The following is a 57,671-nucleotide window of genomic DNA, read 5'->3' as shown; positions in this document are numbered from 1 at the left end:
TGACGCCATCTTTGCCATGGAACGTACCAACGACGTTTCCCTGTTGGTGTGCTCGGCGTTGAAAAAAAGCTATCGCGACCGCCTGCGTGAAGGCAATCGCAACCTGCATTTCATCTATCTGAAGGGTGACAAGGCGGTGATTGAAGAGCGTTTGAAGCAGCGCAAAGGCCATTTTTTCAAGCCGCAGATGCTGGTTTCCCAATTCGCGACGCTGGAAGAGCCGGGCGTGCAGGAGCAGGATGTGCAGGCGATTGAGATTGATCAGCCGCTGGATGGCGTGGTCGCCGACACCCTCGCCTATATTCGGCGCGTTGCCGCCGAGTAATCCGGGCTGCCGCTATAAGCCGGCGCCGTACAGGCGCCAGTATTTTCACTACAGCTTCATGTAAGCCCGCACGCCGTCCAGGAACATCTGGGTCGACAGCATCACCAGAATCAGCCCCATCAGCCTTTCCAGCGCGCTCACGCCTTTACTGCCCAGCAGGCGCAGGAACAGGTCCGACATCAACAGGATGGCGGCCGAAATCCCCCAGGCAATCAGCAGCGCCACCACCAGATGCGAAATCTGGTTCGGATACTGGTGCGACAGCAGCATCAGCGCCGCCAGAATCGAAGGCCCGGCGACCAGCGGGATCGCCAGTGGCACCAGGAAAGGTTCTTCCCCGGCAGACAGCCCGCTGTTGTTACCCTCCTGCGTAGGGAAAATCATCTTGATGGCGATCAGAAACAAAATAATCCCGCCGGAAATGGACACGGTCTCGGTGCGCAGGTTGAGGAACGCCAAAATTTTCTCGCCGGCAAACAGGAAAATCAGCATCAGCAGCAGGGCGATCAGCAGTTCGCGGATCACCACCACTCGGCGGCGACGCGGTTCCAGGTGTTTGAGTACCGACATGAAAATCGGCAAATTGCCCAGCGGATCCATGATTAAAAACAGCAACACCGTGACGGAAATCATCTCTGTCATCATTACCTCTGAATCTGAAAAAACGTGTCGGCCATCCCGACCCACGTAATAACCCATACCCTATGGCTTGAAAGACGACGGGGTATATAAGAAGGATTGCTGAGAATCGCTCACCCATCGAATAAATTCACTTTGCGCCTGCGCTGACATTTTGTAAGGTGGAGAGACAGTGCACACAACTTATAGCAGTCATCCTCCAAGGCAGGACAGTCATATGAAAAACGTTGGTTTCATCGGTTGGCGCGGAATGGTCGGCTCCGTACTCATGCAACGCATGACGGAAGAGCGCGATTTCGATGCCATTCGCCCGGTATTTTTCTCCACTTCGCAGCACGGTTCTGCGGCGCCGGCATTTGGCGGCCAGCAGGGCACGCTGCAAGATGCTTACGATGTTGATGCGCTGAGCGCGCTCGACATTATTATTACCTGCCAGGGCGGCGATTATACCAACGAAATTTATCCGAAGCTGCGTGAAACCGGCTGGCAGGGCTACTGGATTGATGCCGCCTCTTCTCTGCGCATGCAGGATGACGCGATTATCATTCTGGATCCGGTCAACCGCGACGTGATCCAGCAGGGCCTGGATAAAGGCATCAAGACCTTTGTCGGCGGCAACTGCACCGTCAGCCTGATGCTGATGTCACTGGGCGGCCTGTTCGCCAATAACCTGGTGGAGTGGGCGTCCGTCTCGACCTATCAGGCGGCTTCCGGCGGTGGTGCACGTCATATGCGCGAACTGCTGACCCAAATGGGTATGCTGCACGCCGACGTGGCGAAAGAGCTGCAGGATCCGGCATCGGCCATTTTGGACATCGAACGTAAAGTCACTGCGGCCACCCGCAGCGGCAAACTGCCTACCGATAACTTCGGCGTGCCGCTGGCCGGCAGTCTGATCCCGTGGATCGACAAACAGCTCGACAACGGCCAGAGCCGCGAAGAGTGGAAAGGCCAGGCGGAAACCAACAAAATCCTGAACAGCAGCAGCGTGATCCCAGTCGATGGCCTGTGCGTGCGCGTTGGCGCGTTACGTTGCCATAGCCAGGCATTCACCCTGAAGCTGAAAAAAGACGTTTCACTGCCGGAAATCGAACAGATGCTGGCGACCCACAATGATTGGGTGCGAGTGATCCCGAACGACCGCGAACTGACCATGCGTGAACTGACGCCGGCAGCGGTTACCGGGACGCTGAATACGCCAGTCGGTCGCCTGCGCAAGCTGAATATGGGGCCGGAATACCTGTCTGCGTTCACCGTAGGTGACCAGCTGCTGTGGGGCGCGGCCGAACCGCTGCGCCGCATGTTGCGCATCCTGCTGTAGGGTATTTACCTACAGCGCAAGAGACATCGCCAAAGCGCAAAAAAACTAGATGGCCCGCATTTTGCGGGCTTTTTTGTGTGTATCAGGGAGTAAGAAGCATCGCTAACACCTGCAGGATAATCATTATCGATAAAGCTTTTCCGGTGGTGGGATTGCGACAAACATAAAGGGTCAAGCCATCCTCAAAATCGTGCCGCAAGGTGCACCCCTAAACGTCGTTCGCACTGGCGTAGTGGCTTCTCAGCCGGCAAAAAGTCGCCCCAACCTGGCAGAGTAGTGCAAAGGCGTGTATGGCTCAATGCCACAAAAACATAATTTTTATGTGGATAATAAACGCTCATATTTTATGCTGGTGATTCATTTCGCGTTCAGATTAAGGATATGGGGAGGCGTTACCCCCCCTTTAAAGTACAGGGAGTTAGCATGGAAATTATTGGCGACAACACCTGTGTCACCAGTCTCAACCCCAAATACAAGACCGTCATGTGTCGCGGCGAACAGCATAAATACTGGCTTGAACTCCAGTTCGTGGATGAAAACAATACCCCGGTTACCGGGCTGAACGTGAGGCTGGAGTACCATCCGCTAGCGTCAGCGAGGGATGTGGAGATGTGGCGAAAATTCGGCCACGACTACAATCCGACGCCGCCGCCCAATCCTCCGGCGGGCGTGACCGACGGTCAGGGCGTGGTGCGCTTCGACGACCTGTACTGGATAGCGGTTGACGTGAAGACCGACGCCCAGCCGTTGGCGGACGAGATGGAAAAACGCCCGCTGGGCCTGCGGCGCAACCCGAACAGCCAGCCGGTGAGTAACAACATGTTCCGGCCGGAAACCCGCGACCCCAAATGGCGCTCAGACGTGCAGGAAAAAGCCGAGACTGCCGGATACATCCATCACTATGTGACCATCGGCGAGCTTTGCGACCGGCTGCCGGAGATCGAGGGCTGGACTGAGCCGGAGCCGCCGAAGTTTCATTTTCCACCGGGACGGTCACTGAAAGGCACAGAGATAGTACGGGAAGCACTGGATAAGCGGCACGTTATCGAGATCTGCCCGTTCCGGGCGTGGGTGCTGGACCTGCATGATACGAAAGAGTATGACCTCGCCAACGGGCTGAACCTCGGCATCATGGCCGACCTTGCCTATTCAGTGGAAGCCAGGAACCCGGCCATCGATTATTTTTTCCGGGAAAAGTGTCTGGACCTGTCCTGCATCCCTCAGTTTGCCGAGTATCCGTCTTACTTTCACACGCTGGCGGTGGACGTGCCTTTCCGCGATCGTTATCTGGCACGGTTGTATCTGAATACAAAGGACAGTGAGCCATCGGAAGGGGATAGCCGCTTTTTTACGGTCGAGTGCGGTACTCATGTGCTGGTTGCGTGGTGCGGAACAGACAGCCTTTTGAATGCCCTGACGGATGCCTCATTCGGGCCGAAGAAGTGCCTGCCGGAGTTTGCCGGTGCGGGTAATATTCACGGCGGTTTTCTGGAAGCCTATGAGCTGGCTAAACGGAAGTTTGAGGATGCGTTTGATGCTATAAAAGCGGCAATCAAAAAACAGAAATCTTTATTTGTTTGCGGCCACAGTCTGGGCGGTTCTCTGGCACTGCTGTATGCCGCCGAGATGAAAGACAGTCAGCCCGTGCTGTACACCTACGGGATGCCGCGCACGTTTACCCGCGCGGCGATGCCGTCTCTGGAGAGCATTACCCACTACCGGCACGTCAATGATAACGATACCGTGCCACAGGTGCCGCTGGAAACGGATATGGATAATCTGTTCTATCAGACGCTGGGGCCGCTGGGCGACAAGCTGGGCTTTAACTGGCTAGCGACGTCGGTAGCCGGCCTGCCGGTCTCTCTCTGGCAGAAAGACCTGGAGTTAAAAATGGGGATACGGCTGAAAAAAGATCCCTACTGGCATCACGGTAATACGGTGGTTTTTTTCCGGGCGCAGCAGTGCTCAATGAAGCTTGCCAGCCCGTACCAGAAGAGCCCGATCGACGGTCAGGTTTACGCCCGTCATTTTGTGGCCGTAAAACTGTATCTGGTTCCCTCCCTGAACGATGAGTGTCTGAAAGCGACCGGCGAGCATCAGGCGGCGTTTATTCAGTGTCTGAACCCGGCCAGTCTGGAAAAGACCTTTCCGAAGAACACCAACCCCACGCTGGATGGCCTCGGCACCGATCCGCGCAGCCATTCGATGGCGCACCGCTACCTGCCCTATATCCATAATCAGGTCCTTGAGCTGGCTAATCCCGCCCTGCCGATGGGCAGAAAGGAGATGCGTGAGCGGTTCATCCGAGAGATTGATGCGGGGGCCTCCGGGCATGGCAACCCAGATGAGGTTGAGCGTAACCGGCAGTTCATTGCGCTCCAGGACATGCTGCCGGTTGCGCTGCGCCGGACACAGGCAGAGGAAACCGGAAATAATGCCCTGATCCGCTTTGCGGCGGTAACGGAGGAAGAAGTTGAATTTTCTATCTAAAATCGCCGTTTTTTTGCCTGTTGTCGTCCTGCTTTCAGGATGCGACAGTCATACGGATCAGACGCTGTTACCGCCGGATAATGCGCGGCGGGTGACGGTGGCCGTCAGGGTGCCTGAGGGTATTACGCTGCTGCCGATGCAGATGCTTTACCGCTCCGAACGGTGTAAGAGCAAAGACTATAATTCGAGTAATGAAGCCTATGAGATCCCCGGCTTTAACGGTTTTAAACAGGCGTTCAGCCCGCAGGGTAGCGGTGATCTCTGGCAGCAGAATATCGCCATTGACGGCGGCGGCCCGTGTCAGTGGCAGCTTAACTCTCTCCGCGTCAGCTTTAAGATCGCGGATAGCAATCCTCTGGTGAAGGATAAAAAGGTTATTGAAACCAGCTATATCTTTGATTTTGGTGATTATGGACTCAGTGACGGCTACGGGACAGGAAGGGCTAAAGATGCCAGTGGCGATCTTGATTTAAAAACTGATTTTTTCCCGATGGTGACCCATTTTGCTGATGATGATATCAGTCTGAAGTTTTTCGGGGGGGATACCGGGCTTGAAAAGTGGCGTAGACGTTTCCGCCTTCATGATACGCAAAAGATTCTCATTGAACCGATAGTTCATTTCGCTAAGGTTGTGACGTTGGAGCCACCGGATAAACTTGGTAATTGGATGGCAACGTACCCAGATGGTAGCAGTGACGAAATTCCTCGTATCTATCCTGATTATGAAAAGTTACTGTCGATGAAATGATGATGGATTCGTTGAATCCAAAAGGATCTTCTTGAGATCCTTTTTTACGTCTATAGCTCTCCTATGTACTGTTTTGCTTAAAAAGAGGCTTCGCGTAGAGTCGTGCTGATGGAGGCAGAGAGGCGTAGCCTGTATCCAATGCAAATAATCGAGTTTGACCTGCTGGCGTTGGAGCTGATGATCCACCAGCGAAGACTGTGATAGGCTCAGTGAGTTATCACAACGGCTACCAAATGGCAGCGCGTGAGGCGATAGCCGGTGGTTTCAGACGTTAGCTGGAAAAGGGATACTCTGTTTTACCTGTACCCTTTATTGTACCCAATTTGCACGTGTGAGAGGTTGGGTCTTTTAGGCTAAGGGATTGAAGCATAAGTCAGTATTCTGCTGTAACCTGATCTGTACTTCCCGGGGGCTGACCTCTTTCAGCCCCCAAAAGCCTTGTTTCCTTCCTTTATCTCCGTTTTGGCGCGTTATGGACTAAGTCGCTGCGAAGAGGGAAAAGCACACAAGTCATCAGCACTCCTCCATGCGGGCAGCAGCGCAAAGACGCTGTCGGGCTGGCCGTTTTCTTAATGAAGTTTTTTCCTGGTAATGCGGCAATGTTTTTAACCGACATTAGCTATGCTTAAAGGGCTGGCGGATAAATTTTCATCAGCGCTAAAAATAAGCATAAAGAGCGGAATTTGGGCCGGGAAGCTGAGAGTTGATCAATAACCGACCGCAATCACGCTTTAGATACCGAATGAATTGCATGATAACCAAAACGGCTATGGATTAAGCGTTACGCCCTGCGTATCTCAAGGTGCAGCCCACTTGGCGGTAACCTGACAGGCGATGGGTCGCGCGGCCTCTTATAAATCATGCTCTTAATCTTAGGAAGAAGACTATGCCTGTACTTCCCGATCGTGACGTGATTGATCAGCTTTTCTCCGGCAACTCTGCCGACCCCTTTTCCCTGCTGGGCATGCATGCGGCCGATAACGGCCTGCAGGTGCGCGCGCTGTTGCCTGACGCCAGCGAAGTCTGGCTGCTGGATCAGCAAACCGGCCGCCGACTGGTGCAGCTCAATTGTGATGATGTGCGCGGTTTTTTCAGTGCTACGGTGCCGCGCCGTAAAACCCCGTTCCGCTATCAATTTGAAGTGCGCTGGCACGATCACCAGCAGATCGTCGACGATCCCTACCGTTTCGGCACCTTGCTGCAGGATATCGACAGCTGGCTGTTGGCCGAAGGGACCCATTTACGCCCTTATGAACGGCTGGGCGCGCATCTCGCCACGCTGGATGATGTCGAAGGCGTCAGCTTTGCCGTCTGGGCACCGAATGCCCAGCGAGTTTCAGTGGTGGGGGAGTTTAACTTCTGGGACGGGCGTCGCCATCCGATGCGCCTGCGTCGTGAGAATGGTATTTGGGAGCTGTTCCTGCCGGGGGTGAAGACCGGGCAGCTGTACAAATACGAAATTATCGACTGCTATGGCAACACCCAACTGAAGGCCGACCCTTATGCTTTTGAGGCGCAAATGCGGCCGGACACCGCGTCGTTGGTCACTCCGTTGCCTGAGGTGGTAGAAAACACCGCGGAACGGCAGCGTGCCAATGATTTTGACCGGCCGATTTCTATCTACGAAGTGCATCTTGGCTCGTGGCGGCGCCACACCGACGATAATTTCTGGCTCAGCTACGGTGAATTGGCCGTGCAGCTGATTGATTACGTTAAAGACATGGGGTTCACCCATATCGAGCTGTTGCCGATTAACGAACACCCGTTTGACGGCAGTTGGGGTTATCAGCCGTTAGGGCTGTACGCGCCGACCCGGCGTTTCGGCACCCCGGCCGACTTCAAGGCGTTTGTGGCAGCCGCGCATCAGGCCGGTATCAACGTGATCCTGGACTGGGTGCCGGGGCATTTTCCCAGCGACGCCTATGGCCTGGCGAACTTCGACGGTACCGCGCTGTATGAATACGCGGACCCGCGCGAAGGTTTCCATCAGGACTGGAATACCCTGATCTATAACTATGGCCGTAACGAGGTTCGCAACTATTTGGCGGGCAATGCCCTTTACTGGCTGGAACGCTATGGCATAGACGCGCTGCGTGTCGATGCGGTGGCTTCGATGATCTACCGCGACTACAGCCGCGCCGACGGCGAATGGGTACCCAATTACTACGGCGGCAACGAGAACCTGGAGGCCATCGCCTTCCTGCGTTACACCAACCAGACCGTCGGCAAGGAGCGGCCCGGTGCGGTAACCCTGGCGGAAGAGTCCACGGACTATCCCGGCGTGACGTTACCGCCGGAATCCAATGGCCTGGGGTTCCATTACAAATGGAACCTGGGGTGGATGCACGACACGCTCAATTACATGCAATGCGACCCGGTGCACCGTAAATATCATCACAATCAGATGACTTTCGGCATGTTGTACGCCTACACCGAGAACTTTGTGCTGCCGATTTCTCATGACGAAGTGGTGCACGGCAAAAAATCGGTGCTCGATCGCATGCCCGGCGATGCCTGGCAGAAGTTTGCCAACCTGCGCGCTTACTACGGCTTTATGTGGGCGCACCCGGGCAAGAAACTGCTGTTTATGGGCTGCGAGTTTGCCCAGGGGCGCGAGTGGAATTTCGACAGCAGTCTCGACTGGCATCTGCTGGAAGGGCTGGACGGCTGGCACCACGGCGTACAGCGGCTGGTGCGCGATCTTAACCATTGCTATCAGCAGCAGGCGCCGTTGTATGAGCGCGACTACCGCCCGGACGGCTTTGAGTGGCTGGTGGTGGACGACCACGACAACTCGGTGTTTGCCTTTGCCCGTTACGACTCTCAAGGTAATGAACTGATTGCCGTCAGTAATTTTACCCCGGTGCCGCGCCACCATTATCGCATCGGCATTTCCCGCGCCGGCGAATACCGGGAAATCCTCAATACCGACTCGCATCATTATCACGGCAGCAATACCGGCAATCAGGGCCGCGTGGTGTCCGAGCCGATAGGCAACCACGGCCGCGAGCATTCGATTAGCGTGACCGTTCCGCCGTTGGCGACCATTTACCTGCTGCGGGAGGTGCAATGACTGAGCTGACGCCCGGTATCGCCGCGCCTCTCGGGGCGCACTATGACGGTAATGGCATCAACTTTAGCCTGTATTCCGCCCATGCCTCGGGGGTGGAGCTGTGCCTGTTTGACGAACAACAACGGGAGGTTCGGCTGCCGTTGACGGCGCGTAGCGGTGATATCTGGCACGGTTATTTGCCGGGCGGCAAACCGGGCCAGCGTTACGGTTACCGGGTGCATGGCCCGTTTGATCCTGCTCGGGGGCTGCGTTTTAACCCCCACAAACTGCTGCTGGATCCCGCGGCTCGCGCGGTAGAAGGGCCGGTGGCCGACGATCCGTACCTGCATGGGGGTTATGACCAGCCGGATAAGCATGACAGCGCCGAGTTGATGCCCAAATGCGTGGTGATCGACGAAGCCTACGATTGGCAGGATGACCGCCCGCCGGCCACGCCGTGGGGCAAAACGGTGATCTACGAAGCGCATGTGCGCGGCCTGACCTTGCAACACCCGGAGATCCCGCAGGTGCTGCGCGGCAGTTTTGCCGCACTGGGCCATCCGGTGATGATCGCCTATTTCAAGCGGCTCGGTATCACGGCGCTGGAGTTGTTGCCGGTGCAGCAGCACAGTTCGGAGCCGCGTCTGCAGCGGCTCGGGCTGATTAATTATTGGGGCTATAACGTGCTGGCACCTTATGCGCCGGATAACCGTTACTCCAGCCTGCGTACCGACACGACGCCGTTGCGTGAGTTCCGTGATGCGGTCAAGGCGCTGCATAAGGCCGGCATTGAGGTGATCCTCGATGTGGTGTTCAACCACAGCGCCGAGCTGGATATGGACGGGCCAACGCTGTCGCTGCGTGGCATCGATAATCCGGGCTATTACTGGCTCACCCCCGACGGTAGCTATGTGAACGATACCGGCTGCGGCAACACGCTGCGATTGGATCAGCCGCAGGACGTGGCCTGGGTGATGGACTGCCTGCGCTTCTGGGTGGACGAATGCCACGTTGACGGTTTTCGCTTCGATTTGGGCAGCGTGCTTGGCCGGACACCGGCATTCGATCGCGACGCGCCGCTGTTCCAGGCGATGCTGGCGGATGACCTGCTGTCGCGTTGCAAGCTGATCGCCGAGCCGTGGGATATTGGCCCTGGCGGTTATCAGGTGGGTGAATTTCCTGGGCGTTTCGCCGAGTGGAACGACCATTATCGGGACGACATGCGCCGTTTCTGGCTGCAGGACGGGGTATCGCTGGGCCAGTTCGCCCAACGTTTCGCGGCCTCCAGTGAGCTGTTTAACCAACGCGGGCGTGCGCCGTACGCCAGCATCAACATGCTGACCGCTCATGACGGGTTTACCCTGCAGGATTTGGTCAGTTACAACCACAAGCACAACCAACTGAACGGTGAAGGTAACCGTGACGGCAGCGACCGTAACTTTAGCAACAACCACGGCGTTGAAGGCCCGATTGCCGACGACGTCATTGTGCAACGCCGCAGGGCCAGCCGGCGAGCGTTGCTCGCTACGTTGTTGCTGTCCCAGGGTACGCCGATGCTGCTGGCCGGCGATGAGCATGGACACAGCCAGCAGGGCAACAACAATGCCTATTGTCAGGACAACGCTATCACCTGGCTCGACTGGGCCACGGCGGATGACGCTCTCACCGATTACACCGCAGCACTGATCCGTTTGCGTCAGCAAATCCCTGCCTTGCAGCAAGACCGCTGGTGGCAGGAGGGTGACGGCAGCGTGCAGTGGCTGAACGCGCAGGGGCAACCTCTCGGCGCGCAAGAGTGGGAGCAGGGTTCACTGCAGTTGCAGATCCGTCTGTCACAACGTTGGCTGGTGGTGGTGAACGCCACGCAGCAGGCGCTGGAGATGACGTTGCCTGCCGGCGATTGGCAGCTTGTCGCTCCCTTTACTCAGGAAGATTCGCAGGCGGTTTTACCCGCCTGGCACCAGGCTGCGCACTCGATTTGCGTGCTGGTAAAGAAAAAATAAAAGGAGTCAGCTATGGTTAGGTTTGAAAATAAAGACCCCCTGATGTTGGCACGCCAACTGCCGATTAAGTCCGTCGCCCTGATCCTGGCCGGTGGCCGCGGTTCGCGTTTGAAAGATTTAACCTCAACCCGGGCCAAGCCGGCCGTCCACTTTGGCGGTAAATTCCGCATTATCGATTTTGCCCTGTCGAACTGCCTTAACTCGGGCATTCGCCGCATCGGCGTGATCACCCAATACCAGTCTCACACTCTGGTGCAGCATATCCAGCGCGGCTGGTCATTCCTCAACGAAGAAATGAACGAGTTTGTCGATCTGCTGCCGGCCCAGCAACGCCTCAGTACCGAGCACTGGTACAAGGGCACGGCGGACGCGGTGTACCAGAACCTGGATATCATCCGGCGTTACGACGCCGAGTATGTGGTGATCCTGGCGGGCGATCACATCTACAAGATGGATTACTCGCGCATGCTGATCGACCACGTGGAAAAGGGGGCGCAGTGCACCGTGGCCTGTTTGCCGGTGCCGCGTGACGAAGCCAGCGAATTCGGCGTGATGGAAGTGGACGAAAACGACCTGATCCTCGAGTTCCTGGAAAAACCGAGCAACCCACCGCCGATGCCGGGTAACCCGGATATGTCGCTGGCCAGCATGGGGATCTACATCTTTAACGCCGACTACCTGTTCCAACTGCTGGAAGAGGACATGTCGACGCCGGGCTCCACCCACGATTTCGGCAAGGATCTGATCCCGAAAATCACCGCCCAGAAAGCGGCGTGGGCGCACCCGTTCACGCTGTCCTGCGTCACTTCCAACCCCGATCTGCCGCCGTACTGGCGCGATGTGGGGACGCTGGAGGCCTACTGGCGCGCCAACCTCGATCTGGCCTCGGTAACGCCGGAGCTGGATATGTATGACCGCGCCTGGCCGATCCGCACCCATATGGAACCGTTGCCGCCGGCCAAGTTCGTGCAGGATCGCTCCGGCAGCCACGGTATGACCATGAACTCGCTGGTGTCCGGCGGTTGCATTGTCTCCGGCTCGGTGGTGGTGCATTCGGTGCTTTTCCCGCGAGTGCGGGTGAACTCGTTCTGTACCATCGACTCTACCGTATTACTGCCGGACGTTAACGTCGGCCGTTCCTGCCGTCTGCGGCGCTGCATTATCGACCGAGCCTGCCACATTCCCGAGGGCATGGTGATTGGCGAAAACGCCGATGAGGACAGCAAACGCTTTTATCGCTCGGAAGGCGGCATTGTGCTGGTCACGCGCGAAATGTTGTCAAAGTTGTGAGTTAAGGTAATCGGCAGAACGATAGCTGCCGCCATGAAAACGGACTGATGGCTTGCACAACGCGGGAGTAATAACAGCGGCAAGCCTGCTTTATTTCTTATCCAGAGGCATTTTTTGCCGAATCTCAGGAGTGATAATGCAGGTTTTACACGTATGTTCTGAAATGTTCCCCCTGCTGAAAACCGGGGGGCTCGCAGACGTGGTTGGCGCATTACCGGCGGCTCAGATCGCCGAGGGCGGCGATGTTCGGGTGTTATTGCCCGCTTTTCCTGACGTGCGCAACGGCATACCGGACTCGGTACTGGTGGCGGAAATCGATTCTTTCGCCGGTCGGGTGGGCCTGCGCTACGGCACCTACCACGGCGTGGGCATTTACCTGATTGATGCCCCCTGGCTGTACGAGCGGCCGGGCAGCCCGTATCACGACCAATCCATGAATGCCTATTCCGACAACCACCGGCGCTTTGCGCTATTGGGCTGGATGGCCTGCGAACTGGCCAAGGGGCTGGATCGCTACTGGCGGCCGCAGGTCGTGCATGCCCATGACTGGCATGCCGGGCTGGCCTGTGCCTATCTGGCGGCCAATGGCCACCCGGCGCGATCCATTTTCACCGTGCACAACCTGGCCTATCAGGGATTGTTCTCCGCCCATCACGTGGCGGAGCTGTGGTTACCGCCTTCGATGTATAACGTCTATGGTCTGGAGTTTTACGGCCAGATGTCATTCCTGAAAGCCGGTTTGTACTACGCCGACCATATCACCGCCGTCAGCCCAACCTACGCGCGTGAGATCACCCGGCCGGAATTCGGCTATGGCATGGAAGGGTTGCTACAGGAACGCCAGCGTCAGGGGCGGCTGAGCGGCATTCTTAACGGCGTGGATGACAAGATTTGGGATCCGTCCCACGATCCGCGTCTGACCGCCCGTTATGACGCCGACGATCTGAAGAACAAGGCCAAGAACAAGCTGCATCTGCAAAAAGCCATGGGGCTGAAAGTGGATGAGTCGCTGCCGGTGTTTGCGGTAGTGAGCCGTCTGACCAGCCAGAAAGGGTTGGATCTGGTGCTGGAAGCCTTGCCGGCGTTGCTGGAGCAGGGCGGCCAACTGGCGCTGTTGGGGGCCGGTGATGCAGTGTTGCAGCAGGCATTCCTGGCGGCCGCCGCCGACTATCCGGAGCAGGTTGGCGTGCAGATTGGCTACCATGAGGCTTTCTCGCACCGGATTATCGGCGGGGCCGATGTGATCATGGTGCCGAGCCGTTTTGAACCCTGCGGGTTAACTCAACTTTATGGCCTGAAATACGGCACGCTGCCGCTGGTGCGCCGCACCGGGGGGCTGGCGGACACGGTGGTGGATTGCGCGTTGGAGAATTTGGCCGACGGCAGCGCCAGCGGATTTGTGTTTGATGATTGTGACGCCGCCGCACTGGGCAACGCCATCCGGCGAGCCATGGTGCTGTGGAGCAGGCCGAAGCATTGGCGTCACGTCCAGCGCCACGCCATGAGCGTGGATTTTGGCTGGCAGGTCGCGGCAAAGGAATATTTGTCGCTTTATTCCCGTCATATTTGACGCTGCCTCTGTGCTGGCTGCACTCACTTACCCGAATCACTTACCAGTGTAAGCTCATCGGGATAAGTTTTTTTGCCGCCTTGATGCAGCGCCAATTATTTTGGGTATATCAACACCTATTGTAATGCCCTATGAATTTCAAGTTGCAGCTAGGCGGCCAGCTTACTCATCCCCAGGCGCTTACTTAAGTCAAGTAACTGGGGTGCGTAAGTGCAGGTAACAACGCTGCGGCTTGAAAGGCGACGGGCAGCCACGAACTTGGGATCGAAAAGCTATGACTTCACCGATTAGTTACACCTCACCCACGGTCAGTGTTGAAGCGCTGAAACACTCCATCGCCTATAAATTGATGTTTATCGTCGGCAAGGATCCGGCTATCGCCAACCAGCATGACTGGCTGAATGCCGTGCTGTTCGCGGTGCGCGACCGTATGGTGGAGCGCTGGCTGCGTTCCAACCGTGCGCAACTTTCACAGGATGTGCGTCAGGTCTATTACCTGTCGATGGAGTTTCTGATTGGCCGTACGCTGTCCAACGCCTTGTTGTCGATGGGGATTTATCAGGATATCGACGACGCCTTGAATGAGATGGGGCTGAGCCTGGGCGAGCTGCTGGAGGAGGAAAACGATCCGGGGCTGGGCAACGGTGGGTTGGGGCGATTGGCGGCCTGCTTCCTTGATTCACTGGCGACGCTGGCGCTGCCGGGGCGCGGTTACGGCATTCGCTACGAGTACGGCATGTTTAAACAGAATATCGTTAATGGCCAGCAGATGGAGTCGCCGGACTATTGGCTGGAATACGGCAATCCATGGGAGTTTCCGCGTCATAACACCCGCTATAAGGTGCGCTTTGGCGGCCGGATCCAGCAGGAAGGCGCCAAGGCGCGCTGGGTGGAAACCGAAGAGATTATCGCCACCGCTTACGATCAGGTGATCCCAGGTTTTGATACCGACGCTACCAATACGCTGCGGCTGTGGAGTGCGCAGGCCAGTAACGAAATCAACCTGGGGAAATTCAATCAGGGCGATTACTTTGCGGCGGTTGAGGATAAAAACCATTCGGAAAACGTTTCACGGGTGCTCTATCCCGATGACTCGACCTATTCGGGGCGTGAACTTCGCCTGCGGCAGGAGTATTTCCTGGTGTCGGCCACGGTGCAGGATATCCTCAACCGCCATTGGACGATGCATAAAAGCTTCGACAACCTGGCGGACAAGATTGCCATTCACCTGAATGACACCCACCCGGTGCTGTCTATTCCGGAGCTGATGCACCGGCTAATCGACGAACATAAGTTCAGCTGGCTGGATGCCTGGGCGGTGGTGGAGCAGGTGTTCTCCTACACTAACCACACCTTGATGAGCGAAGCGCTGGAAACCTGGCCGCTGGACATGATTGGCCGGATCCTGCCGCGTCACCTGCAGTTGATTTTCGAGATTAACGATCACTTCCTCAAACAGGTGCAGGAAGTGGCGCCGGGCGACAATGAGCTGCTGGCGCGGGTGTCTATCATTGATGAAACCAATGGTCGCCGGGTGCGTATGGCGTGGCTGGCGGTGGTGGCGAGCCACAAGGTCAACGGCGTTTCCGCACTGCACTCCGAACTGATGGTGCAATCGCTGTTTGCCGATTTCGCCCGTATTTTCCCTAATCGCTTCTGCAATAAAACCAACGGTGTTACCCCGCGCCGCTGGCTGGGGCTGGCCAACCGCCCGCTTTCCGCCGTGTTGGACGACTGCATCGGCCAGACCTGGCGTACCGACCTCAGCCAACTGAGCGAGATTAAAGCTAATGTCGATTACCCCAGCTTCCTGAAGGCGGTGCAGGCGGCCAAACGGGAGAACAAGGAGCGCCTGGCCACTTACATTGCCAAAACGTTGAATGTGGTGGTCAACCCGGACGCGCTGTTCGACGTGCAGATTAAGCGTATCCATGAGTACAAACGGCAACTGCTCAACGTATTGCACGTGATCACGCTGTATAACCGTCTGTTGCAAGATCCGGGCACCGAACGAGTGCCGAGAGTGGTGATCTTTGCCGGCAAGGCGGCCTCGGCCTATTACGCCGCCAAGCAAATCATTCGCTTGATCAATGATGTCGCCAAGGTGATCAACAACGATCCGCGCGTGCATACGCAGTTGAAAGTGGTATTCATTCCGAACTACAGCGTCAGTCTGGCGCAGATGATCATTCCGGCGGCGGATCTTTCCGAGCAGATCTCGCTGGCGGGCACCGAGGCGTCCGGTACCAGCAACATGAAATTCGCGCTTAACGGCGCGCTGACTATAGGTACGCTGGACGGCGCCAACGTTGAAATGCTGGAGCACGTGGGGGCGGAGAACATCTTTATCTTCGGCAATACCGCCGAGCAGGTGGAGGAGCTACGCCGCAACGGTTACAACCCGCATCTGTACTATGAGCAGGATCCCGAGTTGCATCAGGCGCTGACCCAGATCGCCACTGGCTTTTTCAGCCCTGAGGAACCCAAGCGCTACAGCAACCTGTTTGATTCACTGGTAAACCTGGGTGATCACTACCAACTGCTGGCCGATTACCGCAGCTATGTCGATACGCAGGACCAGGTGGATGAGGTGTACCGCAATCAGGATGACTGGACGCGTCGGGCGGTGTTGAATATCGCCAATATGGGGTATTTCTCTTCCGACCGCACCATTCAGGAGTATGCGGACGAAATCTGGCACATCAAACCGATCAAACTGTAATGCAAAAGGGCCGGATATCCGGCCCTCAGATTGCTGACAAAGTCCTGTGTAGTAAAAGTCCTGATCCAGGAACTAATAAAAACAAAGGATTATGTCTTCTTATTTACTCCAAACATCCGAAAATCCCATTTTTCGGGTGTTTGCCATCAGACTAAAGGGCCGGATATCCGGCCCTTTTCACGTTTAGCGATTCAGGATGCCAAAGACAGCGTTTTCGCTTTCGCGTGTTCCGCCAGCCAGGCTTTGACTCGTGCCTGCTGAGCTTCGTCCAGCCACATGCCCAACTTGGTGCGACGCCAGATAGCGTCATCCAGTTCCACCACCCACTCTTTTTCAATCAGGTAGCGCAGCTCGGCTTCATACAGGCCGTGACCGAAATCTTCGCCCAGATCGTTGAGGCTGTTGGCGCCGGCCAGGATTAGCTCGCTGTGGCTACCGTAGGTGCGTGCAAAGCGACGCGCCAGTGATTCAGGCAGCCAGCTGTGCTCGCGGCGCAGTTTTGCGGCGTAGCTGTCGCGATCACCGCCGATGTCGCCACCTGGCAGTGAACCGTTTTTGGTCCATGCCGGGCCGCAGCCAGGGTAGTAGTGCGCCAGTTTTTCCATCGCATGCTCAGCCAGCTTGCGGTAGGTGGTCAGTTTGCCGCCGAACACCGACAGCAGCGGCGCTTTGCCCTGTTCGTCATGGACGTCCAGCGTGTAGTCGCGGGTGACCGCCTGCGGTGAATCCGATTCGTCGTCGCACAGTGGGCGTACGCCGGAGTAAGTCCAGACGATATCGTCACGGCCCAGCTGTTTCTTAAAGTGGTCGTTGTACACTTTCAGCAGGTAGTTGATTTCGTTATCGTCAATCTTCACGTCTTTCGGATCGCCGTGGTATTCCACGTCGGTGGTGCCGATGATAGAGAACTCGTCATTCCATGGGATCACGAAGACGATACGATGGTCTTCGTTCTGCAGAATATAGGACTGCGGCTGATCGTGTACGCGCGGCACGACGATGTGGCTGCCCTTGATCAGACGGATGCCGTAAGGCGATTTCAGCTTCAGGCCGTCGTCGAAGAAGTGCTTCACCCATGGGCCGGTGGCGTTCACCAGGCCCTTGGCGCGCCAGGTAAAGGTTTTGCCGCTGTCGACGTCAACCGCTTCGACCATCCACAGGCCGTTTTCACGCCATGCACGGGTCACTTTGGTGCGGGTGCGGACTTCGCCGCCACGTTTTTCCACTTCCTGGGCGTTCAACACCACCAGGCGAGCATCGTCGACCCAGCAGTCAGAATATTCGAAACCGCGCTTCAACTCCGGCTTCAGTACCGATTCTGGTCCAAAGCGCAAACCCTTGCTGCCTGGCAGGCTGGTGCGTTTGCCCAGGTGATCGTACAGGAACAGGCCGATGCGGATCATCCAGGCCGGACGCAGGTGCGGTTGGTGCGGCAGGCGGAAGCGCATTGGGAAGGCAATGTGCGGGGCCAGTTTCAGCAGCACTTCACGTTCGGCCAGCGCTTCGCTCACCAAACGGAATTCGTAGTGTTCCAGGTAGCGCAGGCCACCGTGGATCAATTTGGAACTGGCGGAAGACGTAGCACAGGCCAAGTCTTGCGCTTCCAGCAGCAGAACGGACAGGCCGCGCCCGGCAGCATCCGCCGCGATGCCGGCACCGTTGATGCCGCCACCGATAACGATCAAGTCTTTGGTTTCCACGTCAACTTCCTCCAGATGTTCGAAATAGCTCTTTCATGTTCGTTTTCGCTCATGATTGTAATCAAAAACCAACAAACAAGCCAAGACTTAACCAAACAAAAACATTTAGGCGTGATAGAGGTAACAGTTTGGAGATAGTAGTTATACAAAGAGAAGGGGTATTGCAGGCGTAGGCTATTGTGCCGAGTGAAGTATTAACCCGGCCAATTATAAAGAAAACACATGAAAAACGGTGATATATCCATAAGTTACAAGATGCTCGAGTTTTTCATTCGTCAGCGTATATTGCTAAGTCGGGTGTAAATATCAGCAATGTTACTCTGGTTTCGAGTGTTATAAGCTTCAGGTTAGCCATCGGGCACCGGCACGTTGTGGTGTAGCACCACGAACTCTGTACCTCATAAAAGGATATTGTCATGGCGAACTCGTTTCTTTCTCCTGCCCCAGACGGGGAGTTTGTTCTGTTTCAGTCAGCGGATGGTAAGGTTCGTTTAGAGTGCCGTTTTGCATCGGATACGCTTTGGTTATCGCAGGCGGCGATGTCTGAGCTCTATCAGGTGACACCGCAAGCGGTGACCCAACACATCAAAGCGGTTTATGACGAAGGTGAACTTGAACAAAGTTCAACCTGTAAGGATTACTTACAAGTTCAAACCGAAGGTACCAGGCAGGTTCAGAGGAAAATTCGCCACTATAATCTGGGGGTTATCCTCGCGGTTGGCTACCGCGTTCGTTCTTCACGTGGTACCCAGTTCCGCCGGTGGGCGACACAAACTCTGCAAGAATACCTGGTGAAAGGCTTCGTGATGGATGACGAACGCCTGAAAAATCCGCCGGTCGGCAAATCGGTGGTGCCGGATTATTTCGATGAAATGCTTGAACGCATCCGCGATATTCGCGCCAGCGAACGGCGTATCTACCTACGTGTGTTGGATATTTTTTCCATGGCGGCGGATTATCAACCGTCAAATAAAGAAACTATCCATTTCTTTCGGGTTATTCAAAATAAGCTGCATTACGCCAGCACGGGAATGACGGCAGCCGAATTAATCGCCACCCGCGTGGATGCTGAGCAGCCCAATATGGGGCTGACCAGTTTTAAATATGACGAAGTGCGCCGTACCGATGTGACCATCGCCAAGAACTACCTCAGTAAAACTGAAATTGATGAATTGAATCGCGTTGTCACCATGTGGCTGGATTTTGCCGAAGATCAGACGAGACGTCGCCAGCAAGTTTTTCTGCGCGACTGGCAAACCAGGCTCGACCAATTCTTGGCGTTCAACAACCGTGATATTTTGCAGCATGCCGGTTCCGTCAGCAAAAAGCAGGCGAATGAAAAAGCGGTCCTCACCTTTGACGATTTTGAGCAGCGCCGTAGACGCCTGAAAGAAGTTGAAGGGGAGCGAAACAATATTGAGGTTTTGCGGGACATAGCCAACAAAGAGAAGAATGACCGCTAACATCCCCTCCAAAGGGAGAAGATGTCAGGGAAAGACTCAGCAAAGTTCGAGTTGGACGTCGTACTGCTCGATGATTTTCATCACGCTTGGCGGCGGCAGTTGGTCAGTAAACAGGTAGTCGATCAGGTTCATGTTACCGAGGTTAACCATCGCGTTACGGCCGAATTTGGAGTGGTCGGTCACCAGCATGACGCAGCGTGAATTTTCGATAATTGCGCGTTTGGTGCGCACTTCGTGATAGTCGAATTCGAGCAGCGAGCCGTCCATGTCGATGCCGCTGATGCCGAGAATGCCGTAATCGAGACGGAACTGGGAAATAAAGTCCAGCGTGGCTTCGCCCATGATGCCGCCGTCGCGGGTGCGCACTTCGCCGCCGGCCAGGATCAGGCGGAAATCTTCCTTGGCGGTCAGCAGGGTGGCGACGTTCAGGTTATTGGTCACTACGCGCAGGTTCTTGTGGTTCATCAGCGCATGGGCGACCGCTTCCGGCGTGGTGCCGATGTCGATAAACAGCGTGGCACCGTCCGGGATCTGGCTGGCGACGCGTTGAGCGATACGCGCTTTCTGTTCTGACCACATCACTTTACGATCGTTGTACGCGGCATTGACCGAACTGGAAGGCAACGCGGCACCGCCGTGGTGGCGTTGGATTTTGTTCTGATCGGCCAGGTCATTCAAATCACGGCGAATCGTTTGCGGGCTGACGTCAAAATGTTCGACCAGTTCTTCCGTGCTGACATAACCTTGCAGGCGCACCAGCTCGATAATTGCGTCATGACGCTGTGTTTGCTTCACGATAATCCCCTAAAACGCCCGGCTTGTACCTGGCTGTTATTGTTCGTTGTGCGCGCGATGGCGCGTGTCCCAAAATGCCATCAATAACCCTAACACTAAACCGGCTACGTGTGCCGCGTTAGCGATCGACATTCCTAAAATATCGAAATATCCCGCCACCAGCCACAGGACTGAGAACACCATCAGGCCGCGGGGCAGCATCAGGCCGCGTTCCGGCGCCCGCTCACCGCTCAGCCAGCAGTAACCCATCAGCGCGTAGACCACGCCGGACAGACCGCCAAACAAGGCGCCGCTGAACAGCGACTGCGCCCAACCGCTGAAAAAGGCCGAAACCACCGCCAGCACGAACAGTTTGCCGGCACCGAGGCGTTTTTCCATCGGGCCGCCGAGATACCACCACCACAGCAGGTTAAAGGTGATATGCAGCAGTGAGAAATGCAGGAAAGCGTGGCTGACCCAACGCCACAGCTGCAGGTACTGGCTGCTGTTTTGTGGCCAGGAGAGCCAGTACATGACGAGGTCATCGCCCAGTATCTGCATCAGAATATAGACTGCAATGCACAGCACCATGACGCTCAACGTCAGCGGCCCGGCCTTGCTGCGCAAGGTTTGCAGATAGGAAAAGCCCTGGTAGTGCAGATCGGCGTCGGTATTGCCGGCCTGCCAACTGGCGGCCCGGTAGCGGCTGTTGAGCGGATCGATCAGGAACTGCTGCAGTTCGTGCTGCACCTGCTCCAGATGGCTGTCGTCAGCCAGCCAGATTTCCGCCGCCTCGCCGTTATTGTGCACCCGAAGCTCGATGCCCTGTGTCGTCATATAGTCGACAAAGGCCTGCGCCAGGCGGGGATTGGATACGGCGATTACTCTAACCATTGCTTTTCCGTCTAAGTGAATGATTTTAGCCGCCGGTTTGCTCCCGGTGGCGTTGACGGCCGATTATAGCGTCGAAATCCTGAGCGCAGGCAGAGGATCTGCGAAAAACCTGCAAAAACACTCACTAAAAGCGCGAAAAAGGAACCCGCCGGGGGCGACGGGGGAAGATTATGCGGAGGTTTCAACGTCCTGCGGATACTGACGCGCCCAGGCCTCAAAGCCGCCGTCGATGCTGTAGACCGCCTCAAACCCCTGATGCAGCAGGTATTGGGCTGCGCTGCGGCTGCTGTTGCCGTGGTAGCACATTACCATCACCGGACGATCAAAATCGTTCTGCTGCATGAAGGTTTGCAGGCTGGCGTTGGTCAGGTGAAAGGCGCCTGGCGTGTGCCCGGCTTCAAAACTCTGCGGATCGCGGATGTCGACCAGGGCGGCGCTGTCGTCTTTCCAACGGCTGTATGCCTGTTCAACGTTGATCGCTTCAAACTGTTCCATAACTGCCAACTGCCTCGTAATATGAATATGCCGCCATTGTAGTCAATTTTGCGGCAATTAAGACCAGATGAAGACTGTGGTTTATCACGCCCATTTTACTGCTGTTATGGCGGGCTTCTATCAACAAGATCAGGAAAAGGACGGCGCCCTTTTCCTGACGCATTACACCCCGGTTTCGACCGTCATCTTTTCGTAGTGATCATTAAGGAGCTTTATCTCCGCCGTCACATTGAAGCCTAACGTCCGATACAGGGCTTTCAGATGGGGTTTCTTCGTATCGGCCAGAAGGCCGACTTTATTGAGCCCTTGCTGCCTGGCTTCTTCAACGACGCGGCTAATCAGCGATTTTGCTATCCCGCGTCCTCTGCACTCCGGCAGCACCGCCAGGGAGTCTATGTATATTTCATCGGGATCTGATTCATTTTCCATTTCAGCATGCGGCTCTGTTATGGCGGTGAATCCTGACTCATCTTCCCCTTTGAAATACAGGATACAGCCAAGGATTTTTTCCTGATCCCGAGCCACGAAGACATTTTTGTAGCCAAAATACACATCATTGCGGCCGAAGTTCATTTCATACTGCAACAGGGCTTCGTTGATATCGTCTTTACCCGACAGGGCCAGTACGGCATCTTTATCCGCCAGTGCGATAAGCCTGACGACTTCCCCCGCATCTGATTTCTTGGCGTTACCTATAATGACATCTTCCATAATCGATGATTCCTTTGCGTATTCGTCAGGCGCCGTACCCCATCATTTTCAGCAGTTGCTGCGCCTGCTGTACCGCTTCCTGGCGATGTGCCACACCCAACTTCTGGTAGAGGTTGCGGATATGGGTTTTGATGGTGGTGGCCGCCACGTCCAGTTCGCCGGCAATTTGGTCGTTGCTGTAACCGGAGTAGATCAGCCCCAGTACCTGCCATTCGCGCTGCGTCAGCGGACTGGTACGGATCAGTTCCGGCACCTGTGGGTGAGTTAGCAGTTTATCGACGAAGTTCTCGTCAAAATGCGCGAACTTGTGCCGGTGATGCTGATTGATGTCGCGAAGAATACGCTGGGCGCGATGATTTTCCAACTCCGGCAGCGTATTGAGCTGGATCAGTTGGCGCAGTTGCTGCGCCATCGCTTCGCCTTCAATGACAAAGTGGCTGATAAACCCGGTGCGGCTGGCCAGTGACAGCGCCTCCATCAAGACTTTCTGCGCGTCGCTTTTACGCTCCATCTGCCAGTAAAGCTGATTGCTGAGCAACAGGTTGCGGTTCAGATCGCTGACCAGACGCAGGCGGCGGGCATTGTCGTTGAGCTCATCGAGCACCACTTCGGCCTCTTCATATTGGCCCAGCATGATTTGCACCCGGGCGATGTTACGCCACTGGCCCTGCATAAAGTGGTTGTCCGCCATGCCGGGTTTTTCGGTCTGGCGCAGCCATTGAGCCGCAGCGGCGGTGTCGCCGGTCATCTGCCAATGGATCACCCGCGGTTTGTCGGCGTTGGTCAGCCAGTCGCGATGGTATTGGGAGCCATGCAGCAGGGCTTCGCAACGCTGCATGTGCGCATTGGCGTTATCCAGATCGCCTCGTGCCAGCGAGCACTTGGCCAGCATGGCCATGCACTGCAACTGTTGCTGAGGCTGGTAGTTGGCCAGGATTTTCAGGCCTTCACGGGCCGCGTCTTCCGCTTCGTCCAGCCGCGACCAGGACCACAGGATTTGTGAGCGGATGCGCAGCAGAAACTCGTGCATCGGCAACTGTTCCAGATGCTGCTCGCGCACCAGCTCAAATGCCTTGTCCTGAGTTTCATAGGCGGCCTGCAGGAAACCCTGCGCAATCAGAATTTCGCTCTGCTGCAACAACGCCCACAGCGCGTAATGGTAAGCCTGATGACGCCGTGCCATTTGCTCGGTTTGCTGCATCATCGGCAACGCACGTGCCAGCTCGCCCTTGCAGTGATGCACTTCGCCGGTCACCGAGGTGGCGACGATGCGGCTGTAATAGCTGGACAGCGGCAGGAATTTCAGCGCTTCGGTGGCCAGACGCTCGGCCTCTTCCGGCTTGCCGGCGTTGATTGCCACCTGCGCGCGCAGGGCATCAAATTCGGCGTGCAGGGTGCGATCGACGTCAATTTTATGCTCGCGCATTGCCTGTTCTGCGCGTTCCAGCAGGGTATTCACTTCGATATAGCGATGCTGGCTCTGTGCCAGCCAGGCCTGCAGCAGCGCCAGCTTGGGATTTTGGATCAGCTTTTCGTAAGGGAGCGCGTTCAGGCACTCTTCCAGCAGGGCCAGCTCGCTGTGGTGGAACAGCGACCAGGCGTGTTGCAGCAGGATATCGCGCAGCATGCTGACGTCACTGGCTGCCAGCGCGTGGTGGATAGCTTCTGCCGGATAGCCCAGCGCCAGCCAGCCTTCGGCGGCGGCCCGGTGCAGGCCCGGCAGTTCCAGCGCCAGCTCCCATTGGCAGCGCTGACGCAGGAAGGTGGCGAACAGCGGGTGGAAGCAGAACCACTCGCCGCTGTCGTCCATGCGGTGGATAAACAGCCCCTGACGCTCCAGCTCTTCCAGCCGTTGCTGGCCATTGTCTTCGCCGGTCAGACGGACGATCAGCGCATCGTTCATCGAGCGCAGCACCGAACAGCGCAGCAGGAAGGCACGCGCCTCGGCATCGACGTGATCCAGTACTTCGTCCACCAGATAATCAGACAGGTGGCTGGCGTTCAACCCCGCCAGGCGCTTGGCCGACTGCTGGGCGGAGGAGGTGGACTGCCGGGCGGACAGCGCGATGAGCTGCAATGCGGTGGCCCAACCTTCGACCTCATCGCACAGCCGGCTGCTGTCGTGCTGCTCCATGGGAGCCGCCAGGCGGCAGTCGAAGAATTGTTTGGCTTCCTGATGGGTAAACGCCAGCTGTTGCGTGCCCATTTCCAGCAGTTGGTCGCGCACGCGCAGATTGGCGATGCCCAACGGCGGCAGGGTACGGGACAGCAGGATCAGCGTCAGGTTTTCCGGCTGGTGGCGCAGGAAGAAGCGCATGGCCTCATGAATCACGTCATTGGTGATCAGGTGGTAGTCATCAATCACCAGATACAGCGGCTGATGCCAGTCGGAAAGTTCGATAAACAGCTGGGCGAACAACGCCGATAGGCTGGCGTACTGATGCTTTTGGCTCAGTGCTTCGCTTTTCACGCAGTGGCCGCCGCTGGCGTGTTGCAAGGCGGCGATCAGGTAGCTGGCGAAGCGTTCGGGTTGGTTGTCGCTTTCATCCAGCGAGTACCAGCCCAGATCTGATTTGCCGGCCGCCCACTGTGCGACCAGCGTGGTTTTCCCGTATCCCGCAGGGCAATTGACCAATGTCAGGCGATAGTTGGCCGTGCTGGCTAATTTGGCCAACAGGCGATCGCGGATCACGGTATTTTGCAGCCGTACCGGACGGCTCAGTTTTGATGGGATCAGCATAGTATTCCAGAGTGAAAATCGCGGTTCCCGCCGCCGAGGCTTGCCCGATGGCGTTTATTTCTTCGCTACGCCTGCCGGGATCGGAGTGGGTTTAATTATTTTATGGCTCGTAATTAATCCCCCTCCTAACTTCTGACAACGTTAAACGTATTGCAACAAGGTTCAGCATTGGCTTGGAGTTATATTGCTATCGATCACACTTTTTTACGTTTACAGCTAAAGCCCTGTGGAACCGTGGTGTTTTAGCGCGCTTGAGTGGCACAGGTACAGGAAAGCATTTATGGGCGCGCAGGCGACTGTAGCCTCTGCAATAACTGTGCTAACGTCATTGAACAAGTTTTCACCTTATTCTCGGTGCTCGTCGCGTCCGTCGGTGGGCTTTTTTGCATGATGCAAGGGAGTCAAAAAGTGCCTGAGATCACAATTTTAGCTACGCCCCAATCCTCCTCCCCAGCTAATCCCCAGGCGGGATGATGCCTTCACGCTTTCTCCCCGGCACGATAACGGTAATTTGACCCACTTACTGGATAGAGAGTTTTTTATGTCCCAGCCTACGCTTAAAAAGGATGCTTTCCTGGCGGCACTGACCCGTCAGTGGCAAAAGTTTGGCCTCAGTTCTGCACAACAGATGACTCAGCACCAATGGTGGGAGGCGGTCAGCGCGGCCCTGGCCGAGCAGTTGGCTGCGCAGCCTGCACCGCGCAAAAGCAGCAAGCCGCTGCGCCATGTGAACTACATTTCGATGGAGTTTCTGATTGGTCGCCTGACGGCCAACAACCTGATTAACCTGGGTTGGTACGATACCGTCGAGCAGGCATTGGCGGAGCAGGACATCAAGCTGGCGGATCTGCTGGAGCAGGAAACCGATCCGGCGTTGGGCAATGGCGGGCTGGGGCGTTTGGCGGCCTGCTTCCTCGATTCGATGGCGACGGTGGAGCAACCGGCGACCGGCTATGGACTGAACTACCAATATGGGCTGTTCCGCCAGTCGTTCAGCGGCGGCCAGCAGCAGGAAGCGCCGGATAACTGGCAGCGCGAAAGCTACCCGTGGTTCCGTCACAACGCCGCGCTGTCGGTGGATGTGGGTATCGGCGGGAAACTGGAGAAATTGGCCGATGGCCGCGAACTGTGGCGTCCTGAGTTTACCCTGCGCGGTGAAGCCTGGGATCTGCCGGTATTGGGCTTCCGTAATGGCGTGACCCAGCCGCTGCGCCTGTGGCAGGCGACCCATCAGCATCCGTTTGACCTGAGCGATTTCAACGACGGCAAATTCCTGCAGGCGGAGAAGCAGGGCGTTGAAGCAGCCAAGCTGACCAAGGTGCTGTACCCGAATGACAATCATCAGGCGGGCAAGCGCCTGCGCCTGATGCAGCAATACTTCCAGTGCGCCTGTTCGGTGGCCGATATTCTGCGTAAGCACCATCTTGCGGGGCGCAAGATTGAAGACCTGCCGAAGTATGAAGTGATCCAGTTGAACGACACTCACCCGACCATCGCCATTCCGGAAATGCTGCGCATTCTGTTGGATGAGCATCAGTTGGAGTGGGATGCCGCCTGGGCGATCACCAGCAAGACCTTCGCCTACACTAACCACACTTTGATGCCGGAAGCGCTGGAGTGCTGGGATGAGAAGCTGGTACGCAGCCTGCTGCCGCGCCACTTCTCGATCATCAAGCAGATTAACGCCAACTTCAAAAAGCTGGTGGATCAACACTGGCCGGGTGACGACGCGGTGTGGGCCAAGCTGGCGGTGCACCATAACAAACAGGTCCGCATGGCTAACCTGTGCGTGGTCAGCGGCTTTGCGGTCAATGGTGTGGCGCAGCTGCACTCCGATCTGGTGGTGAAAGATCTGTTCCCGGAATATCACCAACTGTGGCCGAACAAATTCCACAACGTCACCAACGGCATTACGCCGCGCCGCTGGTTGAAGCAGTGCAACCCGGCGCTGTCAGGGTTGATTGATGAAACGCTGAAGGTGGAGTGGGCTAACGATCTCGACGCGCTGAAAGGGTTGGAGAAATACGCCGATGACGCGGCGTTCCGCCAGCGTTATCAGCAAATCAAACGCGATAACAAAGTGGTGTTGGCCAATTACGTGCATGACGTCATGGGGCTGAAGCTGAACCCGGACGCCATCTTCGACGTGCAGATCAAGCGCCTGCACGAATACAAACGCCAGCACCTTAACCTGTTGCACATTCTGTCGCTGTATCGTCAGCTGCGCGATAACCCGCAGTTGGATATCGTGCCGCGCGTGTTCCTGTTCGGCGCCAAGGCGGCTCCAGGCTATTACCTGGCGAAGAACATCATTTATGCGATCAACCAGGCGGCGTCGAAGATCAACAACGATCCGCTGGTGAAGGATCGCCTGAAAGTGGCGTTTATTCCTGACTACCGCGTTTCTGTCGCTGAGCTGATGATCCCGGCGGCGGATATCTCCGAACAGATCTCCACCGCCGGCAAAGAGGCCTCCGGGACCGGTAATATGAAGCTGGCGTTGAACGGCGCGCTGACCGTCGGCACGCTGGATGGCGCTAACGTGGAAATCGCCGAACAGGTGGGCGAAGACAATATCTTTATCTTCGGCAATACCGTGGATCAGGTGAAGGCACTGCTGGCGAAAGGCTATGACCCGCTGAGCTATCGCAAGAAAGACAAACACCTGAAAGCGATCCTGGACGAATTGGCGAGCGGCGCGTTCAGCAACGGCGACAAGCAGGCTTTCGACATGATGCTGCACAGCCTGCTGGAAGGCGGCGATCCTTATTTGGTCCTGGCGGACTTTGCTTCTTACTGCAAAGCTCAACAGCAGGTAGACGAACTCTATCGTGACCGTGATGAATGGACGCGTCGTACTATTCTTAACACCGCGCGCGTGGGGATGTTCAGTTCGGATCGCTCGATCCGTGACTACCAGCAGCGTATCTGGCAAGCCAAACGTTAAGGAGAGCGAATGGATCGCAAGGTCATCGATCAGGCGGCCGCTCAGGCGGGTATCGCTGCCGATTATATTAATGCCCATGGTCAACAGCAGGCGATCGCCGAGGACACCAAGCTCAGGCTGCTGGACGCCATGGGCCGCGCCACACCGCAGGAGGCTGCGGTGACGCCGCTGCCGGCGGTGAAGGTGTTCTATCAGGGCGCGCCGGTGGCATTGCCGCTGGCGGGCAGCGGTGAGTATCTGTGGACGCTGCTGCGCGAAGACGGCGGCCGGCAACAAGGCCGCGCCAGCGCGCGTAAAACGTTCACTCTGCCGACTGAATTGCCAACGGGCTATCACCAACTGACGCTGACGCAGGGCGAACAGCAGTGGCAGTGTCGGTTGATTGTGGCACCGAAACGCTGCTTTGAACCGGATGCCTTGCTGACCGGCAAGAAGCTGTGGGGCGCTTGCGTCCAGCTCTATACTCTGCGCTCCGATCGTAACTGGGGCATCGGCGACTTTGGCGATCTGCGCCAGATGGTGGAGCAGGTCGGGGAACGGGGCGGTGCTTTTGTCGGGCTAAATCCGATCCACTCTCTGTATCCAGCCAATCCGGAAAGCGCCAGCCCGTACAGCCCATCATCGCGCCGCTGGCTGAACGTGATTTATATCGACGTGAATGCGGTGGAAGATTTCCAGCGCAACGAGGCCGCGCAGCAATGGTGGCTAAAACCGGCCACGCAAAAAAAGCTGGCCGAAGCCCGTGGCAGCGAGCAGGTGGATTACCGCACGGTGACGCAGCTTAAGCTGGCGGCGCTGCAGTTGGCGTTCCCGCTGTTCCAGGCACGCAAAGCCGGTGACGGACAGCGCCAGGCGTTCGAGCAGTTTGTTCTCGACGGCGGCGAAAGTTTGTATCAGCAGGCGGCATTCGACGCGCTGCATGCCGAGCTTGCGGCCGCTGACGGCAGCCTGTGGGGCTGGCCGGCCTGGCCGGAAGAATATCAGCAGGGTGACAGCGCCGCGGTAAAGCAATTTTGTCAGCAGCGGCAGGAACAGGTGCAATTTTACCTGTGGCTACAGTGGCTGGCTGCCAGCCAGTTCGCCGACTGTTTCCGCCAGAGCCAGCAACAACAGATGCCGATTGGCCTGTATCGTGATTTGGCGGTCGGTGTGGCGGAAGGCGGGGCGGAAACCTGGTGCGAGCGCGAGTTGTATTGTCTGAAAGCCTCAGTGGGCGCGCCGCCGGACATTCTGGGGCCGCTGGGGCAAAACTGGGGCCTGCCGCCGATGGATCCGCATGTGATGGCGGCTCGCGGCTACCAGCCGTTTATCGATCTGCTGCGCGCCAACATGACCAGCTGCGGCGCACTGCGCATTGACCATGTGATGGCGTTGCTGCGTTTGTGGTGGATCCCTTACGGTGAAACCGCCGTTCACGGCGCCTATGTGAAATACCCGGTGGATGATCTGCTGGCGGTACTGGCGCTGGAAAGTCAACGCCACCGCTGCATGGTGATTGGCGAAGACCTTGGCACCGTGCCGGTGGAAATTGTCGGCAAGCTGCGCGACAGCGGCGTTTATTCCTATAAGGTGCTGTATTTCGAACGCGATGGCGAGAATCATTTCCGCGCACCGCAGGCCTATCCGGTTCAGGCGATGGCGACCATCACCACGCACGATCTGCCGACGCTGCGCGGTTATTGGCAAAGCGGTGATCTGAAGCTCGGCAACAAGCTGGGGTTGTATCCGGATGCGGAGATCCTGAAAGAGCTGTTTGCCGATCGCGAACGCGCCAAGCAGGGATTGTTGGACGGGTTGCACCATTATGGCTGCGTGCCGCAGAAAGTGGGCAAAAAGGCGGCGTTGCTGAACATGAGCCCGCTGCTTAATCGTGGTTTGCAGCGTTATGTCGCCGACAGCGCCAGCGCCTTGCTGGGCTTGCAGCCGGAAGACTGGTTGGATATGGCTGACCCGGTCAATATTCCCGGCACCAGCGATCAGTACCCTAACTGGCGGCGCAAGCTGAGCAAAACGTTGGAAGAGATGTTTGCCGATCAGCAGGTCAATCGCCTGCTGAAGGATTTGGACAAGCGGCGGCGCAAGGTGTCGGTGGGGTAATGGCATCTCGTGAAAATGCCGGATTGGCTTAACCTAATCCGGCATTTTTTTATCCGCCCTGGGCAGCTTGCCCTGGTTCAGGAGATCAGTAGTAAGAGTGCTCGCCGCGCTGGTGCTCGGTCAAATCGCGCACGCCTTTCAGTTCAGGGAACTTCTGCAGCAGCTCTTTCTCGATGCCTTCCTTCAGGGTCACATCGACCATTGAACAACCGTTACAACCGCCGCCGAACTGCAGGATAGCCAGGCTATCGTCGGTGATTTCCATCAGCGTCACACGGCCGCCGTGGCCGGCCAGCTGTGGGTTGATCTGCGACTGCAGCACGTATTCAACACGTTCCATCAGCGGTGCGTTGTCGTCCACCTTGCGCATTTTGGCATTTGGCGCTTTCAGCGTCAGCTGCGAGCCCAGTTGGTCGGTGACGAAGTCGATTTCGGCATCTTCCAGATACGGTTTGCTCAGCTCATCGATATAGGCGGACAGCTTTTCGAACTTCAGCTCGGTGTCTGTCGCTTCAACGGCGTCCGGCGGGCAATAAGAGACACCGCATTCGGCCGTAGGCGTACCCGGGTTGATCACGAATACGCGGATTTGGGTGCCTTCCTCTTGGTTTGCCAGCAGTTTGGCAAAGTGTTCCTGTGCAGTAGCTGTTATACGAATCATGGCATTAGCTCGTTAGTTCAAATAGTTGACTTCTATACTAGGTTATAATACGCCCATTGCCCTGGCACTACAACGTGCGGCAAACGCACCAGATCTGTATCGATGCGACGCCCTGCCGCTGCAACAACTTGGCGATTTCCGTTACCGTGCTGCCCGTTGTCACCACATCGTCCAGCAGGGCGACGTGCCGACCCGTCAGGGGTTCATGGCATTGAAATGCGCCACGCAGATTGCGCCGTCGCGCCCGGGCCGGTAGCCGTTGCTGTGGTGCGGTTTTGCGTACCCGGCTCAGGGCCGCGGGGCGGTAGTCGCACCCTAGCCAGTGGGCCAGCGGCCGCGCCAGCAGATCACTTTGATTATAGCCGCGTCGCCAGCAACGTTTTGCCTGTAAGGGTACCGCTAAAATGATATCGGGTCTGTTCAGATATTGCTCTCTGTGCGCCTGTTGCCAGTTTAGCAACAGTAGCCGCGCCAGCAGGGGGGCCAACTCCGGCGTGTGCTGAAACTTGAATTTTTTTATCAGCTGACGCAGCGGCGCGGCGTAGTCACTGACGAACACCAGTGCCTGCCAGGGCGGGGGCTGTTGCAGGCAGCGGCCGCAGGGCAATTGGGTGTTGCCGGCAGGCAGACCGCAGCGGGGGCAGCACAAAGGTTTGACGGGCATTTGGCGCAGGCAATAGCTGCAGATACCCTGGCGGCTTAGGCGCAATGGCTGTCGGCATAGCCAACAGCGGCTATGGATTGATAGCATAACCGTCCTCCCTGACGGATGAGAATGAAAGGACAATAACTGATGAGTGCGTTGTACTGGCAAACAATAGGTGAAGGCGATCGCGATCTTGTGCTGCTTCACGGCTGGGGACTGAATGCGGAAGTGTGGCATTGCATGATTGAGCGGCTGACGCCGCATTTCCGTCTGCATCTGGTCGATCTGCCGGGCTATGGCCGCAGCCAGGGATTTGGCCCTATGACGCTAGAACAGATGGCGGAGACCGTATTGGCCGCGGCACCGGCACAGGCCTGGTGGCTAGGCTGGTCGCTCGGGGGGCTGGTGGCCAGCCAGATTGCGCTGATGCAGCCGCAACGGGTGCGCGGGTTGATCACCGTGGCGTCATCGCCTTGTTTTGCCGCACAGGATGACTGGCCGGGGATCCGCCCGGAGGTGTTGAGCGGTTTTCAGCATCAATTAGGGCAAGATTTTCAGCGTACCGTAGAGCGTTTTCTGGCATTGCAGACGCTGGGAACGGAAAGTGCGCGACAAGATGCCCGCCTGCTGAAATCGGTAGTGCTAAACCAACCGATGCCGAGCGTTGAAGTCTTGAACGGTGGGCTGGAGATACTGCGTACTGCCGATTTGCGCCAGCCACTGGCCAGGTTGTCGCTGCCGCTGTTGCGGGTTTACGGTTATCTGGATGGATTGGTGCCACGTAAGGTCGCAGCGTTGCTTGATGTCAGTTGGCCGAACTCGCCGTCAATCATCATGGCAAAAGCGGCTCATGCCCCTTTCATTTCTCAGCCTGATGAATTCGCAGAAATTATTAGCACCTTTGTGGCCGAAAATGGGATCTGACGCCAAATCGCACAATAAAGCGCTAAAAAAAGAGCCGCTTAGTGGATAAAAATTGAACCTGTTCGATACTTAGGTGGGTAACTGCGTTGGCTGCAAAATGAAAAAACGCGTGCGTTTTTTTCATTCGGCGTTTCGTCTCTGGGAAAGGGTCTCGTCAGGGAAAGCAACGAGGTCCGAAGACGTCACGGCAGCCGGTGTAACTGCGCATTTACTCTGGACGGCTTTCATAACAAATAAATTATCCCTTGAGAGGTATGGTAATGAAATCTTTGAAAATGATTATTGCAGCGTTAGTTGTGGGTTCCGTGTCTTTCAGCACCCTGGCGGCAACCTTGCTGACCAAGGAAGATCTGGATAAGAATCCGGGTAAATACGAGAAGCTCGGTACGGTAACCACCACCGCAGAAACCACATCGCCGATGGATGCGAAAGAAGAACTGTCCAAACTGGCTGATGAAAAAGGCGGGCAATATTACGTGATCCTGGCTGGCCGTGAGCACGGCAAGTTCAGTGCTATCGCAGAAGTGTACAAAGACAAGCAATAATTAAGAAGGGGCGCGCCTCGTGCCGCGCCCCTTGTCTCATTTCTTTAACCGATACATCACCGTACTGCCGCACGCTTTGCCCTCTGGACAGCTTTTGCAACTGCCGCTCAGGCAAGCGCTATTATCCTGCTCGATACGCTCCACTTTCCCCATCGCGACCAAACGCTCCAGCATCGCCTGCACCAGCGGCAGCGGGGCCGCCAACTGGCGGCTGAGTTGAAGTGCCTGCACGCTGCCGTGCAGCGCCAACGCATCACGGATCTGCAGCAGGCCGGCCATCAGTGGCAGTTGCCCTTGGCACCCTGACAACAGGCCGCCGGGGTGGCGTTGCTCAGGCGAACCGTCACCCGACTGCGTGCCCGACGCAGACCGAACAGGATCAGCAGATTGAACAGCACCACGATGGCGATCGCCGCCAGGCTGTACTGTGGATGCTGGCTGAAGGTGGCAACCTGATAAAACAGCGTGGCCAGCGAGTAGGCCACGTTCAGCCCCCAAAGAATGGAGAAGGTCATCCAGCCGCGGCTGGACTCGCGGGCGATAGCCCCCATCACCGAGACGCAAGGGACGTACAGCAGCACAAAGATCAGGTAGCTGTAGGCGGATACCCCGGAACCGAATTTGCTGCTCATGACGCCCATTGAGCCAACGTCCATTTCCCCGTCGCCCTTGCTGGCCTCAATCGGGTTGGACAGCACGCTCAGGCTGAAGGTGTCTTTCAGCCCTTGCCAGGTGGTGTCCAATGCGCCACCCAATTCATCCAGCAGGTTAAAGCTGGCGGCATCAAATTCGGTGTTATTGATATGTTCAGCGGTATACAGGGTGTTCAGCGTACCGACCACTACTTCTTTCGCCATGGCGCCGGTCACCAGGCCGACGGTAGCCTGCCAGTTATCGCTGTGCACGCCCATCGGTTTCAGCAACGGCGTCAATACCTTGGAGACCGACGCCAGCGCGGAGTCATTAATGTTATCGACAGGTTTACCGCTGAACGAAAAGCTGTTCAGGCCGCCAATGAAGATGCTGGCAATCACAATCACTTTACCGGCGCGCAGCACAAAGCCTTTCAAGCGCTGCCAGGTTTGCAGCAACAGGCTTTTCAGGTGCGGCACGTGGTAAACCGGCAGCTCCATCACGAACGGGGAGGCTTCGCCGCGCATGATGGTGTACTTCAATACCAACCCGGTGAGGATCGCCACCACAATGCCCAGCATATACAAAGAGAACACCACGCCTGCGCCGTCCTGGCCGAAGAAGGCGGCGGCAAAGACGGCGAAGATCGCCAACCGCGCGCCGCAGGACATGAAGGGCGCCATCATGATGGTAATCAGGCGTTCGCGCTGCGCATCCAGCGTGCGGGCGCCCATGATCGACGGCACGTTGCAGCCGAAGCCGACGATCAGCGGCACGAATGACTTGCCGGGCAGCCCGAGTGCCTGCATCAGGCGATCCATCACGAATGCCGCACGCGCCATATAGCCGGAATCTTCGAGGAACGACAGGAACAGGTACATCATGCCGATTTGCGGCACCAGCGGCAGCACGGTGTTGATACCGCCACCGACCCCCTGCGCCAGGAAAATGGTCAGCCATTCCGGGAAATGCAGGGTATAACCCAGCCACTGAATGCCCTGAATAAAGATTGCCGCCGAGCCGATATCGAAGATCGGTTGCAGGGCGCCGCCGAGGTTAATCGCCAGCAGGAACATCAAATACATCACCAGCAGAAAGATCGGCACCCCTAACCAGCGATTGAGGATCACTTTATCCAGCGCTTCGGTCAGGCGGTTCGGCATCGCCTGCTGGGAATTGCTGACGGCATCGCACAGGGTGGCTATCGACTGATAGCGCGCATCGGCAATCACCAGCGCCGGGTCTTCCTGCTGTTGCCGTTGCAGCGCCTGTCTGGCGGCCGGCAGCAGGGCCGCCGCGGGGCCGGCAAGCTGGTGGCTGTAGATATCACCCTCCAGCATCTGCAGCGCCAGCCAACGACGTTGCTCGTCAGGCAGGGTCTGCGGCATGGCGTCGCTCAGCGTAGTCATTTCCTTGAGCAGCAGTGGCGGGTAGTTCACCAGCGCTTTTAATTCGTTGAACTGGTGGTTGTCGATCATCTGTTTCAGCACGCCAATACCGTCGGCTTTGGTGGACACCAGTGGTACGACCGGGCAACCGAGGCGCGCTGACAGGGCGGCGATATCGATATCAATTTTTTGGCTTCTGGCGATATCCAGCATGTTCAGCGCGATGATGCAGGGGATACCCAGTTCCAGCAGTTGCAGCGTCAGGTAAAGATTGCGCTCCAGGTTGGAGGCGTCGACCACGTTAATCAACAGATCGGCATCGCCGCTCAGAATGTAGTGGCAGGCAATCTGCTCGTCGAGAGAGGTTTGCTCCGAAATGGTGGTCAGGGAGTAGGTGCCGGGCAGATCGACCAGTTTGACCTGCGATTGCGGCGTGGTGAACAGGCCTTCTTTGCGTTCTACCGTCACGCCCGCCCAGTTACCGACCCGCTGGCGCGCTCCGGTCAGCTGGTTGAACAGCGTCGTTTTACCGGAGTTGGGGTTGCCTATTAAGCCAATCGTGAGTTTTTTCATAATTTAGCGTGATATCAGTCAATGGAAATGGGGCCAGGCGATGCGCATGGCCAAGGCAAGGCGGCTCAGGGTTGGCCGTCGAGCAGGATCAGGGCCAGATCTTTCCTGCGCAGCACCAGGCTGACGCGGCGAGTTTTGATTTCTATTGGATCACCCAGGGGCGCGACGCGCACCACTTCAAACGACGAACCCGGCAGCATGCCGAGGGATAAAAGCTTTTGGCGATAAGCCGGGCCGATTTCATTGGCGAAGCCGGTGATCTTATAAGACCGTTTAGGCAGAAGATGCATGTAACCTTCTCTAAGCCCAGGCTATTGGGCTGGTGATGATGAAACAACGTTCCAATGGCCGTCCCGGGGTAAAAATCACGGGCCGCCGACGTTTTCAATCCATGAGGCAATGCAGTGAACACGCAAAATAATAATAGTGAGAATAATTATCGTATTCAATACAAAAAATAGGGGTATTGGTAACCAAAGGTTGTGGCGATCACATTTAACGAATGTCATGGCCTGACCGCGCTATTTTAATCACCCGGCCTGGAGGGGTGCAAATGCGAATGGCGAGTTAAATCAGTTACGTAATTGTAGTGATTTTTTCCGCTTTGAAAAAATTAGCGACAGATTCGGTAGCTTTGATTCGGCGGCGTCAATATCGGTATTTATTTGGCAACATTTCATAGGCTGAATACGAGCGCTAACCATTTGTGTTTCGCTGGGAAATGCCGAAATGAGAATTTAATGTTAATAGCGGTGTTAATAAACGGCTATTCAGCGCTATTTTCGGCCGAAACGCCGGGATTATTATGGTGGTCGAGGGTGCTGAAAAAAAATGCAGGTTTATTGAGGCGGGTCAAGAAATGGCGAGGATATTTTAGCGGTAACGGGCGGGGGTTAACCCCGCCCGGTGTACCTTGTGCTTTTCAGCAGGCAGTCTGACTACGACTTTTTGCCGAAGGCGGCCGCCAGTGCGTCACCCATGGCGCTGTTACCCGCCGAGGTGTTGCCGCCGCGCGGTTTGGCCTTATTGGCCTGTGGTCGGGCGGCGTTGTCCCGGGCCGGGGCTGAATTGCCGCCGCGGCGCGGAGAACCTTCACCCGGTTGCTCGTCCAGACGCATGCTCAGCGCGATGCGTTTGCGCTGCAGGTCCACTTCCATCACTTTCACTTTGACGATGTCGCCGGCTTTCACCACGGTGTGCGGATCTTCGACAAACTTGTCCGCCAGTGAGGAGATATGCACCAGACCATCCTGATGCACGCCGATATCCACAAAGGCACCGAAGTTGGTGACGTTGGTGACCGAACCTTCCAGGATCATGCCCGGCTGCAGGTCGTTGAGGGTTTCCACCCCTTCGGCGAAGGTCGCGGTTTTGAATTCCGGACGGGGATCGCGGCCCGGTTTCTCCAGCTCTTTCAGGATGTCGGTTACCGTTGGCACACCGAACTTCTCGTCGGTGAAGTCGCTGGCCTTCAGGCTGCGCACTGCCGCCGGGTTGCCCATCAGATCCTGCAGCGCCTGCCGGGTGGCGGCCAGAATGCGTTCGACCACCGGGTAGGTTTCAGGGTGAACGGTCGAGGCGTCCAGCGGGTTGTCGCCGTGGTTGATGCGCAGGAAGCCCGCGCACTGTTCAAAGGCTTTCGGCCCTAAACGGCTGACTTTCAACAGCTGTTCGCGGTTGCTGAAGCGGCCGTTCTCGTCACGCCAGGTGACGATGTTCTGCGCCATCATGCGGGTCAGGCCGGCGACGCGGGTCAGCAGCGGCACCGAGGCGGTATTCAGATCGACACCCACGGCGTTCACGCAGTCTTCCACCACGGAATCCAGTTTTTTCGCCAGTTGGCTCTGGCTGACGTCATGCTGATACTGACCGACGCCGATGGATTTCGGGTCGATTTTGACCAGCTCGGCCAGCGGATCCTGCAGACGACGGGCGATGGAAACCGCGCCACGCAGCGAGACGTCGAGGTTAGGGAACTCCAGCGCCGCCAGTTCGGAGGCGGAATACACCGAGGCTCCGGCTTCGCTGACGATCACTTTCTGCGCTTTGACTTCGCTGAATTGCTGTTGCAAGTCGAGGTAAAAACGCTCGGTCTCGCGCGATGCGGTGCCGTTGCCGATGGCGACCAGCTCCACTTTATGCTTGATGCACAGCGCGGCGACGATGGCGGCGGCTTTGGCCGCCTGGCCGGTGTGCGGGTAAACGGTATCGGTGGCGACCAGCTTGCCGGTGGCATCTACCACCGCCACTTTCACCCCGGTACGCAGGCCCGGATCCAGCCCCATGGTGGCCCGCATACCGGCCGGCGCGGCCATCAGCAGGTCGTGCATGTTACGGGCGAAGACGTTGATAGCTTCGTCTTCCGCACGCTCGCGCACCGTACTCATCAGTTCGGTTTCCAGATGCAGCAACACCTTGATGCGCCAGGTCCAGTTGACCACCGCTTTGCGCCAGGCGTCCGCCGGGGCGTTATTCAGGCGCAGATCGAGATGACTGATGATGATCTGCTCTGCCTGGCTTTCGCGCGGGGCTTCTTCAAACTGTGGATCGGCATTCAGCGCCAGTTGCAGTACGCCTTCGTTGCGGCCACGGAACATGGCCAGCGCACGGTGCGACGGCACCTGGGCAATGGGTTCGTGGTGATCGAAGTAGTCGCGGAACTTGGCGCCGGCTTCTTCCTTGCCTTCCACCACTTTGGACACCAGATGCGCGTGTTTCCACAGGTAGTTACGGACCTTGGCCAGCAACGCGGCGTCTTCGGCGAAGCGCTCCATCAGGATGTAACGAGCGCCGTCGAGGGCGGCTTTTACGTCCGCTACGCCCTTGTCTGCATCAACGTAGCGCTCGGCCAGGTGTTCGGGCTGCTGCTGAGGATCCTGCCACAGGGTGTCCGCCAGCGGCTCCAGACCGGCTTCAATCGCGATCTGACCACGGGTGCGGCGCTTGGGTTTGTAAGGCAGGTAGAGGTCTTCGAGTTCGGTTTTGCTTTGCGTGGCGGTGATTGCCGTCGCCAACTGTTCGGTCAGTTTGCCCTGCTCGTCGATCGATTTAAGGATGGTCTGACGGCGGTCTTCCAGTTCACGCAGATAACCCAGGCGGGTTTCCAGCTGGCGCAGTTGGGTATCGTCCAAACCCCCGGTGACTTCCTTACGATAGCGTGCAATAAAGGGCACGGTATTACCTTCATCCAGCAGACGGATGGCGGAGTCAACTTGCTCCGGCCGGGCCTGCAGTTCTGTTGCAATAATGCGGCTCAGTGGGTCATTCATAAGTCTGGTATCTGTTGAGAACGGTTGGTAAACAGGGGGACAGTTATACGGATTGCGCGGGGAAAATGCCAGTGGAGCGGGCCGCCTCTCGACAGGCATGGCGCGTAAAGCGGCCTGTACTGCGGCGGCGGGCGGCCGCTCGGAAAAAACTGAAATCTTATTTTACGTACTCGATCTCATTCACATACCACAATGCATCGCCGACCGGCGTGTTGACGGTGGCGGCATCGCCCACTTCTTTTTTCAGCAGGGCGCGGGCCATTGGCGAATCGATGGAGATGTAATCTCGGCGGCCAAAAATCTCGTCATAGCCGACGATACGAAAGCGTTTAATGTCGCCGTCTTCGTTTTCCACCACCACCCAGGCACCGAAAAACACTTTGCCTTCCTGCTGCGGTGAGTAATCGACAATCTTCAACTGCTCGAGGCATTTGGTCAGGTAACGCACGCGACGATCGATTTCCCGCAGCCGCTTTTTGTTGTACTGATAATCGGCATTCTCACTTCTGTCGCCGAGGCTGGCGGCCCAGGTCACTTTTTTGGTGACCTCCGGCCGATCTTCGCGCCAGAGAAAGTCTAATTCCTGCTTTAGCTTGTCGTAACCCTCGCGGGTTATCAGCTGCGTTCTCATCGTGGTTCCGCCTTTATGGGCATATCAAAGGGAAGTGAGTCATTGCGTTGGCAGAGTGTCGCACAAACTCGCACCGGGCTGTAGGTTGCTGTTGCACAATAAAATGAGCGTTAAGCATGGACTACGCGCAAAATTGCCGGCGCTCGCGTTTCTTATCGCCCCGGCTGAGTTACACTGCCGAATCAGCCGTCGGGTATGGCCGCCGGCCAAAAGACGCACGGCTCTGGAATTTGATCGGTGAGCAGCGGATTTTGGCAAATCGTCGCGGGCATTTTGATGAAAATTGTTGATAAATGGGCAAAAGAATAAGCTTTGTAACAATTTCGTCTAGAATATATACCATTAAACGCTGTCCGAAATGACAGGGTTTTTTAACAATATTCACGTCAGGCAATAAAGCCTTTGGGAGTAATACAATGCAAGAGAATCATAAGATTCTGGTCGTCGATGATGACATGCGCCTGCGTGCGCTTTTAGAGCGTTATTTAACCGAACAGGGTTTTCAGGTTCGCAGCGTTGCCAACGCTGAGCAAATGGATCGCTTGCTGACTCGTGAATCATTCCACCTGATGGTGCTGGACCTGATGTTGCCGGGTGAAGACGGGCTTTCCATCTGTCGCCGTCTGCGCAGCCAAAGCAACCCTATGCCGATCATCATGGTGACCGCCAAAGGTGAAGAAGTCGACCGTATCGTTGGCCTGGAAATCGGTGCTGACGATTACATCCCAAAACCTTTCAACCCGCGTGAACTGCTGGCCCGTATCCGTGCGGTATTGCGCCGTCAGGCCAATGAATTGCCGGGCGCCCCTTCGCAGGAAGAGGCGGTGATTGCCTTTGGTAAATTCAAACTGAACCTGGGCACCCGCGAAATGTTCCGCGAAGACGAGCCTATGCCGTTGACCAGCGGTGAGTTTGCGGTGCTGAAGGCACTGGTGAGCCACCCACGCGAGCCGCTTTCCCGCGACAAGCTGATGAACCTGGCCCGTGGCCGGGAATACAGCGCCATGGAACGCTCCATCGACGTGCAAATTTCTCGTCTGCGCCGCATGGTTGAGGAAGATCCTGCGCATCCACGCTATATCCAGACCGTTTGGGGTCTTGGCTACGTCTTCGTCCCGGACGGCAGCAAGGCATGAGACGATTGCGCTTTTCACCGCGTAGCTCGTTTGCCCGAACCCTGCTATTGATCGTCACCTTGCTGTTCGTCAGCCTGGTGACGACCTATCTGGTGGTGCTGAACTTCGCCATCCTGCCCAGCCTGCAGCAGTTCAACAAGGTGTTGGCCTACGAAGTTCGTATGCTGATGACCGACCGGCTGCAACTGGAGGATGGCACCTTGTTGGAAGTGCCGCCGGCATTCCGTCGCGAAATCTATCGCGAACTGGGAATTTCTCTCTACACCAATTCGGCGGCGGAGGAGAGCGGCCTGCGCTGGGCGCAGCACTATCAATTCCTCAGCCAGCAAATGGCGCAGCAGCTCGGCGGGCCAACCGACGTGCGGGTGGAAGTGAACAAAAACTCACCGGTCGTGTGGCTGAAAACCTGGCTGCAACCGGATATCTGGGTGCGTGTTCCGCTGACTGAAATTCACCAGGGCGATTTCTCGCCGCTGTTCCGTTATACCCTGGCGATTATGCTGCTGGCGATAGGCGGCGCCTGGTTGTTTATCCGCATTCAGAACCGCCCGCTGGTGGAGCTTGAGCACGCCGCTCTGCAGGTGGGGAAGGGCATCATTCCTCCGCCGCTGCGAGAATATGGCGCATCGGAAGTTCGTTCGGTAACGCGGGCCTTTAATCAGATGGCGTCTGGCGTCAAACAGCTGGCGGACGACCGCACATTGCTGATGGCCGGGGTCAGCCACGATCTGCGCACGCCACTGACGCGTATCCGTCTGGCGACCGAGATGATGAGTGCCGAAGACGGCTATCTGGCAGAGTCGATCAATAAAGATATTGAAGAGTGCAACGCCATCATTGAGCAGTTTATTGACTATCTGCGCACCGGCCAGGAGATGCAGACGGAAATCAGCGATTTGAATAGCATTCTGGGCGAAGTGGTGGCGGCCGAGAGTGGCTATGAGCGGGTGATTGAAACCGCTATGGCGCCGGGCGAACTGATGATGAATGTGCATCCACTGTCGATCAAGCGTGCGGCGGTGAATATGGTGGTGAATGCGGCGCGTTACGGCAACGGTTGGATCAAAGTCAGCAGCGGCCGTGAGCTGCAGCGCGGCTGGTTCCAGGTGGAAGACGACGGCCCGGGCATCAAACCGGAAGAGCTGAAGCATCTGCTGCAGCCGTTTGTCCGCGGCGACAGTGCACGCAGTACCAGTGGGACCGGGCTTGGCCTGGCTATCGTACAGCGCATTATCGATGGGCATCATGGCGCGTTGGATATCGGTACCAGCGAACGTGGTGGGCTGTTGATCCGGGCTTATATCCCGTTACCGATGGAGAAAAAAGAGTCGGGCAACGGGCATCCGGCAGTGAAAGACAACGCCAAACTCCCCTGACAGTGGCGCTGCCCTGTCAGGGCTTTCTGCTCATAACGTAGTATTCCGCCGCTTCTTCATGCAAACGCCGACCGGTGTTGGCTTGCCAGGGGTCGATTAGCTCAATCCCGCAATGGATAAAGTCTTTAGTATTGCGCGTGGCCAGGGTGGCACCGTAATGCAGGCAGGTGGCGGCGATTTGGGTGTCCGGAAAGCTGGCGCCGATGCCTTGGCGGCGGTTGGCACCCATTAATTCCGCATGCTGCAGAGCGCAGCTAGTGTCAAAGGGCAAAACTCTTTCCGAAAACTCCTCCCGCAGCATGACACCGAGATTGGTTTGCAACTCGAACTGTCTTTTGCCAGAAGGCATACAGGCTATGCCGGTATATAGCTCCGCAACTACGACGGCGCTCAGATAGAATTGATAGGTGTCTTGTTGGTCCAACCACCTTAAAACATGATAATGAGGCGCCGGACGCAGCAATTCTGAAACTACATTGGTATCGAGAATAATCATACTTGGTCATCGTCATCGTCAAAGGTGACAATCCGCGGGGGTGTTTTATCACGCGGCGGGATCTCCAGCTCAACGCCACCCAACTCGGCAAAGTGTTGATGCATGCGCGTACCTAAACCATAACGCGGCGGTTTTTTCACTAAGGCCTGTTTCAAAATCATTCGAGCTTCCTCCTCCATGGAATGGCCGTTTTTCGCTGCCGAGACGCGCAGCAACTCCTTTACTTCGTCGTCCAGATTTCTGACGGTTATGGTAGCCATTGAAACCTCCTTTGCTATCAATGATTGCACTGCATTATTATCTCTTTGCGCTGATTAAAAAACAACCGATAAAAATAAAAAAAGGCGTGGGATCCACGCCTTAGCTGAAGCTGTAATTAGAAGGGATTACAGTTTTGGACCGGCACTGACCAGTGCTGCACCCGCCGGGGTGTCGGTGTATTTGTCAAAGTTGGTGACAAAACGCTCGGCCAGATCCTGTGCTTTCTCTTGCCATTGCTCAAGGCTGGCGTAAGTGGCGCGTGGGTCCAGGATATCCGGGTTGACGCCCGGCAGTGAGGTTGGCATCGCCAGATCGAAGATAGGCAGAGTAATGGTTTCTGCCTTGTCGATTTCACCGCTGAGGATCGCATCGATAATGCCGCGAGTATCCTTGATCGAGATACGTTTGCCGGTGCCGTTCCAGCCGGTGTTGACCAGGTAGGCCTGGGCGCCGGCGGCTTGCATGCGCTTGACCAGGACTTCGGCGTACTGCGTTGGGTGCAGCGACAGGAAGGCTGCGCCGAAGCAGGCGGAGAAGGTTGGCGTTGGCTCGGTCACGCCGCGTTCGGTACCGGCCAGCTTGGCGGTAAAGCCGGACAGGAAGTGGTACTGAGTCTGGTTGGCGGTCAGGCGAGAAACCGGCGGCAACACGCCGAAGGCGTCTGCAGTCAGGAAGATCACCTTGGTGGCGTGGCCCGCCTTGGATACCGGCTTGACGATATTCTGGATGTGGTAGATCGGGTAGGAAACGCGGGTGTTCTCGGTTTTCGACCCGTCGTTGAAATCTATCGTGCCGTCAGCCAGTACGGTGACGTTTTCCAGCAGCGCATCGCGTTTGATGGCGTGATAGATATCCGGCTCGGCTTCTTCCGACAGCTTGATGGTTTTGGCGTAGCAGCCGCCTTCGAAGTTGAACACGCCGTCGTCATCCCAGCCGTGCTCGTCATCGCCAATCAGTTGGCGTTTCGGATCGGTGGACAAGGTGGTTTTGCCGGTGCCGGACAGGCCGAAGAACACCGCTACGTCGCCTTTTTCGCCCACGTTGGCCGAGCAGTGCATTGAGGCGATGCCTTTCAGCGGCAGCAGGTAGTTCATCATGGAGAACATACCCTTTTTCATTTCGCCGCCGTACCAGGTGCCGCCAATCAGTTGCATGCGTTCGGTCAGGTTGAAAGCGACAAAGTTTTCCGAGTTCAGGCCCTGTTGCTGCCAGTTCGGGTTAGTGCATTTGGCGCCGTTCATCACCACGAAATCCGGCTCGAAATCCTGCAGTTCTTCGTCGGTTGGGCGGATGAACATGTTTTTAACGAAGTGTGCCTGCCAGGCGACCTCGGTGATAAAGCGGACTTTCAGACGGGAGTCGGCGTTGGCGCCGCAGAAGGTATCTACCACAAACAGGCGTTTGCCGGAGAGCTGCGTGGTGACCAACTGTTTCAGGTCTGCCCAGATTTCCGGGCTGAGGGGTTTGTTGTCGTTTTTACCTTTGCCCTGATCGGCCCACCAGACGGTGTCGCGGGTGATGTCGTCACGGACGATGTACTTATCTTTCGGGGAACGGCCGGTAAAAATACCGGTGTCGACGGATACAGCACCCAGCTTGGTTACGACCCCACGCTCATAACCTTCCAGAGATGGGTCTGTTTCTTCCTTGAACAGCAAGTCATAACTCGGGTTGTGAACGATTTCGCCGACGTTATGAATCCCATAAGCGGCCAGATCCTGAGGGGTTATACCTTTAACACGCATGTTACTACTCCTTGGTCACAGAATTTCTGGCGCCAATTGTAGGGATTCAGCAGCGAGTAACCGCGATAGGTATCAAATATTTAACGTTTTAGTCGGTTTTTCGTTACGATCTGAGAGATAGCACACGGAAAAAAGCAAACGTGCAAACGGGGTGAATGAGCGGGCGCAGGGCGCGCCCGCCGATACGGGGTGCTACTTAGTGCAACTGCTCGCTTTCGCCGGTGTTACCGCTGTACAAGGCGGCCACGTCCACGGCGTCAAAGACATAGTGATTGCCGCAATAATCGCAGTGCATATCAATATTGCCATCCTGCTCCAGCATTTGGGCCACTTCTTCGGTCGGCAGCGTGATCAACGCGTCAGCGCAGCGCTGGCGTGAGCAGGTGCAACGGAAGATCACATCCTGCGGTTCATACAGGGTGACTTCTTCCTGGTGATACAGGCGATACAGCACTTCGTTGGCCGGCAGGCTGAACAGCTCTTCGCTTTTCACCGTGTTGGTCAGTTGCACCAGATGATCGAAATCATCGGCATTGCTGTCCTGCGCCGGCAGCACCTGCAGCAACATGCCGCCTGCCGCCGGTTGGCCTTCGAACTCGCCGGTGCGGATGAACAGACGGGTTGGCAGCTGTTCGGACTGGCGGAAGTAAGCCTCGAGGCATTCGGCCAGCGTTTCGCCTTCCAGTGCCACTACGCCCTGATAGCGCTCGCCTTCGGATGGCGCAATGGTGATCACCATGACGCCATTGCCGATCAACTGATGCAGCGTGCTGTCATCGGCGATTTCGCTTTGTACGCGCGCTACGCCGCGCATTTCCTGGCGGTTGTTGCCGTTAATCACTGCCAGCTTCAGCGGACCGTCACCCTGCAACTGCACGGTGATATCGCCGTCGAACTTCAAGGTTGCGGTCAGCAGGCTGGTGGCCACCAGCAGTTCACCCAGCAGTTTTTTTACCGGCGCCGGATAGTCGTGGTTGTTCAGAACCTGCTGATAGGTTTCGCTGACGGTAACCAGCTCACCGCGCACCGCGTAGTTTTCAAACAGGTAACGGTGCAATTGGTCATGGTTAGACATAGTTTTCTCTCATTGCGGTGAGGGCTTATTCCTGCTCACCAAATTTAAATTTAATCAGGTCGCGCCGCTCTTTCTTGTCCGGACGGCGGTCCGGATGCGGCATGGTCAGCGCATTCATCTTGCGTGCGAGCGCCACTTTCTCTCGATTGGCGATGCTGGCCTCGGTTTCCTGATACATTTGCTGCGCCTCATCGGCGCCGCGTCGCTGGCTGGCCAGGGCCAGCACAATCACCGTGCGTTCATCATTACCCTGACGCAGCTTGATCTCGGCATTGAGCTCGACAATCTTGCTCGGCTTACCGCGCTGTCCGTTGTAGTGCACCTTGCCGCCGTCGATCATGTCCCGTGCCAGCGCACGGGTTTTGTAGAAACGAGCTGCCCATAGCCATTTGTCCAGCCGGACCGCATCGTCCCGAGTTTCCTTTGCTTTCATTGCTCCCCCTTTGCCAACGCCGGTATCAACAAGCGGTAATCGCTCATGGACGGGTAATGCCGGAAGGTTTTCTCCGCCATGCTGGAGTCCGGGTTCTGCACGCCCAGGCAGTAGCGAATACCGAAGGTGCGGGCTGCATCCAGAATAGGTTCACCGTCGTCGACGAACAGGGTGCGCTGCGGATCGAATCCGGTGTGTTGCTGCACAGCCTGCCACAAACGCTGATCTTCTTTCGGATAACCAAATGTGTGGGTAGAAAGTAATAAATCAAGGTGCCGATCCAAACCGGTATGCTCAATTTTTACCGCCAGGCTGTGCGGATGGGCGTTGGTCAACAGAATGGTCTGGTGGCCCGCCGCACGTAATGCCTGCAAAAAGGGTTCGGTATCTTCACGCAAACGGGCGCGGTTACCGACCTCCGTGGTCATGCGGTAAATATCAAGATCCAGCCGCTCGCTCCAGTAATCGAAGCAGTACCAGTTCATGGTGTGCTGCACGGCCAGATATTCCTGATGAATGATGCTGCGCGCTTCGTCGAAGGGGATCGCGCGCTGCTCGCTCAAGGCCTGCGGCACCAGGCTGAGCCAAAAGTGGCTGTCGAACTCCAGATCGAGCAGGGTACCGTCCATATCCAGCAGCACGGTATCAATTTCACGCCAGTCAAATTCGGGAACCATGAAAACTCCATAGGCGAACCGTCGGCGGTCCGCAGGATAGGGATAATAGCGTTAGCGTAGCATAAGCTGATGACTGGGCGCAGGCCGAGGAGTGACTCAGGACATCGGTCGCAATGACATCGGCGAGAGCTGCGGGTTAAAGCAGCTTTCGTAATAGCGCTGGATATCGGCGATCCGGTGTTGATTGATACGACGGCGCTGCACCAGTCGCCAGGTGTTGTAACCCAGAACGACGGCCACCGTCAGCAGCAGCAGGCTGGTGCCGAGATAGCGCCACAGAGTGATGATATCCGGCTCGCTGTGCAGGGCAATGTGGCGGGTGCCGTTGGCATCGACGCTGATATTGGTGATGACACCCTGCGCCTCAAACGGCGTATGCAGCAGCATACTGGCCAGGCGTTGCAGTTCATTCCACTGATCAAGCGCATTGTACTCGTTTAACGGTATTGCCGGCTGCGGGTGATTGACCAACTGCTTGCCTTCATCGCTGCTGATCAGGAAGCCGCCAGGAGGCGGGCTGTTGAGCGCGGCGGCGGCCTGCCGGGTTTCGCTGTAGACGAACGAAGATGCAGCAACCTTGGTCAGGCTTTCCAGCGATTCGGCGCTCACCGGACGCAGCAACACATTAACCCCTTGCAGAGAGCCCGATTTGGCTCGTTTCACCAGGGTGCCCCAGTTTTTCACGTTGCCCAGGTTCACCAGGGCATTCTTCAGCCGGACGCAGTCGTTGTCCGCCTGGCACAGATCCTGCGTTTTCAGCACGATATCGGAAAAGTCATCCAGCAGGATCATGCCGGATTTTTCAATTGCGCTGGCCAGCTGCGGGTTAAGTTTCTGTTCGGTACCGTCAGGGTGCAACTGGGTATTGACCGTTGCCAGCAAGGCTGAGGCTTTGTCGATCACGTCGGATTCCGGCTGCGGCAGCGGGGCGGCGTTGTTCCAGTAAATCCCGGAGCAATCGAAAGGCATAAAGTTGGACGTGCGCGAACCGTTGGCCGGCGGCGGCACATAACACATCCCGTTGCCCTGAGCCTTTAGGGTATCGCCGATGCGCAAGGTTGCGCCTTCCAGCGCCTGGACGTTGGCCACTTCAATCTTCTGTGCGCCCTGCAGCCAGGCCATGCTCAGCTTGAGCGGCAGGCTCAGCGGGATATAGGTCAGCAACAGCACCAGCACCAAAAACGAGCTGGCCATCAGCACCGCATTTCTGCCCCATTGCTGCAGCGGGAAATTTTTGACCTCATCGTGCAGGGAGAGGAAGCGGCCCTGACGCAACACCTGGCGGTTAAGGTAGATATCCACGTCGGTGGTTTTGCCCAGATCCTGGGTGATGTAAGGCTGCCAGTGCGGCGGGTAAATCAGATCGATGATGCCGAGAGAGATATTGCTGATCTGCCCCTGATTGGATTCACCAAACAGCCCCCAGCGCTTGGGGGTGCCCCGCAGGCAGTGCACTTCTTTCAGTTCGCGTGTCGCCGGCCGACGGAACAGGTTCCAGCAGCTCCAGGCGATCATCAGCACGGCGACCAGGATCATCCAGGGGATGACCACCACCGGGCTGATCAGGCTGAAGAACAGCAGCAGCAGGGCGGCCGAGATGATGGCGGCTTCCTTGATGCCGTTCGGGCGAGTCAGCGCGTGTTCTTCCGGCGTTTCCTTGCGGATATTCACCAACTCGACGTGTTCGCTCTCTTCCTTGCGAATGGATGCGTTTTGGCTTGGCGTGGCTTTCACCACCGGCGGTTGCGGCCGATCGTGTATATGGTCTTTCAGCGAATGCCCGTTGAGGGAGATAACCAGCGGCAACGTCTGGGTTTTAATCACTTCTACATGGTTATCGGCGCTGATGTACTGCTCCCAAAACGGCGGCAGGTGCACCTCTTCGGCGTCCAGATAATAGCGCCACTTATTGGGTTCATCGCTGGCCAGCCCATAACGCGTAATGGCATGGGTGATCGGGTAGACGTTGTCGCTCTGCGGGGTCAGCGTCAGCTTGGCGGAAGGCAATGAGGAGTTGCCCGGCAACAGTTTGTTGCTCAGCTTATTTTGCTGGCCGAGATAATGTTCGACGGCAGCGCGCTCTTCGCCAGTCAGTTTACGGTGCGTGGGTTTGATAAAGGGCAGCGCACGCGTCAGCAGTGGCTGATTGCGGGTTTTAAGCCAGAGATACAGGCCGGCGGCAATCAGGCAGGCAAGCACTAAGGCCAATATCAACACTATTGTGCTCATGCTATCCCCATCCTGTACCCGTGAACCTCACCAACCTGATGAATCGTGGCGTATTATACGCAGTGAAATCACCGAGAGACACCCCTGAACCGTGACGGGAGCACAGATTCTCTGTCCGGATCTCATTTATTGATAAAACTGCCCGCTTTATTGCCATGTCTTACCTGCGTGATGGTAGCAACCCGGTTTCGGTGTCGATATCGGCATTATCTTATTTTAATGCGCTCTTTTTGCTGGATTGCGGCAGAAAAGCGGTGGGTGCTGGCTAGACTTGTTAAAAAAAAGTAAATTACTGCTTGTGCTCGTTGCGACAAAGGTTCTCATTAACGCACAATGTGATCAAGATCGGATTTGGTCAGCGTTTGAGCGCCGGTGAACTGCGCGTCACGCCAATCATTATTCTGGTTATTCGCGCCATCGCGCCGGCTGTTGTGGCCTGCCGCCGGATAACTCATTTGAGGCAATCATGGATAAACACCTGCAAAAACCTAAAATTCTGAAAGTGGAAACGGTCGCACGTTCGCGTTTATTTAACGTTGAGTCGGTCGATCTGGAGTTCAGTAACGGTGTACGGCGGGTGTATGAGCGGATGCGGCCCTCGGATCGGGAGGCCGTGATGATTGTGCCGGTGATTGGCGATGACTTGCTGCTGATCCGTGAGTATGCGGTGGGCACTGAATCTTACGAGCTGGGGTTCCCCAAGGGGTTGATCGACCCTGGTGAAGGGGTGCTGGAGGCGGCCAATCGCGAGCTGATGGAAGAGGTGGGTTTTGGTGCCAGACGCTTTGATTTTCTCAGCAAGCTGACGATGGCACCGTCGTACTTTTCCAGCAAAATGAATATCGTGCTGGCGCACGATCTCTATCCGCAGAGTCTGGAAGGGGACGAGCCGGAACCTTTGCCGCAGGTACGCTGGCCGATTGCCGACATGATGGCATTGCTGGCAGAACCGGATTTCCGCGAGGCGCGCAATGTCAGTGCGCTGTTCCTGACCGAGGCATTTTTACGCGGTTCGCGTTAGACGCGGATTGCGCAATAAAAAAGGGCCAGAGAAATCTGGCCCTTGAGTTTGATGACAAGTTGTTTTTGAACCCGAGATACCCGGGCCTAGCGCACCGAGGGGCGCTCCGGCGGACAAGCCGCTACGACCCCTTCGGCACGCTCTCCCTAATAACGAGCTTTGTCAGCAATCTGAGGGCCAGAGGAAATCTGGCCCTTTTTCGTTAGAACAACTCGTGGCTTTCGCCGCCGGGATCCGTCAACGTGGTGCCGGTATCTCGCGATGGGTAGTCCGTTGGCTGAGTCCCTTCGATGAAGTACTCGGAGCGACTGCCGCCGCCACCGCCGGAAAGCTTACCGCTGTTCTTGTCGATGGTGACGCTGATAATGCCCGGTGGTGGGGTAACTTTCTGCTCTGGAATGCCTTCCAGCGCGGTTTTCATAAAGTCATCCCATGCCGGTTGAGCACTCTTCGCACCGCCTTCGCCGCCGGAGATCTGATCCGGTATCGCGCCGGAAGCCGTGGCACGGCCAAGATCGCGGCGGTGGTCATCAAAGCCAATCCATACCGAGGTCACGGTATCCGGGCCATAACCGGAGAACCAGGCGTCTTTCGAGCTGTTGGTGGTACCGGTTTTACCGCCGATATCACGACGTTTCAGGTCACGCCCGGCACGCCATGCGGTGCCCATCCAACCCGGTTCGCCGAAGATATTGCTGTTCAGCGCATCGTGCATCAGGAACGCCAGCGGGGTGCTGATGACGTGTGGCGCATACTGCTGATCGCCGTCCTGCAGTACCTGAGCTGGGGTGACCTGCTCCAGTTTCGGCATTGGCACGTTGCCGTTGTTACCTTCCTGCGACGTGGCGACATTTTCAATGTTGTCTTCAGAAAGCACGGCAGAACGGTGGGTATCGCCGTAGATCACCGGCAGATTACAGCTGCTGCAGACAATCTTCGGTTTGGTTTCGAACACCGTGTTGCCGTTATCGTCTTCAATCCTGGTGATAAAGTACGGATCCACCAGATAACCGCCGTTGGCCAGTACCGCATAGCCGCGCACCAGTTGCAGCGGGGTGAACGACGCGGAACCCAACGCCAGCGATTCGGTGTGCACGATGTTCTGTGCCGGGAAGCCGAAACGCTGCAGGTATTCTGCCGCATAGTCGACGCCCATGGCGCGCATCGCACGTACCATCACTACGTTCTTGGACTGTCCCAGCCCCTGACGCAGGCGAATCGGCCCATCGTAGGTTGGCGGTGAGTTCTTCGGCCGCCAGTCGGTGCCGGCACCTGGATCCCAACGGGTGATCGGCAGGTCATTCAGGATGGTCGCCAGGGTCAGGCCCTTGTCCATCGCTGCGGTGTACAGGAAAGGTTTGATATTGGAACCGACCTGACGCAGCGCCTGAGTTACGCGGTTGAACTTGCTCTGGTTGAAGTCGAACCCGCCGACCAGCGCCTTCACGGCACCGTCATTCGGGTTGATCGACACCAGCGCCGAGTTGACGTCCGGCACCTGTGATAACCACCAGTTCTCGCCCACTTTACGTACCCAGACTTGCTGACCGGCCTGCACTACGTCGGTGACGCGTTTCGGCGTTGCGCCCTGCTGAGTATCGGATTTGTAAGGACGTGCCCAGCGCATGGTCGCCATCGGCAGCGCAATATGGCTGCCGTCAGCCATCATGGCCGTCGCCTCTTCGGCGTTGGCGGTAACAATCACTGCCGGAGACAGGGGACCGTAGTTGGGCAGGTTCTTCAACGAGTCGAGGATCTGCTTTTGATCCCACGCCGCCTCACCGACTTTCCACAGCACGTTGGACGGGCCGCGGTAGCCGTGGCGCATGTCATAGGCCAGTACGTTGTTGCGTACCGACTCCTGCGCCGCCAGCTGCAGTTTTTTGGTGATGGTGGTGTAGACCTTGTAACCGTCGGTATAGGCGTTGTCGCCATAACGTTTGATCATCTCCTGACGCACCATCTCGGAGAGATACGGCGCGGAGAAGCTGATTTCCGGTGCATGGTAATTGGCCACCAGTTCTTCGCTGCGAGCCTGATCGTACTGCGCCTGAGTGATGTAATGCTCATCCATCATTCGCGACAGCACCACGTTGCGGCGTGCGACGGCGCGATCGTGGGAGTAGAGCGGGTTGAAGGTCGACGGCGCCTTCGGCAAGCCGGCGATGGTCGCCATTTCGCTCAAGGTGAGCTGGCTTACGTCTTTACCGAAGTAAACCTGCGCCGCAGCACCCACGCCATAGGCGCGATACCCCAGATAGATTTTATTCAGGTACAGCTCGAGGATTTCGTCTTTGGTCAGCATCTGTTCGATGCGTATCGCCAGGAAAGCTTCCTTGATTTTGCGCATCAGGGTGCGTTCCGGGCTTAAGAAGAAGTTTCTCGCCAACTGTTGGGTGATGGTACTCGCCCCCTGAGACGCATGGCCGGAGACCAGCGCAATAGAGGCAGCACGGAAGATACCGACCGGATCGACGCCATGATGCTCATAGAAGCGGCTGTCTTCGGTGGCGATAAACGCATGCACCATAACCGGTGGAATTTGGTTCAGCTTCAGCGGAATACGGCGTTTTTCACCGTATTGGGCGATCAGTTCGCCGTCGGCGCTGTAAACCTGCATCGGTATTTGCAGCCGCACATCTTTCAGCGTCGCAACGTCAGGCAACTGTGGCTCGACATATTTGTACAAGCCAAAGATCGAGGCTGCCCCCAACACGATGCAACACACTGCAAGGATTAGTAAATACTTTACGAACTTCACCTGAGATTTCCCATTTTCATGTCATTTGGGCAGTTTATAAACAACCGCGCGGTAGTATAAAGGCAAGCCTGCAACATGGATATGTTCTTTTATCATCTGACGATATGGAGGTCGGGCGAAATATGTTCACTCAAGCATGGCAGGTGGGGCTGGATATACAAAGTCACTGCATTCGCGCGCTGGCGGTACAGCGCCGCCGCAACGGCTGGCAACTGCGTCACTGGTGGCAACAACGGCTACCGCAACCGGTGCTGCGCGAAGGCTGTCTGGAACCGTCGGATGCGCTGATTCAGGCACTGCGACAATGGCGAATTCAGTTACCAAGACATATTTCCTTACGCATTGCTTTGCCCGCCCAGCGGGTTTTACAGCAGCGCATGCCGCTGCCGGACGCCAGGCTGAAAGAGCCAGCGCGTGCGGCATACATCACCAGTCAGGGACTAAAACAGTTTCCACTGGACAGCCAGACGCTGGCACTGGATTACCGCTCATCACCGCCAGAGCCTATCACTCTGCTGCTCACCGCTGCGCGCCAGCAAGAGTTGGAACAGTGGCTGCACTGTTTACGCCAGGCCAATCTGCAGCCGCAGGTGGTCGATATCACCCCTTGTGCACTGCGCATGATGGCAACGGCGGCCGGTGTGCCGATCGAGGCCGGTTTGCTGCACCGCCTCGATCAGGAGTGGCTGTGGGTCACCCCGCCTCACGCGGCCTTTGCTTATGGCCTTGTGTCGATGGGGGAGGCCGAAGGCGCAGAGCAGGCGCTGGCGGCGATGCTTGCCGCCTGCCCATCACTCGCTGCGCAGCAGATTTACTATAGCAGCGTGATGGATGAGTCGCCCCCGCAGGGGAGCTTCCCCTGGTCACCGTTCAGCGCTTTCAGCCAACTGCATCCACCGCAGCCCCCATTGCCGGCGGCGTTCGTATTGGCCGGTGGTCTGGCGCTGCGTGCTGAGGACTGCTGATGTATCAGGTTAATCTTTTGCCCTGGCGCGCCCGGATCCAGCTTCGCCGCGGTGCCTTTTGGCTACGCCTGTTCGTGTTGCAACTGGTGCTGGTATTGGTGGTACTGATGGGGGTTTTTGGCTGGTTGAGTCAACAACTGGCACTACGGCATCACGCCCTGTTGGCACTGCTCCAACAGCAGACGGAGTTGACGGCACGCTACCAACAGCGGCAACAGGCAATGACTCGTCTGACGCATTTAACCGCGCAGGCGGAGCAACATGGCAAGAATCTGGCGCATAACCGACGTTACCTGCAATTGTTGCAACAACTCTCTCCTCTGCTGCCCGCTGCGCTGTGGCTTATCGCGTTGGAAAGCAATGGGCAAAATCTCACTCTGCGGGGGCTGAGCCGCCGTTATGAGGCGGTGGTGCAGTTTGAGCAGCAGTTTACCAGGTTGCCGGGGTTGCAGCGTTACCGCCTGGCTGAGGTGGCGCAGCGCCAGGATGGTTTGCTTTCCTTCACCCTGGTGGCGCAGTGGGGCCGGGATGAGTAAATCACTGCCGTTGTGGCTGACGAAAGGCTTGAACCTGCCGGGGTGGAAGCTGTGGGTCATACAGTGGCTGGTGCTGGGTGCCCTGATCCTGTTGTTCGGCCTGCTGCTGTTGCAGGACAAATGGCAGCAGTTGGGACAAGCCCAGGCCGAGCAGCAACGTCTTGCGCAACACATTTCCCCGTTGTGGGCGCAATTGGCCCGTATGCCGACGTTGGAGGCGGTGAGTCAAAGGCTGCAACAGCTTGCACCTCAGCAGGTGGCGGATGACGAGTTGTCGGACGTGTTGCAGCTGGTGGGGGCCGGATTGCAACGCTGGCAGCAGCAGGAAAACTCCTCGCGGCAAACCCTGTGGCTGCAGCTTGATTACGGCAGTTTATTAAGGCTGCTGGAGAGGTTGCCCGCCAGGCTACGCATCGATCAGATGGCCGTTGAAGCACAAACGAAAGGACTGGCAGTACATTTCACTCTCCAGCGTGACGTTTCGGCAGAGGTTGCGGCGGTAAATCCCCATGAATAAAAAACTGGGGTTCTGGTGGCTGTTGCTGCCGTTGACGCTGATGGCACAACCACGAGATCCCTTTCGGCCGTTGCCCTTGCCTGACTGCCCGACACCGACGGACGCGCCGGCGAACTGGCAATTAAAGGGCACTATCGGGCGGGCCACGTTGCGCCATGCCTGGATTGTCACGCCAGCCGGGCAGTGGTTGCGAGTCAAACCCCGACAAACGCTGCTGGCTGGGCGCTGGCGGGTTGAACAGGTACTGGAGCGGCAATTGACGCTGAAAGAGGATCTGGATAATCCGGCGTGTCCGGTGACCGAGGATAGGGTGGTGCTGGCGTTGGGGAACCATAAGGAAGAAAAAAAATGAAAGGATGCCGTTGGCTCGGGGTTTTGCTGTGGGGAAGTGCTGTCGCAAGCGCCGCACAGGACCCCGCCCCCATTTCGCTGGAGTTTCAGGATGCACCGGTTTCGGTGGTACTGCAGGCGCTGGCGGATTACCAGCAACTGAATGTGGTCACCGCCGCTGGCGTGAGCGGCAATCTGACGCTGAGGTTGGATAACGTGCCCTGGCGGCAGGCGCTGGCCGTGATTTTGCGCATGGGGAAACTGTCCATGACGCTGGAAGGCAATGTGATGATGGTGTTTCCCGAGCCGAGCGAACAGGAGAAGCAGCGGCAACAGCAGGCGTTAGCGCAAAAACAGCCGTTGCACAGCGTGACCCTGCCGTTGAGCCATGCCGATGCGACCGAGATTGCCGACGCCCTGAATGCCCAGGATGGCACGTTACTGAGCGATCGCGGCAGCGTGGTGGCCGACCAACGCACCAATACCGTGCTGCTGCGCGATACCGCGCCGATAGTGGCGTTATTGACTCAGCGGATCGCGCAAATGGATGCGCCATTGGCGCAGGTACAACTGGCGGCGCATATCGTCACCATCAACAGCGAGAGTTTGCGGGAACTGGGCGTGCGTTGGGGATTGGCCGCGGATGAACGACCGGCGAAGTCGTGGCAACTGGATGGTTTCAACGTGGCATTGCCGCTGGAGCGAAGCGCCGTCAGTGCCGGTTTTCACCTGGCGCGCATTGGCGGACGGTTGCTGGATCTGGAACTGATGGCGCTGGAACAGGAGAACCGGGTAGAAATTATCGCCAGCCCGCGCCTGCTGACCGCCCACCTGCAAACCGCCAGCATCAAACAAGGGACTGAAATTCCCTATGAGGTGAACAGCGGTGCCAGCGGGGCGACATCGATAGAATTTAAGGAAGCCGTGCTGGGGATGGAGGTGACGCCAAAAATTTTGCCGAACGGTCGCATCACCCTGACGTTGCAAATCAGCCAGAATATGCCGGGGCGTTCCATCAGCCGTGCGGCAGGCGAGACGCTGGCGATCGATAAACAGGAGATCAAAACTCAGGTGACGGTGAAAGATGGCGAAACCATTGTTTTGGGCGGCGTATTTCAGCGTCATAGCGCCCAGGGCGCGGACAAGGTGCCGGGGATTGGCGATGTGCCGCTGCTGGGATCTTTGTTCAAACAGAGCAGCAAACAGCATAAACGGCGCGAGCTGGTGATATTCATTACTCCGACATTGATTAAGGCCTGAACGGCAATGCGTCAGGTTCGCGGGAAATCGCCTAAAGTTGATGAGCAGATGCACTTTTTTATCGCCTTGGGGGCATCTGCGTTTGACGCTGCGGCCGATTTAGCTTACAAGGGTTACCGAATTGAGCACCGAGGTTTTTTTGTTAGCGCCAAGACGCCGTTAAAAACGTATGGTTTCCCTCCTGCGGCGTGGATTGCGATTTATTCGGTTGCCAAACTACCAAGAGTGTTGAGATAATTTTCCGTCTGATCTCGCACTATCGTTCATGAGGTTTCAGTTTAGGTCCCGCCGCTGATTTGATTGGCGGGGCGGGTTAACATTAACGAATTGTCTTAGTAATACCGAAAAACATGGCAGAGAAACGCAATATCTTTCTGGTTGGGCCTATGGGTGCCGGCAAAAGCACTATTGGCCGTCAGTTAGCTCAGCAACTCAATATGGAGTTTTTCGACTCCGATCAAGAAATTGAGCGACGTACCGGAGCTGACGTGGGCTGGGTATTCGACGTGGAAGGTGAAGAAGGTTTCCGCGATCGTGAAGAAAAAGTCATTAATGAACTGACGGAAAAGCAAGGCATCGTGCTGGCTACCGGCGGCGGTTCGGTTAAATCGCGTGAAACGCGTAACCGTCTGTCGGCGCGTGGCGTAGTGGTGTACCTGGAAACCACTATCGAGAAGCAATTGGCCCGTACCCAGCGTGACAAAAAGCGTCCGCTGCTGCAGGTTGATTCTCCTCCGCGTGAAGTGCTTGAAGCGCTGGCGAAAGAGCGCAATCCGTTGTACGAAGAAATCGCAGATGTCACCATCCGCACCGACGATCAAAGCGCCAAAGTGGTTGCCAACCAGATTATCAACATGCTGGAAAGCAACTGATTGCGGTTTCCGTGTTCGCCACGGCAAATGCGGAAGACTGATTGTGTTCCCCGCAGTAGCGGGGATAAACCACACTGAGAACTGAGCGCGACATGGAGAGAATTACCGTAACGCTTGGGGAGCGCAGCTACCCGATTACCATAGCCGCCGGATTGTTTAACGATCCGGCTTCTTTTATGCCGCTGAAGGCGGGTGAACAGGTCATGCTGGTCACCAACCAAACCCTGGCGCCACTCTATCTGGACTCTGTCCGGAAGGTGTTGGAGCAGGCCGGCGTCATGGTGGATCAGGTGATTTTACCTGATGGCGAACAGTACAAATCCCTTGCCGTGCTTGAGCAGGTGTTCTCGGCGCTGTTGGAAAAACCGCACGGTCGCGATACCACGCTGATTGCCCTTGGCGGCGGCGTGGTGGGCGATCTTACCGGTTTTGCCGCCGCCTGTTATCAGCGCGGTGTCCGCTTTATTCAGGTTCCTACCACGCTGCTGTCGCAGGTGGACTCTTCCGTTGGCGGTAAAACCGCCGTCAATCATCCGCTCGGTAAAAACATGATCGGCGCCTTCTATCAACCCGCTTCCGTCGTGGTTGATCTGGATTGCCTGAAAACCTTGCCGGCGCGTGAGCTTTCCTCTGGTTTGGCTGAAGTGATCAAGTACGGGATTATTCTCGACCGCGACTTCTTCGTCTGGCTGGAAAACAATATCGATGCATTGGTAGCGTTGGATATGCA

General features: G+C 56.7%; 48 protein-coding genes (2 of these 48 only partly in view). 25 read left to right on the top strand and 23 right to left on the bottom strand.

Annotated features, from left to right (window positions below):
* On the top strand, positions 1 to 325 hold the 3' portion of the coding sequence (gene gntK / locus ACGS9J_RS19475) for a gluconokinase (protein ID WP_442232430.1). 203 nt of this gene lie to the left of the window's left edge; the window shows 325 of its 528 coding nt (coding positions 204-528); its start codon lies off the left edge, out of view; its stop codon occupies positions 323 to 325.
* A 48-nt stretch (positions 326 to 373) separates the two neighbouring features.
* Here the strand turns inward: gntK and ACGS9J_RS19470 are convergent, their stop codons facing one another.
* A complete protein-coding gene (locus tag ACGS9J_RS19470; protein WP_442232524.1) occupies positions 374 to 967 on the bottom strand; it encodes a YhgN family NAAT transporter in 594 nt (197 codons plus the stop codon).
* 214 nt (positions 968 to 1,181) lie between these two features.
* Between ACGS9J_RS19470 and asd the strand changes: the two genes are divergently transcribed.
* From asd to glgP, 8 genes are all read left to right on the top strand, one after another.
* The gene (asd, locus tag ACGS9J_RS19465; RefSeq protein ID WP_442232429.1) at positions 1,182 to 2,285 is read left to right on the top strand and encodes an aspartate-semialdehyde dehydrogenase; all 1,104 of its coding nucleotides are present in this window, start codon (positions 1,182 to 1,184) and stop codon (positions 2,283 to 2,285) included.
* Positions 2,286 to 2,708: 423 nt separating this feature from the next.
* Positions 2,709 to 4,775 carry a lipase family protein gene (locus ACGS9J_RS19460; protein ID WP_442232428.1) on the top strand — a complete coding sequence of 689 codons (2,067 nt, stop codon included), beginning with the start codon at positions 2,709 to 2,711 and terminating at the stop codon, positions 4,773 to 4,775.
* Complete coding sequence (locus tag ACGS9J_RS19455; RefSeq protein ID WP_442232427.1) at positions 4,759 to 5,523, top strand: hypothetical protein; 765 nt, start codon at positions 4,759 to 4,761, stop codon at positions 5,521 to 5,523. Before ACGS9J_RS19460 ends, ACGS9J_RS19455 begins: the two co-directional genes overlap by 17 nt.
* A gap of 886 nt (positions 5,524 to 6,409) precedes the next feature.
* A complete protein-coding gene (gene glgB, locus ACGS9J_RS19450; protein WP_442232426.1) occupies positions 6,410 to 8,596 on the top strand; it encodes a 1,4-alpha-glucan branching protein GlgB in 2,187 nt (728 codons plus the stop codon).
* The gene (gene glgX, locus ACGS9J_RS19445; protein ID WP_442232425.1) at positions 8,593 to 10,578 is read left to right on the top strand and encodes a glycogen debranching protein GlgX; all 1,986 of its coding nucleotides are present in this window, start codon (positions 8,593 to 8,595) and stop codon (positions 10,576 to 10,578) included. Before glgB ends, glgX begins: the two co-directional genes overlap by 4 nt.
* A gap of 12 nt (positions 10,579 to 10,590) precedes the next feature.
* Positions 10,591 to 11,868, top strand: a complete 1,278-nt coding sequence (glgC, locus tag ACGS9J_RS19440) for a glucose-1-phosphate adenylyltransferase (protein ID WP_442232424.1) — start codon at positions 10,591 to 10,593, stop codon at positions 11,866 to 11,868.
* Positions 11,869 to 12,004: 136 nt separating this feature from the next.
* Entirely contained in the window at positions 12,005 to 13,438 is a 1,434-nt protein-coding gene (gene glgA, locus ACGS9J_RS19435; protein WP_442232423.1) for a glycogen synthase GlgA, read from the top strand.
* Positions 13,439 to 13,712: 274 nt separating this feature from the next.
* Complete coding sequence (gene glgP, locus ACGS9J_RS19430; RefSeq protein ID WP_442232422.1) at positions 13,713 to 16,160, top strand: glycogen phosphorylase; 2,448 nt, start codon at positions 13,713 to 13,715, stop codon at positions 16,158 to 16,160.
* A 191-nt stretch (positions 16,161 to 16,351) separates the two neighbouring features.
* Here the strand turns inward: glgP and glpD are convergent, their stop codons facing one another.
* A complete protein-coding gene (gene glpD / locus ACGS9J_RS19425; protein WP_442232421.1) occupies positions 16,352 to 17,860 on the bottom strand; it encodes a glycerol-3-phosphate dehydrogenase in 1,509 nt (502 codons plus the stop codon).
* A 416-nt stretch (positions 17,861 to 18,276) separates the two neighbouring features.
* On the opposite strand from glpD, the gene ACGS9J_RS19420 reads away from it, so the two are divergent.
* The gene (locus ACGS9J_RS19420; protein ID WP_442232420.1) at positions 18,277 to 19,323 is read left to right on the top strand and encodes a virulence RhuM family protein; all 1,047 of its coding nucleotides are present in this window, start codon (positions 18,277 to 18,279) and stop codon (positions 19,321 to 19,323) included.
* 36 nt (positions 19,324 to 19,359) lie between these two features.
* Here ACGS9J_RS19420 and ACGS9J_RS19415 read toward each other — a convergent pair whose 3' ends face one another.
* From ACGS9J_RS19415 to malT, 5 genes are all read right to left on the bottom strand, one after another.
* Entirely contained in the window at positions 19,360 to 20,118 is a 759-nt protein-coding gene (locus ACGS9J_RS19415; protein ID WP_020837378.1) for a DeoR/GlpR family transcriptional regulator, read from the bottom strand.
* A gap of 36 nt (positions 20,119 to 20,154) precedes the next feature.
* On the bottom strand, positions 20,155 to 20,991 hold the full coding sequence (gene glpG / locus ACGS9J_RS19410; RefSeq protein WP_442232419.1) for a rhomboid family intramembrane serine protease GlpG: 837 nt from the start codon (positions 20,989 to 20,991) through the stop codon (positions 20,155 to 20,157).
* Between the two features lie 168 nt (positions 20,992 to 21,159).
* A complete protein-coding gene (gene glpE, locus ACGS9J_RS19405; RefSeq protein ID WP_442232418.1) occupies positions 21,160 to 21,486 on the bottom strand; it encodes a thiosulfate sulfurtransferase GlpE in 327 nt (108 codons plus the stop codon).
* A gap of 162 nt (positions 21,487 to 21,648) precedes the next feature.
* Complete coding sequence (locus tag ACGS9J_RS19400; RefSeq protein ID WP_442232417.1) at positions 21,649 to 22,197, bottom strand: GNAT family N-acetyltransferase; 549 nt, start codon at positions 22,195 to 22,197, stop codon at positions 21,649 to 21,651.
* Between the two features lie 25 nt (positions 22,198 to 22,222).
* The gene (malT, locus tag ACGS9J_RS19395) at positions 22,223 to 24,937 is read right to left on the bottom strand and encodes an HTH-type transcriptional regulator MalT (protein WP_442232416.1); all 2,715 of its coding nucleotides are present in this window, start codon (positions 24,935 to 24,937) and stop codon (positions 22,223 to 22,225) included.
* Between the two features lie 541 nt (positions 24,938 to 25,478).
* Between malT and malP the strand changes: the two genes are divergently transcribed.
* Both malP and malQ read left to right on the top strand, forming a co-directional pair.
* Positions 25,479 to 27,884: a maltodextrin phosphorylase gene (malP, locus tag ACGS9J_RS19390; RefSeq protein ID WP_442232415.1), complete on the top strand. Its 2,406-nt coding sequence runs from the start codon at positions 25,479 to 25,481 to the stop codon at positions 27,882 to 27,884.
* Between the two features lie 9 nt (positions 27,885 to 27,893).
* Positions 27,894 to 29,981: a 4-alpha-glucanotransferase gene (gene malQ / locus ACGS9J_RS19385; RefSeq protein WP_442232414.1), complete on the top strand. Its 2,088-nt coding sequence runs from the start codon at positions 27,894 to 27,896 to the stop codon at positions 29,979 to 29,981.
* A gap of 85 nt (positions 29,982 to 30,066) precedes the next feature.
* Here malQ and nfuA read toward each other — a convergent pair whose 3' ends face one another.
* A complete protein-coding gene (gene nfuA, locus ACGS9J_RS19380) occupies positions 30,067 to 30,642 on the bottom strand; it encodes a Fe-S biogenesis protein NfuA (RefSeq protein ID WP_442232413.1) in 576 nt (191 codons plus the stop codon).
* Between the two features lie 67 nt (positions 30,643 to 30,709).
* Complete coding sequence (gene gntX / locus ACGS9J_RS19375; RefSeq protein ID WP_442232412.1) at positions 30,710 to 31,393, bottom strand: DNA utilization protein GntX; 684 nt, start codon at positions 31,391 to 31,393, stop codon at positions 30,710 to 30,712.
* A gap of 42 nt (positions 31,394 to 31,435) precedes the next feature.
* Here gntX and bioH point away from each other — a divergent pair, with 42 nt between their 5' ends.
* Together bioH and ACGS9J_RS19365 are read left to right on the top strand one after the other, a co-directional pair.
* Positions 31,436 to 32,212, top strand: a complete 777-nt coding sequence (gene bioH, locus ACGS9J_RS19370; protein ID WP_442232411.1) for a pimeloyl-ACP methyl ester esterase BioH — start codon at positions 31,436 to 31,438, stop codon at positions 32,210 to 32,212.
* Positions 32,213 to 32,472: 260 nt separating this feature from the next.
* Positions 32,473 to 32,757 (top strand): YdgH/BhsA/McbA-like domain containing protein, encoded by a 285-nt coding sequence (locus tag ACGS9J_RS19365; RefSeq protein ID WP_442232410.1) that lies wholly within the window; start codon positions 32,473 to 32,475, stop codon positions 32,755 to 32,757.
* A 36-nt stretch (positions 32,758 to 32,793) separates the two neighbouring features.
* On the opposite strand, the gene ACGS9J_RS19360 is transcribed toward ACGS9J_RS19365, so the two are convergent.
* The 5 genes from ACGS9J_RS19360 to greB form a co-directional block, all read right to left on the bottom strand.
* Positions 32,794 to 33,036, bottom strand: a complete 243-nt coding sequence (locus ACGS9J_RS19360) for a FeoC-like transcriptional regulator (protein WP_442232523.1) — start codon at positions 33,034 to 33,036, stop codon at positions 32,794 to 32,796.
* Positions 33,036 to 35,351 carry a Fe(2+) transporter permease subunit FeoB gene (feoB, locus tag ACGS9J_RS19355; RefSeq protein WP_442232409.1) on the bottom strand — a complete coding sequence of 772 codons (2,316 nt, stop codon included), beginning with the start codon at positions 35,349 to 35,351 and terminating at the stop codon, positions 33,036 to 33,038. Before feoB ends, ACGS9J_RS19360 begins: the two co-directional genes overlap by 1 nt.
* 65 nt (positions 35,352 to 35,416) lie before the next feature.
* The gene (gene feoA, locus ACGS9J_RS19350; RefSeq protein WP_442232408.1) at positions 35,417 to 35,641 is read right to left on the bottom strand and encodes a ferrous iron transporter A; all 225 of its coding nucleotides are present in this window, start codon (positions 35,639 to 35,641) and stop codon (positions 35,417 to 35,419) included.
* A 648-nt stretch (positions 35,642 to 36,289) separates the two neighbouring features.
* Complete coding sequence (locus ACGS9J_RS19345; RefSeq protein ID WP_442232407.1) at positions 36,290 to 38,620, bottom strand: Tex family protein; 2,331 nt, start codon at positions 38,618 to 38,620, stop codon at positions 36,290 to 36,292.
* A 157-nt stretch (positions 38,621 to 38,777) separates the two neighbouring features.
* Positions 38,778 to 39,251 (bottom strand): transcription elongation factor GreB, encoded by a 474-nt coding sequence (greB, locus tag ACGS9J_RS19340; protein ID WP_044554786.1) that lies wholly within the window; start codon positions 39,249 to 39,251, stop codon positions 38,778 to 38,780.
* Positions 39,252 to 39,667: 416 nt separating this feature from the next.
* On the opposite strand from greB, the gene ompR reads away from it, so the two are divergent.
* Positions 39,668 to 40,387: an osmolarity response regulator transcription factor OmpR gene (gene ompR / locus ACGS9J_RS19335; RefSeq protein ID WP_004709363.1), complete on the top strand. Its 720-nt coding sequence runs from the start codon at positions 39,668 to 39,670 to the stop codon at positions 40,385 to 40,387.
* A complete protein-coding gene (gene envZ, locus ACGS9J_RS19330) occupies positions 40,384 to 41,763 on the top strand; it encodes a two-component system sensor histidine kinase EnvZ (RefSeq protein WP_442232406.1) in 1,380 nt (459 codons plus the stop codon). Before ompR ends, envZ begins: the two co-directional genes overlap by 4 nt.
* A 16-nt stretch (positions 41,764 to 41,779) precedes the next feature.
* Here the strand turns inward: envZ and ACGS9J_RS19325 are convergent, their stop codons facing one another.
* The 8 genes from ACGS9J_RS19325 to ACGS9J_RS19290 all read right to left on the bottom strand — a co-directional run bounded on the left by ACGS9J_RS19325 (position 41,780) and on the right by ACGS9J_RS19290 (position 49,134).
* Positions 41,780 to 42,259, bottom strand: coding sequence for a type II toxin-antitoxin system VapC family toxin (locus ACGS9J_RS19325; RefSeq protein ID WP_442232405.1), 480 nt, complete (start codon positions 42,257 to 42,259; stop codon positions 41,780 to 41,782).
* Entirely contained in the window at positions 42,256 to 42,519 is a 264-nt protein-coding gene (locus ACGS9J_RS19320) for a FitA-like ribbon-helix-helix domain-containing protein (RefSeq protein ID WP_044554783.1), read from the bottom strand. Before ACGS9J_RS19320 ends, ACGS9J_RS19325 begins: the two co-directional genes overlap by 4 nt.
* A gap of 126 nt (positions 42,520 to 42,645) precedes the next feature.
* Complete coding sequence (pckA, locus tag ACGS9J_RS19315; protein ID WP_442232404.1) at positions 42,646 to 44,265, bottom strand: phosphoenolpyruvate carboxykinase (ATP); 1,620 nt, start codon at positions 44,263 to 44,265, stop codon at positions 42,646 to 42,648.
* Positions 44,266 to 44,461: 196 nt separating this feature from the next.
* On the bottom strand, positions 44,462 to 45,340 hold the full coding sequence (gene hslO / locus ACGS9J_RS19310) for an Hsp33 family molecular chaperone HslO (protein WP_442232403.1): 879 nt from the start codon (positions 45,338 to 45,340) through the stop codon (positions 44,462 to 44,464).
* A 25-nt stretch (positions 45,341 to 45,365) separates the two neighbouring features.
* On the bottom strand, positions 45,366 to 45,773 hold the full coding sequence (gene hslR / locus ACGS9J_RS19305; RefSeq protein ID WP_442232402.1) for a ribosome-associated heat shock protein Hsp15: 408 nt from the start codon (positions 45,771 to 45,773) through the stop codon (positions 45,366 to 45,368).
* A complete protein-coding gene (yrfG, locus tag ACGS9J_RS19300; protein WP_442232401.1) occupies positions 45,770 to 46,450 on the bottom strand; it encodes a GMP/IMP nucleotidase in 681 nt (226 codons plus the stop codon). The genes hslR and yrfG overlap by 4 nt, the downstream gene beginning before the upstream one ends.
* Before the next feature lie 96 nt (positions 46,451 to 46,546).
* Positions 46,547 to 48,679 carry an intracellular growth attenuator family protein gene (locus tag ACGS9J_RS19295; protein ID WP_442232400.1) on the bottom strand — a complete coding sequence of 711 codons (2,133 nt, stop codon included), beginning with the start codon at positions 48,677 to 48,679 and terminating at the stop codon, positions 46,547 to 46,549.
* Positions 48,680 to 49,002: 323 nt separating this feature from the next.
* Entirely contained in the window at positions 49,003 to 49,134 is a 132-nt protein-coding gene (locus tag ACGS9J_RS19290; protein WP_442232399.1) for a hypothetical protein, read from the bottom strand.
* 11 nt (positions 49,135 to 49,145) lie between these two features.
* Between ACGS9J_RS19290 and nudE the strand changes: the two genes are divergently transcribed.
* Positions 49,146 to 49,700: an ADP compounds hydrolase NudE gene (nudE, locus tag ACGS9J_RS19285; RefSeq protein WP_012147288.1), complete on the top strand. Its 555-nt coding sequence runs from the start codon at positions 49,146 to 49,148 to the stop codon at positions 49,698 to 49,700.
* A 202-nt stretch (positions 49,701 to 49,902) separates the two neighbouring features.
* Here the strand turns inward: nudE and mrcA are convergent, their stop codons facing one another.
* Positions 49,903 to 52,461 (bottom strand): peptidoglycan glycosyltransferase/peptidoglycan DD-transpeptidase MrcA, encoded by a 2,559-nt coding sequence (mrcA, locus tag ACGS9J_RS19280; protein WP_442232398.1) that lies wholly within the window; start codon positions 52,459 to 52,461, stop codon positions 49,903 to 49,905.
* Positions 52,462 to 52,583: 122 nt separating this feature from the next.
* Between mrcA and pilM the strand changes: the two genes are divergently transcribed.
* The 8 genes from pilM to aroB all read left to right on the top strand — a co-directional run.
* Positions 52,584 to 53,426: a type IV pilus biogenesis protein PilM gene (gene pilM, locus ACGS9J_RS19275; protein ID WP_442232397.1), complete on the top strand. Its 843-nt coding sequence runs from the start codon at positions 52,584 to 52,586 to the stop codon at positions 53,424 to 53,426.
* Positions 53,426 to 53,962, top strand: a complete 537-nt coding sequence (locus ACGS9J_RS19270; protein WP_442232396.1) for a PilN domain-containing protein — start codon at positions 53,426 to 53,428, stop codon at positions 53,960 to 53,962. Before pilM ends, ACGS9J_RS19270 begins: the two co-directional genes overlap by 1 nt.
* On the top strand, positions 53,955 to 54,479 hold the full coding sequence (locus ACGS9J_RS19265) for a hypothetical protein (RefSeq protein ID WP_442232395.1): 525 nt from the start codon (positions 53,955 to 53,957) through the stop codon (positions 54,477 to 54,479). Before ACGS9J_RS19270 ends, ACGS9J_RS19265 begins: the two co-directional genes overlap by 8 nt.
* On the top strand, positions 54,472 to 54,831 hold the full coding sequence (locus ACGS9J_RS19260; RefSeq protein ID WP_442232394.1) for a hypothetical protein: 360 nt from the start codon (positions 54,472 to 54,474) through the stop codon (positions 54,829 to 54,831). Before ACGS9J_RS19265 ends, ACGS9J_RS19260 begins: the two co-directional genes overlap by 8 nt.
* Positions 54,828 to 56,069 carry a DNA uptake porin HofQ gene (gene hofQ, locus ACGS9J_RS19255; RefSeq protein WP_442232393.1) on the top strand — a complete coding sequence of 414 codons (1,242 nt, stop codon included), beginning with the start codon at positions 54,828 to 54,830 and terminating at the stop codon, positions 56,067 to 56,069. Before ACGS9J_RS19260 ends, hofQ begins: the two co-directional genes overlap by 4 nt.
* 6 nt (positions 56,070 to 56,075) lie before the next feature.
* Positions 56,076 to 56,306: a hypothetical protein gene (locus ACGS9J_RS19250; protein WP_442232392.1), complete on the top strand. Its 231-nt coding sequence runs from the start codon at positions 56,076 to 56,078 to the stop codon at positions 56,304 to 56,306.
* 113 nt (positions 56,307 to 56,419) lie between these two features.
* The gene (aroK, locus tag ACGS9J_RS19245; protein WP_004391482.1) at positions 56,420 to 56,941 is read left to right on the top strand and encodes a shikimate kinase AroK; all 522 of its coding nucleotides are present in this window, start codon (positions 56,420 to 56,422) and stop codon (positions 56,939 to 56,941) included.
* A 92-nt stretch (positions 56,942 to 57,033) separates the two neighbouring features.
* Positions 57,034 to 57,671, top strand: the 5' portion of a protein-coding gene (gene aroB, locus ACGS9J_RS19240; protein ID WP_442232391.1) for a 3-dehydroquinate synthase. The gene runs 460 nt beyond the window's last position; the window shows 638 of its 1,098 coding nt (coding positions 1-638); it begins with the start codon at positions 57,034 to 57,036; its stop codon lies beyond the right edge, outside the window.

Origin of the sequence: Serratia quinivorans (genome assembly GCF_052113645.1) — a bacterium.
GTDB lineage: Bacteria > Pseudomonadota > Gammaproteobacteria > Enterobacterales > Enterobacteriaceae > Serratia > Serratia quinivorans_B.
This window is presented reverse-complemented; position numbering and strand designations above follow the sequence as displayed.

Excerpts from the sequence above, each read along its gene's own strand:
- ACGS9J_RS19470 (WP_442232524.1), bottom strand. The coding sequence starts at position 967 with ATGACAGAGATGATTTCCGTCACGGTGTTGCTGTTTTTAATCATGGAT.
- asd (WP_442232429.1), top strand. The coding sequence starts at position 1,182 with ATGAAAAACGTTGGTTTCATCGGTTGGCGCGGAATGGTCGGCTCCGTA.
- ACGS9J_RS19460 (WP_442232428.1), top strand. The coding sequence starts at position 2,709 with ATGGAAATTATTGGCGACAACACCTGTGTCACCAGTCTCAACCCCAAA.
- glgB (WP_442232426.1), top strand. The coding sequence starts at position 6,410 with ATGCCTGTACTTCCCGATCGTGACGTGATTGATCAGCTTTTCTCCGGC.
- glgX (WP_442232425.1), top strand. The coding sequence starts at position 8,593 with ATGACTGAGCTGACGCCCGGTATCGCCGCGCCTCTCGGGGCGCACTAT.
- glgC (WP_442232424.1), top strand. The coding sequence starts at position 10,591 with ATGGTTAGGTTTGAAAATAAAGACCCCCTGATGTTGGCACGCCAACTG.
- glgA (WP_442232423.1), top strand. The coding sequence starts at position 12,005 with ATGCAGGTTTTACACGTATGTTCTGAAATGTTCCCCCTGCTGAAAACC.
- glgP (WP_442232422.1), top strand. The coding sequence starts at position 13,713 with ATGACTTCACCGATTAGTTACACCTCACCCACGGTCAGTGTTGAAGCG.
- ACGS9J_RS19420 (WP_442232420.1), top strand. The coding sequence starts at position 18,277 with ATGGCGAACTCGTTTCTTTCTCCTGCCCCAGACGGGGAGTTTGTTCTG.
- glpG (WP_442232419.1), bottom strand. The coding sequence starts at position 20,991 with ATGGTTAGAGTAATCGCCGTATCCAATCCCCGCCTGGCGCAGGCCTTT.
- glpE (WP_442232418.1), bottom strand. The coding sequence starts at position 21,486 with ATGGAACAGTTTGAAGCGATCAACGTTGAACAGGCATACAGCCGTTGG.
- ACGS9J_RS19400 (WP_442232417.1), bottom strand. The coding sequence starts at position 22,197 with ATGGAAGATGTCATTATAGGTAACGCCAAGAAATCAGATGCGGGGGAA.
- malT (WP_442232416.1), bottom strand. The coding sequence starts at position 24,937 with ATGCTGATCCCATCAAAACTGAGCCGTCCGGTACGGCTGCAAAATACC.
- malP (WP_442232415.1), top strand. The coding sequence starts at position 25,479 with ATGTCCCAGCCTACGCTTAAAAAGGATGCTTTCCTGGCGGCACTGACC.
- malQ (WP_442232414.1), top strand. The coding sequence starts at position 27,894 with ATGGATCGCAAGGTCATCGATCAGGCGGCCGCTCAGGCGGGTATCGCT.
- nfuA (WP_442232413.1), bottom strand. The coding sequence starts at position 30,642 with ATGATTCGTATAACAGCTACTGCACAGGAACACTTTGCCAAACTGCTG.
- gntX (WP_442232412.1), bottom strand. The coding sequence starts at position 31,393 with ATGCTATCAATCCATAGCCGCTGTTGGCTATGCCGACAGCCATTGCGC.
- bioH (WP_442232411.1), top strand. The coding sequence starts at position 31,436 with ATGAGTGCGTTGTACTGGCAAACAATAGGTGAAGGCGATCGCGATCTT.
- ACGS9J_RS19365 (WP_442232410.1), top strand. The coding sequence starts at position 32,473 with ATGAAATCTTTGAAAATGATTATTGCAGCGTTAGTTGTGGGTTCCGTG.
- ACGS9J_RS19360 (WP_442232523.1), bottom strand. The coding sequence starts at position 33,036 with ATGGCCGGCCTGCTGCAGATCCGTGATGCGTTGGCGCTGCACGGCAGC.
- feoB (WP_442232409.1), bottom strand. The coding sequence starts at position 35,351 with ATGAAAAAACTCACGATTGGCTTAATAGGCAACCCCAACTCCGGTAAA.
- feoA (WP_442232408.1), bottom strand. The coding sequence starts at position 35,641 with ATGCATCTTCTGCCTAAACGGTCTTATAAGATCACCGGCTTCGCCAAT.
- ACGS9J_RS19345 (WP_442232407.1), bottom strand. The coding sequence starts at position 38,620 with ATGAATGACCCACTGAGCCGCATTATTGCAACAGAACTGCAGGCCCGG.
- greB (WP_044554786.1), bottom strand. The coding sequence starts at position 39,251 with ATGAGAACGCAGCTGATAACCCGCGAGGGTTACGACAAGCTAAAGCAG.
- ompR (WP_004709363.1), top strand. The coding sequence starts at position 39,668 with ATGCAAGAGAATCATAAGATTCTGGTCGTCGATGATGACATGCGCCTG.
- envZ (WP_442232406.1), top strand. The coding sequence starts at position 40,384 with ATGAGACGATTGCGCTTTTCACCGCGTAGCTCGTTTGCCCGAACCCTG.
- ACGS9J_RS19325 (WP_442232405.1), bottom strand. The coding sequence starts at position 42,259 with ATGATTATTCTCGATACCAATGTAGTTTCAGAATTGCTGCGTCCGGCG.
- ACGS9J_RS19320 (WP_044554783.1), bottom strand. The coding sequence starts at position 42,519 with ATGGCTACCATAACCGTCAGAAATCTGGACGACGAAGTAAAGGAGTTG.
- pckA (WP_442232404.1), bottom strand. The coding sequence starts at position 44,265 with ATGCGTGTTAAAGGTATAACCCCTCAGGATCTGGCCGCTTATGGGATT.
- hslO (WP_442232403.1), bottom strand. The coding sequence starts at position 45,340 with ATGTCTAACCATGACCAATTGCACCGTTACCTGTTTGAAAACTACGCG.
- hslR (WP_442232402.1), bottom strand. The coding sequence starts at position 45,773 with ATGAAAGCAAAGGAAACTCGGGACGATGCGGTCCGGCTGGACAAATGG.
- yrfG (WP_442232401.1), bottom strand. The coding sequence starts at position 46,450 with ATGGTTCCCGAATTTGACTGGCGTGAAATTGATACCGTGCTGCTGGAT.
- ACGS9J_RS19295 (WP_442232400.1), bottom strand. The coding sequence starts at position 48,679 with ATGAGCACAATAGTGTTGATATTGGCCTTAGTGCTTGCCTGCCTGATT.
- ACGS9J_RS19290 (WP_442232399.1), bottom strand. The coding sequence starts at position 49,134 with ATGAGTTATCCGGCGGCAGGCCACAACAGCCGGCGCGATGGCGCGAAT.
- nudE (WP_012147288.1), top strand. The coding sequence starts at position 49,146 with ATGGATAAACACCTGCAAAAACCTAAAATTCTGAAAGTGGAAACGGTC.
- pilM (WP_442232397.1), top strand. The coding sequence starts at position 52,584 with ATGTTCACTCAAGCATGGCAGGTGGGGCTGGATATACAAAGTCACTGC.
- ACGS9J_RS19270 (WP_442232396.1), top strand. The coding sequence starts at position 53,426 with ATGTATCAGGTTAATCTTTTGCCCTGGCGCGCCCGGATCCAGCTTCGC.
- ACGS9J_RS19265 (WP_442232395.1), top strand. The coding sequence starts at position 53,955 with ATGAGTAAATCACTGCCGTTGTGGCTGACGAAAGGCTTGAACCTGCCG.
- ACGS9J_RS19260 (WP_442232394.1), top strand. The coding sequence starts at position 54,472 with ATGAATAAAAAACTGGGGTTCTGGTGGCTGTTGCTGCCGTTGACGCTG.
- hofQ (WP_442232393.1), top strand. The coding sequence starts at position 54,828 with ATGAAAGGATGCCGTTGGCTCGGGGTTTTGCTGTGGGGAAGTGCTGTC.
- ACGS9J_RS19250 (WP_442232392.1), top strand. The coding sequence starts at position 56,076 with ATGCGTCAGGTTCGCGGGAAATCGCCTAAAGTTGATGAGCAGATGCAC.
- aroK (WP_004391482.1), top strand. The coding sequence starts at position 56,420 with ATGGCAGAGAAACGCAATATCTTTCTGGTTGGGCCTATGGGTGCCGGC.